The 57,451-nt window shown below is 60.6% G+C and carries 52 protein-coding genes (1 of these 52 cut by a window edge); 37 read left to right on the forward strand and 15 right to left on the reverse strand.

Annotated elements, in window-relative coordinates; genetic code table 11:
- Window positions 1-109 precede the first annotated feature (109 nt).
- Window positions 110-505 (forward strand): helix-turn-helix domain-containing protein, encoded by a 396-nt coding sequence (locus tag AO065_RS16665; protein WP_004881897.1) that lies wholly within the window; start codon window positions 110-112, stop codon window positions 503-505.
- 25 nt (window positions 506-530) lie between these two features.
- Here AO065_RS16665 and AO065_RS16670 read toward each other — a convergent pair whose 3' ends face one another.
- The 4 genes from AO065_RS16670 to modA form a co-directional block, all read right to left on the reverse strand.
- Window positions 531-1,586 carry a DNA topoisomerase IB gene (locus AO065_RS16670; RefSeq protein WP_004881898.1) on the reverse strand — a complete coding sequence of 352 codons (1,056 nt, stop codon included), beginning with the start codon at window positions 1,584-1,586 and terminating at the stop codon, window positions 531-533.
- Window positions 1,587-1,674: 88 nt separating this feature from the next.
- Window positions 1,675-2,763, reverse strand: a complete 1,089-nt coding sequence (gene modC, locus AO065_RS16675) for a molybdenum ABC transporter ATP-binding protein (RefSeq protein ID WP_004881899.1) — start codon at window positions 2,761-2,763, stop codon at window positions 1,675-1,677.
- A gap of 3 nt (window positions 2,764-2,766) precedes the next feature.
- Window positions 2,767-3,447, reverse strand: coding sequence for a molybdate ABC transporter permease subunit (gene modB, locus AO065_RS16680; protein WP_004881900.1), 681 nt, complete (start codon window positions 3,445-3,447; stop codon window positions 2,767-2,769).
- Window positions 3,448-4,215, reverse strand: coding sequence for a molybdate ABC transporter substrate-binding protein (modA, locus tag AO065_RS16685; RefSeq protein WP_004881901.1), 768 nt, complete (start codon window positions 4,213-4,215; stop codon window positions 3,448-3,450).
- Between the two features lie 222 nt (window positions 4,216-4,437).
- Here modA and acuR point away from each other — a divergent pair, with 222 nt between their 5' ends.
- The 13 genes from acuR (at window position 4,438) to AO065_RS16755 (ending at window position 20,210) form a co-directional block, all read left to right on the forward strand.
- On the forward strand, window positions 4,438-5,082 hold the full coding sequence (gene acuR / locus AO065_RS16690; protein WP_004881902.1) for an acrylate utilization transcriptional regulator AcuR: 645 nt from the start codon (window positions 4,438-4,440) through the stop codon (window positions 5,080-5,082).
- 46 nt (window positions 5,083-5,128) lie between these two features.
- Window positions 5,129-6,124: an acrylyl-CoA reductase (NADPH) gene (acuI, locus tag AO065_RS16695; protein WP_004881903.1), complete on the forward strand. Its 996-nt coding sequence runs from the start codon at window positions 5,129-5,131 to the stop codon at window positions 6,122-6,124.
- Window positions 6,125-6,545: 421 nt separating this feature from the next.
- Window positions 6,546-7,511: a site-specific integrase gene (locus AO065_RS16700; RefSeq protein WP_004881904.1), complete on the forward strand. Its 966-nt coding sequence runs from the start codon at window positions 6,546-6,548 to the stop codon at window positions 7,509-7,511.
- Window positions 7,512-8,021: 510 nt separating this feature from the next.
- Window positions 8,022-8,414, forward strand: coding sequence for a cupin domain-containing protein (locus tag AO065_RS16705; protein ID WP_004881905.1), 393 nt, complete (start codon window positions 8,022-8,024; stop codon window positions 8,412-8,414).
- Window positions 8,407-9,906, forward strand: a complete 1,500-nt coding sequence (locus AO065_RS16710; RefSeq protein WP_004881906.1) for a methionine--tRNA ligase — start codon at window positions 8,407-8,409, stop codon at window positions 9,904-9,906. The genes AO065_RS16705 and AO065_RS16710 overlap by 8 nt, the downstream gene beginning before the upstream one ends.
- A 14-nt stretch (window positions 9,907-9,920) precedes the next feature.
- On the forward strand, window positions 9,921-11,063 hold the full coding sequence (locus tag AO065_RS16715; protein WP_004881907.1) for an NAD(P)/FAD-dependent oxidoreductase: 1,143 nt from the start codon (window positions 9,921-9,923) through the stop codon (window positions 11,061-11,063).
- A complete protein-coding gene (locus tag AO065_RS16720; RefSeq protein WP_004881908.1) occupies window positions 11,060-12,037 on the forward strand; it encodes an ABC transporter substrate-binding protein in 978 nt (325 codons plus the stop codon). Before AO065_RS16715 ends, AO065_RS16720 begins: the two co-directional genes overlap by 4 nt.
- A 53-nt stretch (window positions 12,038-12,090) precedes the next feature.
- The gene (locus tag AO065_RS16725; protein ID WP_004881909.1) at window positions 12,091-13,413 is read left to right on the forward strand and encodes a lysine N(6)-hydroxylase/L-ornithine N(5)-oxygenase family protein; all 1,323 of its coding nucleotides are present in this window, start codon (window positions 12,091-12,093) and stop codon (window positions 13,411-13,413) included.
- Window positions 13,414-13,418: 5 nt separating this feature from the next.
- Entirely contained in the window at window positions 13,419-15,428 is a 2,010-nt protein-coding gene (gene sbnB / locus AO065_RS26720; protein WP_081008016.1) for a 2,3-diaminopropionate biosynthesis protein SbnB, read from the forward strand.
- Between the two features lie 86 nt (window positions 15,429-15,514).
- Complete coding sequence (locus AO065_RS16740; protein ID WP_050562162.1) at window positions 15,515-17,236, forward strand: FAD/NAD(P)-binding protein; 1,722 nt, start codon at window positions 15,515-15,517, stop codon at window positions 17,234-17,236.
- A gap of 14 nt (window positions 17,237-17,250) precedes the next feature.
- A complete protein-coding gene (locus tag AO065_RS16745; RefSeq protein ID WP_004881912.1) occupies window positions 17,251-17,895 on the forward strand; it encodes a LysE family transporter in 645 nt (214 codons plus the stop codon).
- Window positions 17,896-17,912: 17 nt separating this feature from the next.
- Complete coding sequence (locus AO065_RS16750) at window positions 17,913-19,067, forward strand: iron-containing alcohol dehydrogenase (RefSeq protein ID WP_004881913.1); 1,155 nt, start codon at window positions 17,913-17,915, stop codon at window positions 19,065-19,067.
- Between the two features lie 3 nt (window positions 19,068-19,070).
- A complete protein-coding gene (locus tag AO065_RS16755; RefSeq protein ID WP_004881914.1) occupies window positions 19,071-20,210 on the forward strand; it encodes a serine hydrolase domain-containing protein in 1,140 nt (379 codons plus the stop codon).
- 63 nt (window positions 20,211-20,273) lie between these two features.
- On the opposite strand, the gene ftrA is transcribed toward AO065_RS16755, so the two are convergent.
- Window positions 20,274-21,227 (reverse strand): transcriptional regulator FtrA, encoded by a 954-nt coding sequence (ftrA, locus tag AO065_RS16760; RefSeq protein WP_004881915.1) that lies wholly within the window; start codon window positions 21,225-21,227, stop codon window positions 20,274-20,276.
- Between the two features lie 132 nt (window positions 21,228-21,359).
- Here ftrA and AO065_RS16765 point away from each other — a divergent pair, with 132 nt between their 5' ends.
- The 4 genes from AO065_RS16765 to treS all read left to right on the forward strand — a co-directional run bounded on the left by AO065_RS16765 (window position 21,360) and on the right by treS (window position 25,391).
- Complete coding sequence (locus AO065_RS16765; RefSeq protein WP_004881916.1) at window positions 21,360-21,965, forward strand: DJ-1/PfpI family protein; 606 nt, start codon at window positions 21,360-21,362, stop codon at window positions 21,963-21,965.
- Between the two features lie 299 nt (window positions 21,966-22,264).
- Window positions 22,265-22,513: a helix-turn-helix domain-containing protein gene (locus AO065_RS16770; RefSeq protein ID WP_004881917.1), complete on the forward strand. Its 249-nt coding sequence runs from the start codon at window positions 22,265-22,267 to the stop codon at window positions 22,511-22,513.
- Window positions 22,510-23,130 carry a LysR family transcriptional regulator substrate-binding protein gene (locus AO065_RS16775; RefSeq protein ID WP_004881918.1) on the forward strand — a complete coding sequence of 207 codons (621 nt, stop codon included), beginning with the start codon at window positions 22,510-22,512 and terminating at the stop codon, window positions 23,128-23,130. Before AO065_RS16770 ends, AO065_RS16775 begins: the two co-directional genes overlap by 4 nt.
- Before the next feature lie 194 nt (window positions 23,131-23,324).
- Entirely contained in the window at window positions 23,325-25,391 is a 2,067-nt protein-coding gene (treS, locus tag AO065_RS16780) for a maltose alpha-D-glucosyltransferase (RefSeq protein ID WP_004881919.1), read from the forward strand.
- Window positions 25,392-25,922: 531 nt separating this feature from the next.
- Here the strand turns inward: treS and AO065_RS16785 are convergent.
- Window positions 25,923-27,680: a sigma-54-dependent Fis family transcriptional regulator gene (locus AO065_RS16785; RefSeq protein ID WP_004882377.1), complete on the reverse strand. Its 1,758-nt coding sequence runs from the start codon at window positions 27,678-27,680 to the stop codon at window positions 25,923-25,925.
- 278 nt (window positions 27,681-27,958) lie between these two features.
- On the opposite strand from AO065_RS16785, the gene AO065_RS16790 reads away from it, so the two are divergent.
- The 3 genes from AO065_RS16790 to AO065_RS16800 all read left to right on the forward strand — a co-directional run bounded on the left by AO065_RS16790 (window position 27,959) and on the right by AO065_RS16800 (window position 31,299).
- A complete protein-coding gene (locus tag AO065_RS16790) occupies window positions 27,959-29,440 on the forward strand; it encodes a benzaldehyde dehydrogenase (protein WP_004882376.1) in 1,482 nt (493 codons plus the stop codon).
- Window positions 29,441-29,498: 58 nt separating this feature from the next.
- The gene (locus AO065_RS16795) at window positions 29,499-30,266 is read left to right on the forward strand and encodes a coniferyl-alcohol dehydrogenase (RefSeq protein WP_004882375.1); all 768 of its coding nucleotides are present in this window, start codon (window positions 29,499-29,501) and stop codon (window positions 30,264-30,266) included.
- 85 nt (window positions 30,267-30,351) lie between these two features.
- On the forward strand, window positions 30,352-31,299 hold the full coding sequence (locus AO065_RS16800) for a SphA family protein (protein WP_004882374.1): 948 nt from the start codon (window positions 30,352-30,354) through the stop codon (window positions 31,297-31,299).
- Between the two features lie 65 nt (window positions 31,300-31,364).
- On the opposite strand, the gene AO065_RS16805 is transcribed toward AO065_RS16800, so the two are convergent.
- Entirely contained in the window at window positions 31,365-31,853 is a 489-nt protein-coding gene (locus tag AO065_RS16805; RefSeq protein WP_004882373.1) for a MarR family winged helix-turn-helix transcriptional regulator, read from the reverse strand.
- A gap of 208 nt (window positions 31,854-32,061) precedes the next feature.
- Between AO065_RS16805 and AO065_RS16810 the strand changes: the two genes are divergently transcribed.
- The 5 genes from AO065_RS16810 (at window position 32,062) to AO065_RS16830 (ending at window position 38,216) form a co-directional block, all read left to right on the forward strand.
- Window positions 32,062-32,892 carry a p-hydroxycinnamoyl CoA hydratase/lyase gene (locus AO065_RS16810; protein WP_004882372.1) on the forward strand — a complete coding sequence of 277 codons (831 nt, stop codon included), beginning with the start codon at window positions 32,062-32,064 and terminating at the stop codon, window positions 32,890-32,892.
- A gap of 100 nt (window positions 32,893-32,992) precedes the next feature.
- The gene (locus AO065_RS16815) at window positions 32,993-34,441 is read left to right on the forward strand and encodes an aldehyde dehydrogenase (protein WP_004882371.1); all 1,449 of its coding nucleotides are present in this window, start codon (window positions 32,993-32,995) and stop codon (window positions 34,439-34,441) included.
- Between the two features lie 151 nt (window positions 34,442-34,592).
- The gene (locus AO065_RS16820; protein WP_004882370.1) at window positions 34,593-36,479 is read left to right on the forward strand and encodes a feruloyl-CoA synthase; all 1,887 of its coding nucleotides are present in this window, start codon (window positions 34,593-34,595) and stop codon (window positions 36,477-36,479) included.
- A complete protein-coding gene (locus tag AO065_RS16825) occupies window positions 36,476-37,711 on the forward strand; it encodes a thiolase family protein (protein ID WP_004882369.1) in 1,236 nt (411 codons plus the stop codon). Before AO065_RS16820 ends, AO065_RS16825 begins: the two co-directional genes overlap by 4 nt.
- 148 nt (window positions 37,712-37,859) lie before the next feature.
- Complete coding sequence (locus AO065_RS16830) at window positions 37,860-38,216, forward strand: hypothetical protein (protein ID WP_004882368.1); 357 nt, start codon at window positions 37,860-37,862, stop codon at window positions 38,214-38,216.
- A gap of 20 nt (window positions 38,217-38,236) precedes the next feature.
- Here the strand turns inward: AO065_RS16830 and AO065_RS16835 are convergent, their stop codons facing one another.
- The gene (locus AO065_RS16835) at window positions 38,237-38,644 is read right to left on the reverse strand and encodes a RidA family protein (protein ID WP_004882367.1); all 408 of its coding nucleotides are present in this window, start codon (window positions 38,642-38,644) and stop codon (window positions 38,237-38,239) included.
- Window positions 38,645-38,786: 142 nt separating this feature from the next.
- Between AO065_RS16835 and AO065_RS16840 the strand changes: the two genes are divergently transcribed.
- Window positions 38,787-39,704: a LysR family transcriptional regulator gene (locus AO065_RS16840; RefSeq protein ID WP_004882366.1), complete on the forward strand. Its 918-nt coding sequence runs from the start codon at window positions 38,787-38,789 to the stop codon at window positions 39,702-39,704.
- On the opposite strand, the gene AO065_RS16845 is transcribed toward AO065_RS16840, so the two are convergent.
- Entirely contained in the window at window positions 39,701-40,618 is a 918-nt protein-coding gene (locus AO065_RS16845; protein WP_004882365.1) for a LysR family transcriptional regulator, read from the reverse strand. The two genes, AO065_RS16840 and AO065_RS16845, sit on opposite strands and share 4 nt — an antisense overlap.
- Window positions 40,619-40,747: 129 nt before the next feature.
- Between AO065_RS16845 and AO065_RS16850 the strand changes: the two genes are divergently transcribed.
- The 3 genes from AO065_RS16850 to AO065_RS16860 all read left to right on the forward strand — a co-directional run bounded on the left by AO065_RS16850 (window position 40,748) and on the right by AO065_RS16860 (window position 43,464).
- Window positions 40,748-41,506: a 5-oxoprolinase subunit PxpA gene (locus AO065_RS16850; RefSeq protein WP_004882364.1), complete on the forward strand. Its 759-nt coding sequence runs from the start codon at window positions 40,748-40,750 to the stop codon at window positions 41,504-41,506.
- A 114-nt stretch (window positions 41,507-41,620) separates the two neighbouring features.
- A complete protein-coding gene (locus AO065_RS16855; RefSeq protein WP_004882363.1) occupies window positions 41,621-42,493 on the forward strand; it encodes a 5-oxoprolinase subunit B family protein in 873 nt (290 codons plus the stop codon).
- Window positions 42,490-43,464, forward strand: coding sequence for a 5-oxoprolinase subunit C family protein (locus tag AO065_RS16860; RefSeq protein ID WP_004882362.1), 975 nt, complete (start codon window positions 42,490-42,492; stop codon window positions 43,462-43,464). Before AO065_RS16855 ends, AO065_RS16860 begins: the two co-directional genes overlap by 4 nt.
- A 65-nt stretch (window positions 43,465-43,529) precedes the next feature.
- On the opposite strand, the gene AO065_RS16865 is transcribed toward AO065_RS16860, so the two are convergent.
- A complete protein-coding gene (locus AO065_RS16865; RefSeq protein ID WP_004882361.1) occupies window positions 43,530-44,102 on the reverse strand; it encodes a TetR/AcrR family transcriptional regulator in 573 nt (190 codons plus the stop codon).
- 165 nt (window positions 44,103-44,267) lie between these two features.
- On the opposite strand from AO065_RS16865, the gene AO065_RS16870 reads away from it, so the two are divergent.
- The 3 genes from AO065_RS16870 to AO065_RS16880 all read left to right on the forward strand — a co-directional run bounded on the left by AO065_RS16870 (window position 44,268) and on the right by AO065_RS16880 (window position 46,543).
- Entirely contained in the window at window positions 44,268-45,056 is a 789-nt protein-coding gene (locus AO065_RS16870; protein WP_004882360.1) for an SDR family NAD(P)-dependent oxidoreductase, read from the forward strand.
- 62 nt (window positions 45,057-45,118) lie between these two features.
- Window positions 45,119-45,502 carry a hypothetical protein gene (locus AO065_RS16875; RefSeq protein ID WP_004882359.1) on the forward strand — a complete coding sequence of 128 codons (384 nt, stop codon included), beginning with the start codon at window positions 45,119-45,121 and terminating at the stop codon, window positions 45,500-45,502.
- 39 nt (window positions 45,503-45,541) lie between these two features.
- Window positions 45,542-46,543 carry an NADP-dependent oxidoreductase gene (locus tag AO065_RS16880; protein ID WP_004882357.1) on the forward strand — a complete coding sequence of 334 codons (1,002 nt, stop codon included), beginning with the start codon at window positions 45,542-45,544 and terminating at the stop codon, window positions 46,541-46,543.
- Between the two features lie 40 nt (window positions 46,544-46,583).
- On the opposite strand, the gene AO065_RS16885 is transcribed toward AO065_RS16880, so the two are convergent.
- Together AO065_RS16885 and AO065_RS16890 are read right to left on the reverse strand one after the other, a co-directional pair.
- Window positions 46,584-47,858 (reverse strand): glucarate dehydratase family protein, encoded by a 1,275-nt coding sequence (locus tag AO065_RS16885; RefSeq protein WP_004882356.1) that lies wholly within the window; start codon window positions 47,856-47,858, stop codon window positions 46,584-46,586.
- Between the two features lie 19 nt (window positions 47,859-47,877).
- Window positions 47,878-49,221 (reverse strand): MFS transporter, encoded by a 1,344-nt coding sequence (locus AO065_RS16890; protein WP_235811622.1) that lies wholly within the window; start codon window positions 49,219-49,221, stop codon window positions 47,878-47,880.
- 139 nt (window positions 49,222-49,360) lie between these two features.
- Here AO065_RS16890 and AO065_RS16895 point away from each other — a divergent pair, with 139 nt between their 5' ends.
- The gene (locus tag AO065_RS16895; protein WP_004882354.1) at window positions 49,361-50,263 is read left to right on the forward strand and encodes a LysR family transcriptional regulator; all 903 of its coding nucleotides are present in this window, start codon (window positions 49,361-49,363) and stop codon (window positions 50,261-50,263) included.
- Between the two features lie 150 nt (window positions 50,264-50,413).
- Entirely contained in the window at window positions 50,414-51,097 is a 684-nt protein-coding gene (locus AO065_RS16900) for a hypothetical protein (protein WP_004882353.1), read from the forward strand.
- 15 nt (window positions 51,098-51,112) lie between these two features.
- Here AO065_RS16900 and AO065_RS16905 read toward each other — a convergent pair whose 3' ends face one another.
- Together AO065_RS16905 and AO065_RS16910 are read right to left on the reverse strand one after the other, a co-directional pair.
- Window positions 51,113-52,876, reverse strand: a complete 1,764-nt coding sequence (locus tag AO065_RS16905; protein ID WP_004882352.1) for a S8/S53 family peptidase — start codon at window positions 52,874-52,876, stop codon at window positions 51,113-51,115.
- Between the two features lie 123 nt (window positions 52,877-52,999).
- Window positions 53,000-54,004, reverse strand: coding sequence for a nucleoside hydrolase (locus AO065_RS16910; RefSeq protein WP_032651019.1), 1,005 nt, complete (start codon window positions 54,002-54,004; stop codon window positions 53,000-53,002).
- A 346-nt stretch (window positions 54,005-54,350) separates the two neighbouring features.
- On the opposite strand from AO065_RS16910, the gene AO065_RS16915 reads away from it, so the two are divergent.
- Both AO065_RS16915 and AO065_RS16920 read left to right on the forward strand, forming a co-directional pair.
- Window positions 54,351-56,294, forward strand: coding sequence for a putative bifunctional diguanylate cyclase/phosphodiesterase (locus AO065_RS16915; protein WP_004882350.1), 1,944 nt, complete (start codon window positions 54,351-54,353; stop codon window positions 56,292-56,294).
- 87 nt (window positions 56,295-56,381) lie between these two features.
- Window positions 56,382-57,092: a GntR family transcriptional regulator gene (locus tag AO065_RS16920; protein ID WP_004882349.1), complete on the forward strand. Its 711-nt coding sequence runs from the start codon at window positions 56,382-56,384 to the stop codon at window positions 57,090-57,092.
- Here the strand turns inward: AO065_RS16920 and AO065_RS16925 are convergent, their stop codons facing one another.
- On the reverse strand, window positions 57,093-57,451 hold the 3' end of the coding sequence (locus AO065_RS16925) for a PDR/VanB family oxidoreductase (protein ID WP_004882348.1). The gene runs 592 nt beyond the window's last position; the window shows 359 of its 951 coding nt (coding positions 593-951); its start codon lies off the right edge, out of view — the gene reads right to left on this strand; it ends in the stop codon at window positions 57,093-57,095.

The raw sequence follows: 57,451 nt of genomic DNA on the forward strand, positions 1-57,451 counted from the left end.
GAAGGCGCTGACGAGCGGTGGTGAGTGAGTCCGCTCGGGCAGGCTCGGGCGATCCATGGACGATTCGATTTGAGAATTGATTTTCACAGTGGGGATGGACGGCAGGGACATGAGCGATATAGGCACAAGATTGAAGCAGGAGCGCAAGCGTCTGGGGCTTTCACAGCGTGAACTGGGACACTTCGGAGGCGTCGCTGCCAATGCACAGGGAAGGTATGAAAGCGGCGAACGGGTTCCGAAAGCCGATTATCTGGCTGCGGTAGCCAATGTAGGCGTGGATGTACTGTATTTATTGACCGGCAGGCGCATGGGCGGTGCGGAACTGGAGAGCATCGTTCAGCGTATGAACTGCGCAGGCATCGCGTCGGATGACATCTTTGTGGAGGTTCAGCATGCGGTGCGTCACCTTGTGACGACCATCGAAGAGCTCTCTCACGTTTACGACACAGTAGACCGGCAGCCCCAGAGTGAGCCTTTGGGGCTGCCGGTTACAGCGGAGCAATGACCGACGGGGCTGAGTGGCTGCAGGATCAGGCTTTGACCTTCTCAACCTCAGCCTCGATGCGGTCTGCCAGCGTGCGCAAGTAACTGGCCAGCGCGACCTCTTCGAGGCGTAATCCCTTGCGCTGCCTGAGGCGCGGGAGTTTGGCCAGGTTACCGAGCAGGAAGCCCTCGAGCACCGCCGGATGGATGTAGCATTTGCGGCAAATGGCGGGGGTGTTGCCCAGCTGTTTCGAGACGGCCTTGACCATGTCGACGATGTGCTTTTTCGCGTCGGCTTCGGGCTCCCAATGCAGCTTCTGGAGAGTCGCCAGAGCCAGCGCGCTCGCGGCCCAGGTTCGATAATCCTTGGCGGTGAAGTCTGAGCCGGTGAGGCTTTGCAGGTAAGCATTGATGTCCGATGATGTAACGGTATGACGCACGCCGTCATCGTCCAGGTATTGAAACAGGTTCTGGCCGGGCAGCTCCATGCAGCGTTTGATCACGTTGGCCAGGCGCCGGTCCTTCACTGTGACGCTGTGTTCGACGCCGCTCTTGCCGCGAAACTCGAACATGATCTGTCCGCCTTTCACTTCGACGTGCTTGTTGCGCAATGTCGTCAGGCCGTAGGAGCGGTTTTCCTTGGCGTATTGACTGTTGCCGATGCGGATCAGAGTGGCGTCGAGCAATGAAACCACTGTCGCCATGACCTTCTCCCGACCCATGCCAGGCTGGGCGAGCTGTGCCTCGATCTGCTTGCGTACCTTGGGCAGGGCATGGCCGAACTCGATCATGCGAGAGTATTTGTCCTGATCGCGTATCTCTCGCCAGCGCGGATGATAGCGGTACTGTTTGCGACCGCGCGCATCACGCCCCGTCGCCTGCAGATGGCCGTTGGGGTCGGCGCAGATCCAGACGTCTGTGTAGGCGGGCGGCACAGCCAGCGCGTTGATACGCTTGATCTCCGACTCGTCCTTGATGCGCTCGCCCTTGGTATTGAAGTACGCGAACTTGCCGCGCAGGACCTTGCGCGTGAACCCCGGCTGGCTGTCGTCTACGTAATGCAGGTCGCTGGCGAGTGGGCTGATGATGGTCGAGTCAGGCATGGCGGAATTCCAGAGGCAGTTAAAAACACTGACCGCGACGTTTTGCGGTGGTGCCGTTTATTTGCGTCTGGTTTGCAGCCGATCGCCATTACGCGAGTACCGCCACTGCCTTGATCTGCGCCCACAGCGATTGGCCGCGATGCAGTTTGAGGTGATCGCTGGAATAACGGGTGATGCGGGCCAGCAAGGGCGTTCCGCCCGCGTCCAGCCTGACCAGTACGTGGGCCGAGTTGTCGGCGACCATTTCCTCCATCACCACCACCGGCAAGCGGTTCAGAATGCTGCTCTGGTCGTCAGGTTGCAGACTGAGGCTGACATCCCTCGCCTGCACCTTGATGCGCAGCAGCGTGCCCGGTTGCATGTTGGCGTGTGCGACGCGCATCGAGAGTTTGCTGTCGGGCAGGGTGATGGTCAGTAGTTGATAATGAGGATCGTAGGCGCTCACCGTGCCTTCGATCACCACGCCTGCGTTACCGCCCATGGCCAGCGGTAGATCAAGACGCGCCAGGGTTTCCCGGATCGGCCCGCTGGCCAGCACGCTGCCCGCTTCAAGCACCACCAGATGATCAGCCAGACGCGCCACTTCGTCCTGGGCATGGCTGACATACAGCATCGGGATATCCAGCTCTCGATGCAGGCGTTCCAGGTAGGGCAGGATTTCGCTTTTGCGGCGGCTGTCCAGCGCTGACAGCGGTTCATCAAGCAGCATCAGGCGCGGACTGGTCAGCAGGGCGCGGGCAATGCCGACACGTTGACGCTCGCCGCCGGAGAGATTATCGGGGCGCCGTTCGAGCAAGTGATCGATGCCCAGCAACTCGGCAGCCTGCTGTAGCTGAATGCTGCGCTGATTGCGGGCGATCCGCTTGAAGCCGAATTCCAGGTTTTCCCTGACGGACAGGTGCGTGAAGAGGCTGGCTTCCTGAAACACATAGCCGATGGGACGCTTGTGGGGCGCAACAAAGACGCCCTTGTCGCTGTCCTGCCACACCTCATCATTGACCCGGATAACGCCCTGCGGGGCTTTTTCCAGGCCGGCGATACAGCGCAGGCAAGTGGTCTTGCCGGAGCCGGAAGGGCCATAAAGCGCGGTCACGCCGGAGCCGGGCAGCACCAGGTCCAGGTCCATGCGAAAGTCCGGGTAACTCATCTGCAAGCGCACTTCGACAGGCGCGGCCATCGATCAACTCCATCCCGTTTTGGATTTGCCGCTGGAATAAAGCGCCAGCAGAACCAGAAATGAGAACACCAGCATCGACCCGGCCAACCAGTGTGCCTGAAGGTACTCCATGGATTCGACGTGGTCGAAGATCTGCACCGACACCACGCGGGTCTTCTCGGGGATGTTACCACCGATCATCAATACCACCCCGAATTCACCCACTGTGTGCGCGAACCCCAAAATCGCCCCGGTAATAAAGCCGGGTTTTGCCAGCGGCAGAATGACGTGGAAGAACGTGTCCCAAGGGCCGGCCCGCAACGTTGCGGCGACTTCCAGTGGGCGCGTGCCTATGGCTGAAAAAGCATTCTGCAGTGGTTGCACCACGAAGGGCATCGAGTAGAGCACCGAGCCGATGACCAGCCCGGTAAAACTGAACGTCAGCGTTCCCAGCCCCAGGCTCTGGGTCAACTGACCGACCGCACCGTTGGGGCCGAGCAACAGCAACAGATAGAAGCCAATGACGGTCGGCGGCAGAACGAGGGGCAGGGCGACGACGGCACCGACCGGACCCTTGAGCCACGAGTCGGTGCGCGACAACCACAGCGCGATGGGCGTGCCGATCACCAGCAGGATCACGGTGGTCAGCGAGGCGAGCTTCAGCGTCAGCCAGATCGCCGCGATGTCGGCGCTTCCCAGTGGCATTTACAGCTGATATCCGTACGACTTGATGATGGCAGTCGCTTGCGGACCTTTCAGGTAGTCGACCAACGCCTTGGCAGCGGCGCTGTCCTTGCCCTTGTTGAGGATCACCGCGTCCTGCTTGATCGGGTCATGCAGGGCTGCCGGGACAATCCATGCCGAGCCGCTGGTCAGTTTGCCGTCCTTGTAGATCTGCGACAGGGCCACGAAGCCCAGTTCCGCGTTACCCGTAGAAACGAACTGGTACGCCTGAGTGATGCTCTGGCCTTCAACGATTTTCGCTTTGGTGGTATCGCTCAGGCCCAGCTTGCTCAGTACCTGGGTAGCGGCCAGCCCGTAAGGAGCAGTCTTGGGGTTGGCGATGGACAGGTGCTCATATTGATTGCCCTTGAGCACGTCGCCTTGATCGTCGACATAGCCGTCTTTCGGCGACCACAGCGCCAGTGTCCCGACCGCGTAGGTAAAGCGCGAACCCTTGACGGTGTCGCCTTCCTGTTCGAGCTTCGCAGGCGTGGTGTCATCGGCGGACAGGAATACTTCGAATGGCGCGCCATTCTTGATCTGAGTGTAGATCTGGCCTGTGGCACCAAACGCAGCGACGAGCTTGTGGCCGGTGTCGCGCTCGAAATCCTTGGCGATAGCCTGGATCGGTGCGGTGAAGTTGGCGGCTACAGCGACCTGGACTTCGTCAGCCAGGGCGGAAGTAGCACTTGAGATGGCAGCGACAAACGCGGTGAATTTCAAAAGTTTTTTAAGCGGGGACGCTAACATGCAGCCACTCCGGAAGATTGAAGGCACGCCACCGGACTGGAGGCGTTTCGCTATATATTTAAATATATAGCGATGTTCCACCTTTCTGAAAGCGATGTTTCAAGCGCGGTTCAAAATGCCCAGTGTGCTGTCCTCCGGTTTTCGGGTCGGCTCACCCGATGTGAGCGAGCACCTGCCCAATGTTCGATTGACATAAAAGACGATCGGTCTAATATCTCCTCCATGACCACATTACTCAATCAGGCTGTCCAGCCGCGCCGTCCCGGGCGTCCACCCAAAGTGGACCGGGACAACCTTGAAACCCGTGAGACGCTGCTGCGCCGTGGCCTTGAAGTGCTGACGGAGCAGGGCTTCTCGGCTACCGGCATTGACTACATCCTGAAAGAAATAGGCGTTCCCAAGGGATCGTTCTATCACTACTTCCCCAGCAAGGAAGCGTTCGGTCGTGCGGTTCTGGACGAATACTGCCGATATTTCGCGCAACGGCTGGACCGCTGGTTTCTGGACGAAAGCCTGTCGCCCCTGGAACGGCTGGTCGGTTTCGTGCAGAGCGCCAAGGCCGGTATGGCTCGTCACGATTATCGTCGTGGCTGCATGGTCGGCAATCTGGGGCAGGAAATCTGCCTGTTGCCCGAAGCCTTCCGCGAGGTGCTGGAGCAGACACTGCTCGATTGGCAGTCCAGGCTTGCCGTTTGCCTGCGAGCTGCGCAGAAGCATGGCGAACTGGCCAGGGATGCAGACTGCGACGAACTGGCTGCGTTTTTCTGGATTGGCTGGGAGGGCGCCGTGCTGCGTGCCCGGCTGGTCAAAAGCGATACCCCGTTGAACACATTCATTGCCGGTTTTCTTCGCGGATTGCCGCAATGAGCTTTCTGATCTATTTAAAGACGATCGGTCTAAATTGGAGGCGCTCATGCCTGTAAGCACATTCAACGCCATTGTGATTGATAAGGACGAGTCGGGTTACCGCGTGAAACTGACTGCGGTGAACGAGGCAGACCTGCCCGAAGGCGACGTCACCGTGCGCGTTTCCCACAGCACGCTCAACTACAAGGATGCCCTTGCTCTGACCGGCAAGAGCCCCATTGTTCGCAGCTTTCCCATGGTGCCGGGGATCGATCTGGCGGGTATCGTCGAGGAGAGTCAGGCCTCGGCGTTCAAGGCTGGCGATAAAGTGCTGCTCAATGGATGGGGCGTGGGTGAAGGGCACTGGGGCGGTCTCGCGCAAATGGCCCGGCTGAAGAGCGAGTGGCTGATTCCGCTGCCGGATGCGTTCACGCCCAGCCAGGCGATGGCCATCGGCACGGCAGGTTACACGGCGATGCTGAGTGTGATCGCGCTGGAAAAGCATGGCGTGAAGCCCGAACACGGCGAGGTGCTTGTCACCGGGGCCAATGGTGGCGTGGGCAGCTTCACCATCGCCATTCTGGCGAAGCTCGGTTATCAGGTTGTTGCCTCCACAGGACGCGTTGCGGAGAGTGACTACCTGAAACAGCTGGGCGCTGCGCGAATCATCGACAGGGCGACGCTCTCCGAGCCAGGTCGTCCTTTGGTGAAAGAGCAGTGGGCCGCTGCGGTGGATTCGGTGGGCAGCCATACGCTGGTCAATGTCTGCGCCGGGATCAAATATCGTGGCATCGTTGCTGCCTGCGGTCTGGCGCAGGGCATGGATTTCCCCGGCTCGGTCGCGCCGTTCATCCTGCGCGGCGTCACGCTGGCCGGGATCGACAGCGTCACCCGGCCTCAGGCCGATCGTCTTGAAGCCTGGTCCAGACTGGCCACCGATCTGGACACTTCGTTGCTGCCACTGATCAGCCGCGAAATTGGCCTGAGTGAGGTGATCGATATCGCGCCGCAACTGATTGCCGGTCAGGTGCGCGGCCGCGTGGTGGTGGATACGGGTCGATAGGGGAATGGATTGATAGCGCTGGCTTGTGGCAGAGGGTGTTGCTCACTTTGGCCCTCAAGTAAGTTCTCTAAGGGCGAAAAGGTGACTTGAGCCATGCGGTCGGCTCGCTGAGAGCCGCAGCCTGTGCCATTTGTGACGCAGAGCGTCACGGGATGCATACCCATGCGGAGCATGGGCACGATCAGTGGCTTGAGAACCCTGATCGTTCCCACGCTCCAGCGTGGTAACGCCTCTCAGGACGCTCTGCGTCCGGCCGTGATGTGGCGCAGAGCGTCACGGGTGGCATGTCCACGCAGCGTGGGCAGGATCAGTGCGCTTGAGATCCCTGATCGTTTACAGCGTGCTAAAGTCAGTGCTTCGAATTGATTGAAAAGTGCAGGGCCGTTTCGCCTGCGCTTGCACCACAAAGGCCTTGCCCGACATGTCGCACGATCCATCCTCCGACCAGGCTGCAAGCCCCCGGCAATCGCCTTCGCTGCCGGATGTCAGCAATCCGCTGCAGCTTTATCTGGCGCGTCTCGCTCCTTCCAGCCGGCTGACCATGAAGTACGTTCTGCAGGACGCCGCCGACCGATTGGGAATGGCCGACGTCGATATCTTCGACATCCCTTGGCACACCTTGCAACCCGGTCATGTCACCGCGCTGGTTTCGGCGCTGCGTGAAGACGACTACGCGCCGAACACCACATCGCTGTACGTCAACGCCATTCGCGGTGTGATGAACGAGGCGTGGCGTCATGACCTGATCAGTCACGATCAGTTGTTGAAAATCCGCTCGATCAAACCGGTCAACGGTACGCGTCTGGCCAAAGGGCGGAACATCAGACGCACGCTGATCCGTGAGTTGATGGACGTCTGCGCCGCCGATCCCAGGCCGCAAGGTCGGCGGGACGCGGCGATCATCGCGATTCTCTATGGTTCTGGGATGCGCAAGTCGGAATCGGTGAATCTGGACCTGGCTCAGGTGGACTTTTCCGAGCGCAGCCTGCGGGTGATGGGCAAGGGCAACAAACAATTGATCAAATACGCGCCAGAGTGGGCATTTGGTGCCTTGAATGACTGGCTGGAACTGCGTCGTTCCTGCCTGCCACCGGGACAGGACGATGATCTGTTTCTGTTCAATCGTATTCGCCGGGGGAGCAACATCACCCGCGAGCGCATTACCAAGCACGCGATCTATTTCATCGCCAAACAGCGCGGTCAACAGGTGGGCGTCAACATCATGCCCCACGACTTCCGACGCTCGTTCATCACGCGGGTCATCGAAGAATACGATTTGTCGATCGCCCAGAAACTGGCGCATCACACGCACATTGCAACCACTGCCAGCTATGACATGCGCAGTGAGAACGAGCGACGCAACGTGGTGGACCGCTTCGATCTGTAGCCTCGAACCACAGGCAAAAAAAAGCCACCTCACTGGGGTGTGGGGTGGCTTAAAGATCTAACCAAAGGAGTGATGAAGAAGAGCAGGTATTCATCGGTATCGCGATGCGGATTCGCGCCGCCGGGAAACATGTTCATTCATCGACGGCAACAGTAACACTGGCCGCCAGAAATCGATTATCAGCATTGTCGATAGTGACTATCACCGTCCATAACGTGCTGAAACTTGGGCAATGTCTAAGTCTGTTGAGCTGCTTTAAAGCGCTGACATGTCCACTAACTTTAAGATGCACTAAGGCTGCGAGAAAGCTTTTGCTGCATCGTTCTCCTCCAAGTTTCTCAGTTTCCCAAAGCGAATTCCTAGCGTGGCTTTCAGTGCGTGCCTGCGGCTGCTTGCGCGCCCAGCCATCCGGAAATTCGATTCGACCGCTGCGACTTATCAAGGGATCGGATAGCCAATTGTTGCAGCGAATTTCATGCTTTGCCCCACTCACAACACACGGGTCTGAGCATGGAAAAGTTCGATATACACCGTAAAACCGACTTCGACGCCCTGGTACATGAGTATGGGCTCGACGGCAGTCGTCTGTTGCCCTGGGAAGGCTACCCGATGCCGTTTGCAGGCGGCTGGTGTGTGGTGCGTCCGGGCACCTGCAGCGAGGCGCATACCCAGATCGACCAGGAGATCTTCATTGCCATCAAGGGCAGTGCCCGGCTGGTGGTGGGCGACAAGGTCATGCCGTTCGATGTGGGCGACATAGCGGCCATTCCGAAACATACCAACCATTACGTCATCAATGATTCCGATGAGGACTTTCATTTCTACGTGGTGTGGTGGGACATGAACTACGTGAATGCGTTTGTCGAGCAGCACTGCGAAACCACGGGGTGCCTCGATGACTAAGTTCATTGTCACCATCACGCCACCTACGCCCAATGGCGATCTGCACATCGGCCATATAGCAGGTCCGTTTCTGGCAGCCGATGTCTTCACTCGGGTGCAACGTCAGCGCGGCCACGACTGTGTGCTGCTGTCCTATTCGGACGACTATCAGTCCTACATGTTGCGCAAGGGGCTGGAGACCGGAATCGATCCGGTAGAACTTGCCAATCGCAACTCCGACCGCATCGAAGCCTCGCTGGCTGCGATCAACATCCAGCCGGACAACTGGATGCGCCCTTACGATAACCACTGGTTCGCCGAGGCGGTTGCCGAGGTGTTCGGCAAGGTCCGCGACGCAGGGCTGATCGAGTTTCGCGATTCGAGCGAACCTTACTGCCCTGACTGCGACGTCTGGGGTTACGAGGCGTTTGCACGGGGCAATTGCAACTATTGCGGTGTCGAGTCTGACGCCAGCCAGTGCGAGAACTGCGCGCAGGCGCCTGACGCGCAATTGATGACGGGACTGCACTGCAAGTTGTGCAAACAGTCTTCGCAATGGAAAACCGCACACCGCGCGTTCCTGAAACTGGCAGCCTGCAAGCCCGCGCTCCGTGACCGGCTGCTGGATCGCCAGTGGCGAAGTCCGCTGAATGCCTGGCTGCGCGACACGCTGGAGCACATCCACGACTGGGGCGTCACGCGTCCGCACGATGGCGGGCTCGATCTGCAGGCCGACGGCTCGTGCCGCGTGCACACCTGGTTCATGGGGCTGCCCGGCTACATGGCTGCCTTTCGCGAATACGCCGACCGCATCGGTCGTCCGGAGCTGTTCCGTCAGTACTGGCAGTCGGGGCAGGGCACGCTGGTGCACTTTCTTGGCTTCGATTGCGTATTCAGCCACGCGGTCGTCTACCCGGCGCAGCTGTCGGTGATGGATGACATTCGGGTTCAGCAACGTTTCGTGCCCAATCAGTTTCTCAAGCTGGACGGGCTCAATCTGTCGACCAGCCGTAACCACGCCATCTGGGTCGGGGACCTGGCGCGCGAAGCCTGCGCCGACAGTGCTCGTCTGTACCTGGCGAGCATTGCGCCGGAGGAGAGCGAGGGCGACTTCCGTCTGCAGCATTTCCTGCAATGGCGTGCGGACGTGTTCGGAGCATTTTTCCCGGCCTTGCTTGCAACCGGTGCGCAGAACGACACCAGTTGGTGGAGTGGCGTGTGCGGCACCGATGCCGGTTTGCTGGAAGCGCTGCGTGTGCAGTGGAGCAAGGCCTGCGAGCCGAATCACTTCTCCATGAAAGGCATGGCGCAGGTGCTGCTGGATGTGATCGCCATCACCCGCACGCGGCTGGCGGAAGGTCGACCGGCCAGCCATCTCGCAGCGTTCATTGCGATCATCGGCAAGGCGCTGATTCCCGAGATGTCGGCGCGGATTGTCGCCGCCTTTAATCTGCCCGAAGCGCGGGTCAACGCCACGGTCATGTCGGGCTCGGCTGCCGAATACTCCATCTGAACGGACTCTTCACGATGTTCATCGAACATGAAATAGCGGTCATTGGCGCAGGGATAACCGGTGCCAGTATCGCGGCGAAGCTGTGCAGCGCAGGAAGGTCGGTCGCGCTGATCGACAAGGGCGCAGCAGGCAGCCTGGGGGCCAGCGGTTACTCCGGCGGGCTGGTGCGTCTGTATGACAACGATCCGCTGTTGATGGACCTGGCGGCTTATTCCATCGGCCGGATGGAAGAGGGCGTGTTTGCCACCACCTACCATCAGGCGCTCAGGCGCACCGGTGTGATCTACCGGGCCGCACCCGATCAACTCGACAACCTGTGCCGCGCCATCGAGCGCTACGGCAGCGAGCAATACCCCATGCGCCTGCTGAGCAGTCGCGAGCTGGATGGCAGCCTTTATCCGCGTTGCGTGGACGAAGAGCGGGTCAATCTGTTCGAGCCGCAGGCCTGTGTGGGCAATGTGCGTCAGGCGGTGGCCGCGCTGTGTGGCGTGGTGCGCCAGCACGGCTTGCTGCTGGAACATCGCGAGATCAAGGCCATCGACTGCCAGTCCAGCGACCTGGTGCACATCGAACTGGGTGATGCGACCTTGCGCTGTCGCGCTGTGGTGGTGGCGGCCGGAGCCTGGAGTCAGCGTCTGGTGCCGCACCTGGCGCTGGAATCACGCTCGATTCCGCTGGCGCGGGTCATGACCGACAGCGAGTGGTCCATGCCGGTGATCGATGCCGTTACCCAGAGCTACGGCATCCCGCTCACCCGCAACATCGTGCAGACCGGTTGCGGCCTGCGCGACAGCGGTGTGTGGCCGGAGCATTTGGCACTGCCGGACGCACGCCATGTCGAGGACGCTCGCAAGCGCGTTGCGCAGTTGTCCGATGCCTGGGCGGCGCAGGTTCGTGTGCTGGACGTTCTGCCGGGCTTCGACAGCTACAGCGCGGACGGTCGCCCGGTGCTGGGCTTTTGTGACGAACAGAGCCCGATCTATGTAGCGGCCGGCATGTCCGGGCTGGGCTTCAAGTTCGCGCCGGGCATTGCGCAGATCGCGTTCGAGCAATTGCGTGAGCGCGTTTCCGGACAACGTGCGTCGTGTCATGGCTGGTCCGCACTTGCGCCGGATTCGTTGCAGCGCAGCGCGGGTCGGCAGGGAGTGCAGCCATGAGCGTCATGTTGCAGGCGCCTGAAACCTTGCGGGTCGGCGTCAGTGCACTGTTCGACCCGGATGACACGCCCCATGCGCGCACTTTTCTCAGGGCGCTCGCCGTGGCGCGCAACGTTATTCCGGGACTGGGCCGCGTGCAGTGGCACTTTCTCGACGACGGTGCCAACGCCCGTCGGGGTGCCGAGGTGGCGCAACAGATGATCGACTGGCGGGCGGATCTGGTCATTGGTCATTTTTCGTCCGATGCCGCCATCGGCGCAGCTCCGCTGTATCAACGGGCGGGTATGGCACTGCTGACACCTGCGGCGACGATTGATCGACTCACGGTCGAGCACCCCAATGTATTTCGGTTTTGTCCGTCCGACCGACAGTTGGCGTCGGACCTGACGGCCTGGCTGTCGGCACGCCGTTGGCGCTCGGTGCACCTTCAAGCGGATGACAGCGCCCATGGCCAGGCATTGGTCGTGGCGATTAGCGATGCGCTTGAAACCGCTGGCCTGCAAATCGTGAGCGAGCGCGAGCACGCCGATGTGGAAGTGTTCGCCGGGCGTCTGCGCGCCAGCCGCGAGCACTGGCAGGCACGACGCCAGGCTGGAAGTACGCGGCCGCTGGTCCTGACCGACGACGCAGCCTCGCCGCATCTGGGCTGCGCGCCTGCCCATGACAGCAGCACGTGGGTCGTCGGTTTCGGCGTGCCGCCCGGCCCGCAGCAGAACGACACATCGCACGCACTGCACCGGTCGCTGTTCGGCGTCCTGCCGCAGACCTATTACCGGGAAAGCCTGCTGATGCTCTACGTGCTGGCCATCCTGGCCAACAGCGCGTGGCGCAGGGAACAGCTGCTGGATGTGCTCAACCACACCACCTTCAACACGCCCCTGGGCGCGGTCAGCTTCGATCAGGGCGAGTACCGAAGTGCATTCAACAGCGTCTGGAGAGTCGGTCCCGAGGGGCTGATTGCAGAACCTCTCTGATCTTCACGACCGCTTTTTCAAGGCTTTATGCCAACTCTAAGGATGGGAATCTCATGGGTCATTCAACACCACACCCTTATCAATCGGACGCCGTGTGCATCGGTTTTGGCCCGGCGGGTATCGCTCTGGCCTGCGCCTTTGAAGATGCGCGGGAAGATAACAGCCCGCTGGCGGCGCTTTCGGTGCGATTTCTGGAAGCCGCAGCGGACACCCAGTGGCATCGGGAATTGCTGCTCGCCGGGACTGACATCAATCACCACGTATTTCGCGACCTGGTCACGCCGCGCAATCCGCGCAGCCGCTTCTCGTTCGCCATGTACCTCAAGAGCAAAGGCCGGATGTTCGACTTCGGCCTGCTGGGCCGGCCTGCCAGCCGACATGAATGGTCGGATTACGTGGCCTGGGTGTCGCAGCAGGTCGATAGCGATACTCACTTCAATTCGCAGGTCACCGAAATCGCTCCGGTACTCCGTGACGGCCGGCTTTGCGAGCTGAAAGTCCGCACGCAGGATGCCTGTTTCACCACCCGCAACGTCGTGTTGTCGAGCGGCAGTGCGCCGCGCATTCCAGTGATGTTCCAGTCGCTGATCGGGCCGACGCTGTTCCATACCTCGCAGTTCCTGACCCGTCTGCAAGCTTTCAATGAAAACCTGCCCAAGCGCTGGCTGGTGCTGGGTTCGGGGCAGAGCGCCAGCGAATCGGTGCTGGAACTGGTGGGGCGTGACATGGGCATCGAGGTGCACTCGGTGCACCGTTCTGCCGGTTTCAAACTGACCCAATTGGGACAGTTCCCCAACCGCGTTTTTGCGCCGGATCACGTCGACTACTTTCACAGCCTCAACCACGCAGCGCGGCATCGCTTTCTCGACTGGAGCCGTTCGACCAACTATGCGGGCATCGACCCGGACGAAAGCCAGAAGCTGTTTTCACTGATCTACGAGGACGCCATTGCCGGACGCAAACGTCTGCACACCTACGGCTACAGCGTCGTCTCGTCCATCGAGCAGGCCGAAAACGGTTATCGCGTCGAGGTCACCGACACCTTCAGTCAGCGCACCCAGGTGCTGGAAGTCGACGCTGTGGTGCTGGGCACCGGCTACGAGCAATACCTGATTCCGCCGTTGCTGAGCGGGCTGCAACCCTGGCTCAAGGCGGACCTGGACGGCGGTCTGCTGATCGACCGGGATTACCGCGTCGCGATGGACGAAGACTGCGACGTGAACATCTGGGTCAACGGCCTTTCCGAACGCAGCCACGGTATCAGCGACAGCCAGTCGTTTTCCCTCATGGCCCTGCGCGCCGAACGCATCGCCAATGCCCTTGAACAGGCCGTCGAGTGCGCGGCCGATGCACCGTTACTGGCACAGTGGAAGTGACCCCCATGTACGACACCATTTGCGACATTATTCACGACCGGACCTTTCTCAAGGTCTCGGGGCTTGGGCATGACTTCTTCCTGAAAATGGAATCCCTCAACCCGGCGGGTTCGATCAAGCTCAAGACCGCCGTAGGCCTGGTGGATGACCTGCAATCACGCGGCCTGATCGGCCCAGACACGATTCTGATCGAATCGTCGTCGGGCAACCTGGGTGTGGCGCTGGCCATGCTCTGCGCTGAACGCGGGATTCGTTTCACCTGCGTGGTCGATCCCAACAGTTCCAACCACAACATTCGCATGATGCGCACTTACGGCGCCGAGGTCATCCGGGTCGAGACGCCGGACGAAAATGGAGGTTTCCTCGGCACGCGCATCGCGCTGATTCGCGAAAAAATCGGCAGTGACTCGCGTTACGTATGGCTCAACCAGTACGAAAACGCGGCCAACCCGCGCGCCCATGCACGCACCACGGCGCGCTCGATCAGCCAGCATTTCGGGCATGTCGATTACCTGTTCGTCGGCGCAGGCACCACCGGCACCCTGATGGGCTGCCTTCAGCATTTTCAGCGCCATCATCCGACCACCAAAATCATTGCCGTGGACAGCGTCGGCTCGGTGACTTTCAACACTCCCGCCAGCCGTCGCTATATTCCGGGTCTGGGCACCAGTCAGCGTCCACCGATTTTCAATGCCGACGGTGTTCATGCGCTGGAGATGGTGCCTGAGTCGCGCACCGTTGCCATGTGCCGGATTCTGGCGCGCACCAAAGGTCTGCTGGTCGGCGGCTCGACCGCCACGGTTGCGGCGGCTGTTCACGCCTGGCGCGACCGCATCGAACCCGGTTCGGTGGTGGTGGCTCTGTCGCCGGACTGGGGTGAGCGCTATCTGGACACGCTGTATGACGACCTTTGGGTCGAACGGCATTTCGGCAGCGACGTGCTGAACATGACCCTGGCGGACATGCCGATCATGCCGAACTGGACCACCTATCTGGCAACCGAGTGCTCGCGTCAGGCGCCGTTCCATGTGATCGACGGTGAAGTGGTCGCGCGGCTGCTGGCGGCGGATCCTCAGGCCTGCATCAATGACGTCGAAGACGCTTATCTGGCCCATGAAGCAGGCCGGACGATCAATCCAGACAGCTACTTTCTGCGTTTCCCCGAGGCACCGGCCAACCGCATCATCGCGCTGCCCGCCAGCCTGTGCGGGGAACAGCCGGTCAGTGGCATCAAGTGGATTTCCAGTTTCCCGGGCAATACGGACTCGGGTCTGCAACGCGCCTCGGCGGTGTTGATCCTCAACGATCCGCAGACCGGCTATGCCTTTGCCTGTCTGGAAGCGTCGCGAATCAGCGCCATGCGCACTGCCGCCTCTGCAGTGCTGGGTGCGCGCTGGATGAATCGTCATCACAAACACGTCCCGCGCATGGCGTTCATTGGTGCCGGATTCATTGCGCGCAGCATTCTGGACATGTTCGTCAGCGATGGCTGGACGCTGGGCAAGGTGAGTGTGTTCGATCAGCACCCCGATTCGGCACGGGCGCTGGTCGATCACGCCGCGAACCGGCATCGGCTGGTCAGTGAGCTGGCAGATCTGGACAACAGCCTGCAGGCCGATGTGGTGGTGTTCGCCACCACGGCGCCGAGTCCTTATGTGTTGGAGCCAGTGTTCCGGCCGGGCCAGTTGGTATTGAACATCTCGCTGCGTGATCTTGGCCCCGAGGTGATTGCCTGCGCCAACAACATTCTGGATGACGTCGAGCATTGCCTGAAGGCTCGGACCTCGCCTGACCTGGCGGTGCAGCAGTATCAGGACCGCTCGTTCATCACCGGCACGCTGGCGCAACTGATGACAGGGCAAGTGGAACTGAGCCCGGATCGGGCCTCAATCTTCTCGCCGTTCGGCCTGGGCGTACTCGACCTGGCCGTAGGGCAGCGGATCTACGGACAGGCCGTGGCCGAAGGCAGCGCCTTGCCGGTGCCGCAGTTCTTTTTCGAATCGAACCGCTGGTGATCGACATGCAGACACTTTCTCTTGATCGGTTCGAACTGCCTGTCCGGCAGTTCGAACCTGAGCCGTGTTCGATCGCGATCATCGGCATGGGCTCGCGTGGCCTCAGCGTTCTGGAACAGTTGATCGGTTTGAGTCGCAAAACGGATGCGCAACGGCTGCGCATCGAGGTATTCGATCCTCGGACGCCCGGCAGCGGCCTGCACCTTGCCGAACAGCCCGATTACCTGATGCTCAACACCATGGCGGGTCAGCTCTCGGCGTTTTCGTCGGCCTTTCCAGTCTCAGAACCTGCGGGCTGGACCTTTTTACAGTGGTGCCACGCCAAGGTAGTCACGCTCGATGAACGAGGCCATGTCAGTACGGACGGGAAAAGCAGGCCGGTTGCGTTCGGCGACTTCGTGCCGCGCAAACTGCTGGGGCGTTATTTGCAGGACAGCTATCGATTTCTGCTGAAGCAATGCCCCGCGCATGTCGAAGTGCGCCACCACGCCGAGGTGGTCACTGGTTGTCGTGAGCTGGCTGTCGATGCAGGTTTTCGCCTGCAAACGACGGTTCGCGAACTGGATGTCGACGCAGTGCTGCTGACCTGTGGCCACTCGTCAGCGGCAGACGAGCGATCTGCCATCGGCGAGTCGGTATTGATCGAAGGGCTGGGCCTGACTGCGATGGACACACTGGCGCAGCTCACTGAGGGGCGCGGCGGGCGTTATGTGCCTGATCCAGGCCATGCGGGCTGGCGCTACCTGCCGTCCGGGCTGGAGCCGAGGATCGCGCTGTATTCGCGCTCAGGGCTGCCGTTTCACGCCCGGCCCCAATGGCATCCTTCTGTCCATGCTGCGCTGCCGAGAACGTTCTTTACCGCTGAAGCCATTGTCGAACTGCGCCAGCAGAGCGCGACCGGACGGCTCGATTTCGAGCGTGACGTGCTGCCGTTGATCAAGGACGAAATGTGCGCGGTGTTCTGGCAGGCCAGAGTCCGACTCGACGCTCCCCGGGAGTTGCAGTTGCTGCAGCAGAAGCTCGGTAACGCGACTGATCGGGTTTCACGCCACAGGTTGTTCAAGGCGCTGGCCGAGCAGTGGGGCGAGTTCGAGCCCGAACAGTGGCTGGTCACCGAGCGCTGGTGCGGCGATGAAGAATCGTATGCGCAGTGGTTCGAACGCTGGATCGTGCGTGAGCTGGCGTTGAGTCGCCTGGGCACCGCGAGCAGCCCGGTTCGTCAGGCGCTGGAGGTGTGGCGTGATTATCGCGACCTGCTGCGGCGTGTGGCGGATCGCGGCGGCCTGAGTGACGCATCGACACTGGCGTTTTATGGCACGTGGGCCGGGCTGTCGAATCGACTGGTCGGCGGCCCGCAGAAAGAGCGTTACGAAGACCTGCTGGCGCTGATCCAGGCCGGTGTCGTGACCGTCCTGCCGCCCATGGAGGATGCGTCCGGTTCGCCTGTGCCGTTCGACACGCTGATCCGGGCGCGTGTGGCGCACCACGGTCTTTCTTCCCGTCGCGATCCGCTATTGAACGACCTGCTGCGTCAGGGCCTTGTTCGTCCCGCTCATGCGTATCCGGCTGACGGAGTGGCGACGGACCCGTCCGGGCACGTCCTGCGTGCCGACGGCAGCGTTCACCCACGCCTCTGGGCACTGGGGCCGATCGTCGAAGGCTGCACCTTCTACAACCACTACGTGCCCACGCCAGAACCGACCTGCCGTGCGCTGATCGAGGCGCGACAGGTTGCCGAGACCTGCCTGGCTGCGCTCTCGGTCAATCGCTGCGACTCCCTTTCAATCACCGCTTTTTCAACCCTCTAAAAGGAATAGGTTACATGTACGAGATCACTCTGCTGACGGCGCTCGCCGGTGCTTTCATTGTCCTGATCATCAGTCCCGGCCCGAACTTTCTGGTCATCACCCAGTTGTCGTTCAGCCAGTCCCGGCAACAAGGTATCTGCGCCGGACTGGGTGTTGCTTCGGGCAGCATCCTCTGGGCATTGCTCGCAGCCACGGGGCTGGGCCTGATATTTCAACAACTGCCCTGGCTGCAACCGGCCCTGCAACTGCTGGGCGGGGCGTACCTGACCTGGCTGGGCACCAAGAGCCTGCGCAGCGCGGGCAGCCAGCCCAAACCTCGCGACATTGGCGCGCTGGGCATCGGCAGTCTCAGCCGTGCCTACCGTTTCGGCCTGTTCACCAACCTGACCAACCCCAAGGCGCTGGCGTTCTACACCAGCGTATTCACCACAGTGACCACGCCGGGCATGCCGATGTGGGTGCGCACGGCCGGGGTGTCGATCATTGCCGTTCTGGCGATCTCCTGGTTCGTGCTGCTGGCCACGCTGTTTTCGATTCCGGCGGTGCAGGCCCGTTATCAGCGCATGAAAAAGGCCATCGACATCGTGACCGGACTTTTCATGATCGCGTTCGGTATTCGCCTGCTGATCGGCCTTTTGCCGGCCGGTCTGATCAACTGATTTCAAGGAACGACACCATGTACAACAATGACTGGCATTACCCGACCTCCATTCGCGCAGGCGCCGGACGCGCCGCAGAGCTGGCTGACGCTTGCCGTGTGACAGGCATCAAACGTCCACTGCTGATCACTGATCGGTTTCTGGGCAGTACGGACATGATCCGTAGCGCTGTAGAGGACTGCCGACAACAGTTGGGCCATTGCGGGCTGTTTGACCGGGTAAAGGGCAATCCGACCGGCACCAATGTCGCGGACGGGCTGGAAGCCTATAAAGCGGGCGACCACGACGGCGTGATTGCCTTCGGCGGCGGCTCGGCGCTGGATGCTGCCAAGGCCGTGGCGCTGATGTCAGGGCAAACCCGGCCGCTGTGGGACTTCGAGGACATCGGCCAGAATCATTTGCGCGCCAACCCGCTGGGCATCGCCCCGGTCATCGCGCTGCCAACCACTGCGGGCACAGGCTCCGAAGTGGGCAGGGCGTCGGTGATTACGGACGAACAGGCGCAGGTCAAACGCACCATCCTGCACATCCGCATGATGCCGCGCATCGCCATTCTGGACGCCAACCTGACGCTGGATCTGCCCACGCACCTGACCGCTGCAACCGGTGCCGACGCGCTGACGCATTGCATGGAATCCTGGTGCTCACCGGTCTGGCACCCGATGGCTGAAGCGGTGTCTGTGAAGGGAATGCAGATGATCAAAGCGTATCTGCCTCGCGTCGTCGCGAACGGGCAGGATCTGGAGGCGCGCCAGCAGATGCTGGTGGCGTCCAGCCTGGGCGCGGCGGCGTTTCAGCGAGGATTGGGTGGTGTGCACGCCATTGCGCAGAGCCTGGGCGCGCTGTACGACCAGCATCACGGCTTGCTCAACGCCATCCTGCTGCCGTATGTACTGGAGGCCAATCGGTCCGCCCTGTTGCCGCAAATGGACGATCTGGCGGTTTACCTGCGTCTGCCCAAACCCGGTTTCAGCGGCGTGATGGACTGGGTGCTGAGCTTGCGCGAGCAGATCGGCATTCCCCACACGCTGGCTGACATCGGCATCCATGATCAGGACGCCGAGTTGGTGGGTCAGATGGCATTTGCGGACGGTTGCTCGCACACCAATCCGATCCGCCATTCGGCTGAGGCCTACGCCGCGATATTCACACGAGCGGTGAGGGGGCAGTGATTCATGGTGCAGGTGGATGAGCCGGCGGTTCAGCGTCTGGCCGAGGTCTGGCAAGGCTGGGTCGATTCCGGGCAGATCGTAGGCGGTGTATTGCTGGTGGCGCAGGGCGGCGTGCTGCGCTACGTCAGCGCTCGGGGCTGGGCGGATCGGGAACGGCGGGTGACTGTGACTCGCGATACACGTTTTCGCCTGGCGTCGTTGACCAAACTGCTGACGTCGGTGACTGCGCTGCGGCTTTGCGAGCAAGGCGTCTTAGGTCTGGATGCGCCGGTGACGGACTGGTTGCCAGCGTTTCGGCCCCGTCTGAGCGATGGTCGGGAGCCGGTCATCACCCTGCGGCATCTGCTGTCGCACAGCTCCGGGCTTGGCTATGGCTTCGAACAGCTGCCAGGTAACACTTATGAGTTGGCGGGCGTGTCGGACGGGCTGGACCGTGTGGCGTTTGATCTGCAGGAAAACCTGAGTCGTCTGGCGAAGCTGCCGTTGCTGTTCGAACCCGGCACTGCCTGGGGGTATTCGCTGGCGACCGACGTGCTGGGTGCGGTAATCGAGCAAGGCACTGGTCGTGGGTTATCGCAGGTTATCGACGAGCAGGTCGCCCGGCCCCTGGGCATGGCGTCGACCTCGTTCAGGCAGGATCACGGTCGGCTGGCGCGTGCTTATAAAGACGGTGCTGGCGCTCCCGAGCGTATCGGTGATGGCGACGTGCTGGTTCTTGAAAGTGGAACGGCCAGGGTGTCGTCGGGCCGGGTCTACGATGCGCAGGCCTATGAATCAGGTGGAGCGGGCATGCTGGGGACCGCCGATGATTACCTGAAGCTGCTGGAATGCCTGCGTCTGGACGGCGCGCCTTTGTTGAATTCCGTAAGTACGGCGGCGTTGCTGAGTAACGCCATTGGCAAAGTGACACTCAAGGGCAGGGGCGCAGGCTGGACGTTCGGCCTGGGGCCGGTGATCCTCGCCGACCCGCTGGCCGCCGGGCAGCGACAGGGCGCTGGCACCTGGTCATGGTGCGGCGTGTATGGCAGTCATTACTGGGTCGATCCGGTGTCGGAGATCAGTCTGGTTGTGCTGACCAATACCGCCGTGGCGGGCGCCTGGGGCAGGTTTGCGGATGCGTTGGTTGAGGCGGTTTATTCATGAATGGAAGCTGATCCTGTCCCCGCGGAGCACTCAGCGTTATACACAAGTCCGCCTCGACCCTGATCAAACCCGCGCAAACTGTTTGCGGTAGCTGCTCGGGCTGACACCCACCAGATTACGGAAGTGCCGCCGGAACGACTCTTCGGAGCCGAAGCCGGTTCGGTCCACCACCTCGTTCAGCCGCAACTTCGATGATTCCAGCAGCTCCTTTGCATACGCCACGCGCTCGCCCAGCAACCAGTCATAGGGTGTAAGCCCCGTACTTTCCATGAAGCTGCGGTGCAAGGTGCGGGTACTGACTGCGGCGCGTGAGGCCATTTCCTTGATGGTGTGCGGCCGGTTCAGGTCGCTGCGGATCCAGTCCATCAGATTGGAAATCGGCCCGTCGCTGGCCGACACCAGCTGCCGCGAGGCGTATTGCGACTGTCCGCCTTCGCGATGGGGCGGGATCACCATGCGTTGCGCCACCATATTGGCCACACGCGAGCCATGATCGTTGCGCACCAGATGCAGCATCATGTCCAGTCCGGCCGCGGATCCTGCCGCCGTAACGATGCTGCCCTGATCGACATACAGCTCGTTGGGCTGAATGGTCAGCCCCGGATACATGGTGGCCAGCAGGTCGGTGTAACGCCAGTGAGTGGTGACCTTGTGACCGTCGAGCAACCCTGCAGCCGCCAGCACGAACGCCCCGGTGCAGATCGAGCAGATACGCGCACCACGGGCGTGGGCGGCCTGAAGCTGTTCGATGAGGCGCTGTGGCACCTTTGACTCAACACCGCGCCAGCCGGGCACGATGATGGTATCGGCGTTTTCCAACAGCACATCGCCAGGCGTTGGCACGATAGTAATGCCTCCGGCGGCCGTGATCGGCCCGTCATCGACCGGGAACGTCGCAAATTCATACCAGGTGACGCCCAGCTCGGGTCGTTTGAGGGCGAATACCTCGACCGTGCAGCCAAATTCGAAGGTGCAGAGCTGGTTATAGATCAAGGCGACAACGAGATGATTTTTCATGGCGCGATGTTACCGGATATTGGCATTTCGGACAGTGGTTCGTGCCGATGCTACTGGGTAATCTGAAGCCTGTCACTCAGGTGAATCCTTAACCCTGCATGTGGTCCGGCAACCGGACCCAGGAGCCATTTCGTGTCCCTCAATATCGGTATCTACGTGTACGACGACGTCGAAGTTCTCGACTTCGCGGGCCCCTACGAAGTGTTCACCACCGCCACTCGAATGCATGCGCGCAACAGTCGTGATGACAAGCCGCTGTTCAATGTCTTCACCATCGGCCGCAGCACTGCCTCTGTGCGTGCGCGGGCCGGTCTGAAGGTCGATCCGGACTTCTCGATCAATGATCACCCGGCCATGGACTGCCTGATCGTTCCGGGTGGCGTCGTCAACGCCGAGCTGGAAAAACCGGACGTCATTCGCTGGATCAGCGATCAGTCGGAACCGGGGCGCGTCGTTGCGGCGGTCTGCACCGGCGCATTCATGCTTGCCAAGACCGGCAAGCTGGCGGGCAAGCAGGTCACCACCCATTGGGAAGACATTGCCGATCTCAAGGAAATGTTCCCGTCGGTGGATGTTCTCAGCACCTTGCGCTGGGTGGACGAAGGTTCGTTCGTGACGTCGGCGGGCATTTCCGCCGGCATTGACATGAGTCTGCATCTGGTTGAACGTCTGCACAGCCGCGAATTGGCTGAGCGCACTGCACTGCAACTGGACTTCGACTGGACCGAGAACGACTGAATCGCGTCCATTGCCCATCGCGATCTGTACCGCTTTGCGGACCCATCGGACCCGATATTCCGGGTGAATGACAGACTTTCTGCCTTGTCTGGGATCCTGCTGCCAAGTCGTGCGCGCTGACGCATCCGAGCAGGATCCTTTCCAGAAAATCCAGCGGTTGCATGCACCCCCGACTGACCGACCCCTTTGTGCTGCCGATAAGCGCACAAAGGGGCATGTCATCGGGGGTTGGTGTATTTCCGACTTATCCGTCAGCGCCAGGTCGCGCCTACCATCGCTTTATCCAGAGTGCAGGACAGATGAAAACCCATTTCTTCAAAATCGTTCAAACCGTTGCCCAGCACGGTTCGTTCTCCGAAGCTGCGGCCATTCTGGGGTGCAGCCAGTCGAACATCAGCTACGCCATCAAGGAAGTCGAAGATTTCTTCGAGAAACGCCTGTTCATCCGCAGTCGCTCTGGTTGCACACTGACGCCCGATGGCAGGGTGATCTCGCAGACCCTGAGCAGCATCATGGCAACGCTTGAACAACTAAAAAAAATGGGGTGAGCGGCAGTGTAACGATCCACTATTACACGCACATTCAAGAGACCAGCCTTGGCAATTCGCTGGATTTTCTCGCCCGGCATTACCCTGACATCCACCTCAATGTGCTGCATGGCAGCGATCAGAATCCATCACTGGAGCCATTGCTAAAGGAAACGGCCGATATTCTGATTCTCCCCAGTACCGTCCTGGGGGAACACTACGTCGAGCATCATCACTGGTCCGACCACTACGTTTTGGTGACCGCCAAGGGCAAGCCCTCGCAGACCCGTACCTTCACCGAACTGTCGCAGACTTCACGCTATGTTGCCTGGCGGCATCCTGGTGTGGACCGATTGCATCAGCAACTGGCGTCCGCGCAGGTCAGGCTCAGCCATCGTGGTGAACTCAGTTGTCTGGAAACCCTGCTGGACCTGATCGCCCGGCAGCACTGCATCTCCATTTTGCCCAGCGCCTTGCTCAACGGACACTTGCGGGAAGTGGAGCAGGTACCGTTGCCGGGAACGATCATGCGCCACATCAGTGTGGTGGCCCGTCCGACTTCTTTGTTGTCGAACGCTGCTCATGCGGTGATCCAGGCTTTAAAGAAGCCGCGGGTGCTGGCGGTTCAGCGGTATTGAGCAGACCCCGGGTGTGGGAAATACAGTTCTTCGGCAACTGACGGCGTGTGTCACGGGGTGCAGGCATTGTCTTGTGAAAGCTACAGCCTGATGCAACGAATTGTCCCCACAGGGCTCATACCCATAGGTAATACATTCGGGACGCTTGTTCGCAAGCGTCCAACGCCGCCGATTCGAGAGGAAGACTGGACGCTATGACGATACCGGACAAGCAGTATGTGGACTGGCTGGTCGAGCAATCGATGCTGAACGCTGCCAGACAGCGCGCCAAGACCTACTCGGGCCAGGGAAGACTCTGGCAACGGCCGTTCGCACAGGCCCGTCCAAGGGACGCATCCGCCATTTCTTCGGTCTGGTTCACCGCGTATCCCGCATCGATCGTCACCCGTGAGGGCTGCTCGGTGCTTGAGGCGCTGGGTGATGAAACGCTGTGGCACGCCTTGTCGGAAATCGGCATCCAGGGCATTCACAACGGCCCGCTCAAGCTGTCCGGCGGTTTGCAGGGGCGTACCCGCACGCCCAGCATTGACGGCAATTTCGACCGCATCAGCTTCACTATCGATCCTGAACTGGGCACTGATGCTCAACTGCTCAGCCTGACGCGCATTGCTGCGGCGCATAACGCTGTGATCATCGATGACGTCATTCCGTCGCACACCGGCAAGGGCGCCGACTTCAGGCTGGCCGAGCTTGCGTATGAGGACTATCCCGGCCTTTATCACATGGTCGAGATCCGCGAAGAAGACTGGCAGCTCTTGCCTGATGTCCCGGCGGGCCGCGATGCGGTCAATCTGACGCCCGAGGTGGTCGACCAACTGCGCGACAAGCATTACATCGTGGGTCAGCTGCAACGGGTGATTTTCTTCGAGCCCGGCGTCAAGGAAACCGACTGGAGCGCCACTGATGTGGTGCAAGGCGTCGATGGCAAGGCACGGCGCTGGGTGTATCTGCACTACTTCAAGGAAGGTCAGCCTTCCCTGAACTGGCTGGACCCCAGCTTCGCCGCGCAGCAGATGATCATTGGTGATGCACTGCATGCCATCGACGTCTCTGGCGCACGCGTACTGCGGCTGGATGCCAACGGATTCCTGGGTGTCGAGCGTCGCGCTGAAGGCGCGGCGTGGTCGGAAGGGCACCCGTTGTCGATCACCGGCAACCAGTTGCTGGCCGGCGCGATCCGCAAGGCCGGTGGTTTCAGCTTTCAGGAGCTGAACCTTACGCTGGACGACATTGCCTCCATGGGCAATGGCGGTGCTGACCTGTCCTATGACTTCATCACCCGTCCGGCTTATCAGCACGCGTTGTTGACCGGCACGACCGAGTTCCTGCGGCTGATGCTGCGCCAGGTTCATGCGTTCGGCATCGATCCGGCGTCATTGATCCACGCGCTGCAGAACCACGATGAACTGACACTGGAACTGGTGCACTTCTGGACGCTGCATGCCCACGACACCTATCACTATCAGGGCCAGACCTTTCCCGGCAACATCCTGCGCGAGCACATCCGCGAAGAGATGTACGAGCGGCTGACCGGCGAGCATGCGCCCTATAATCTGAAGTTCGTCACCAACGGCGTGTCCTGCACCACGGCGAGCATCATTACCGCCGCACTGGGCATTCGTGACCTGAGCACGATCACTGACGCGGATATCCAGCAGATTCAGCACATTCACTTGCTGCTGGTGATGTATAACGCGATGCAGCCTGGCGTGTTCGCGCTGTCCGGCTGGGATCTGGTCGGTGCGCTGACCTTGCCGGCCGAGCAGGTCCAGCACTTGATGCAGGACGGTGACACCCGCTGGATCCACCGTGGCGCGTACGATCTGGCCGATCTGGATCCGGAAGCGGAGCTGTCGGAAGGCGGCATGCCGCGTGCGCAGTCGCTGTACGGCAGTCTGGTCAGCCAGCTCAAGCGTCCTGACTCGTTCGCTTCGCAGCTCAAGAAGATTCTGGCGGTGCGCCGTGCCTACGACATCGCTGCCAGCCGCCAGATTCTGATTCCTGATGTGCAGCATCCGGGTCTGCTGGTCATGGTGCATGAACTGCCAGCAGGCAAGGGCACTCAGATCACCGCGCTCAACTTCAGCGCCGAGACCATCGTCGAAACGCTGCACCTGCCCGACATTGCACCAGGGCCTGTGGTGGACATCATCAACGAGCGTGTGGAAGGCGACCTGACCGAGCAGGGTGAGTTCACCATCACGCTGGATGCTTACGAAGGTCTGGCACTGCGGGTCGTAAGCACCTTGCCGATGATCTGAGCATCGGGGTCATGATGCAGTCTGTGCCATCTGTGACGCGGAGCGTCACGGGCGGCATGCATACCCCGTGGGAGGCGGCTTGCCGGCGATGGCGTCCGTTCAATCACTGATAGATCGCTTCAGAAAAAGCATCGCCGGCAAGCCGCCTCTTATCAAACAACCTGTAAACCACTGAATGAAATCGATTTTGTGGGAGGCGGCTTGCCGGCGATGCAGACGACGCGGTATGTCAGGAAAATCGCGTCATCGTTCATCGCCGGCAAGCCGCCTCCCACGGTCCGTGGTCGCAGCAAGACGCGGGTATAACGCTGAGCACAAGCATGGGCATGATCGGGGTGCTTGAGATCACGCTGATCGTTCCTACGCTCCGCGTGGGAATGCCGCTCAGGACGCTCCGCGTTCGCTCTCGAATGTGGCGCAGATGTGTGCCCAAGCTCCAGCGTTATCCACGTCATGCGTTCGGCTCACTGAATCCGCAGTCTGTGCCATTTGTGACGCGGAGCGTCACGGGCGGCATGCCCACGCGCGCGCTCAGCCGTTCTGATGCTTCTTCATTCTGTAGGCAAACTGCGCACGGCTGAGCCCCAACAGCCGTGACGCGGCTGCCAGATTCCCCTGACTCTTGGCCATCGCTTCACTGATGAGGCGATGCTCGAGGTCGTCGATGGAAAACCCCTCAGGCTGGCCCAGCGTGTCCAGGAGTGTGGATGCAGGTTCCGCATCGGGCTTTGAGCCCAGCGAAAGTCCTCCCTCGTGGTTCAGCGAATACGATTCGACAGGCATCGGTTCATTGCGAAAGATATGGATCAGGTCGATGGGCTGGCCATCTTCGCTGGCGATCAGGCCGCGTTCGATCAGGTTCTGCAGTTCGCGAACATTGCCCGGAAAGTCGTAGCGCAACAGGGTTTTCAAGGCCCGCATGGTCAATCCGGCCTGTGTGCGACCGTATTCATGGCAGAACCGTCCGAGAAACGCATTGATGAGCAAAGGCACATCATCCCGGCGTTCACGCAGCGGGGGCAGGGCGATGGGGTAGACGTTCAGACGATAGAACAGGTCTTCGCGGAAATCGCCATGCGCCACGGCCTGGCGTAAATCGATGTTGGTTGCCGCGACGACCCGCACATTGACCTTGATGCCGCTGGAGCCACCGACCCGCTCGATTTCCCGTTCCTGAAGGGCGCGTAACAGCTTGCTCTGGCCCGCGAGGCTCAGGCAGGTGATCTCATCGAGAAACAGAGTCCCGCCATTGGCGCGCTCGAAGCGACCGGGGCGCGAATGGGTGGCGCCGGTGTAGGCGCCGCGCTCGACACCGAACAGCTCGGATTCAATCAGGTTGTCCGGGATCGCCGCGCAATTGAGCGCCACGAAAGGCCCGTCCCGATGGCGACTGAGCTGATGCAACTGGCGAGCGAACATTTCTTTGCCCACACCTGACTCGCCACTAAACAATACGGTAGCGGGGGTCATGGCAACACGTTGCAGTGCCTGGCTGGCGGCATTGAACGCGGCACTTGCGCCAATCAACGGATGTTCGGTACCTGTAGAGGGCGCTTCGCTCCAGGGCGCTGCAGAAGGTGCCGCTGGGTTGTGTGGCGCGCTGGAGGAGACAACGCTCAGGTAGCCAAGGTCGCGCTCGACATCGCCCCATTGCTCGGCGGTCTTGCCGATCACCCGGCAGCAGTTGTGGCCCATGCCGCGGCATTCCACCTCACGGAATATCACAATCTGCCCGAATAGCCCGCTGACGAAACCGGTGGCATAACCGATTTCGGTCCAGCACACCGGATCCTGGCTGATGCCGTGGGACGCAAGATGTTCGTCGGCTTCACAGGAGTGGTGCCAGAGGAATTCGCCTTCGTAGAACCCCGACTTCGCATCGAACTTGAAATGCAGCGGCTCGACCTTGGCCATGCCCTCAAGGGTGTGTAAATGTGTGCCGGCACGGAAAACCGCAGTGGCATCGGCATGCGGCCAGCGCTCTCTGATCAGTCTGGCATCCCGTGCGCCGGAGAGATAACCGGCGCGGGTAAACATGCCACGCGCCTGCTCCAGACCCAGGCGTTCGATGATTTCCCGACGCAAGGTGCCGAATGACGAGCTGTGCAGCAGAAGCATGCGCTGGTCGTTGAGCCAGATGCGGCCGTCGTCAGGGGAAAAGAACAGGCATCCGGTCAATTCCTCCGACGTGGGGGACTGACCGGGGTTCGACCCGGCGCTGTCGCCTTGCGGCGCAAAACGCTCGGCGGCGAAATCCTGATCGGAAAGATGGCGAAGAGGGTTAGTCATTGTTATGCCCCAGGCCTTGAGTGATCGAAATGATGAAGCGCTCATATAGTTATAAAGCATAACTTAATCAAATGAACAAGCCCGATCGAACGTCCACTCGTTCGGATGTGATGCTCGACATATCAAAACAGGGCGCAAGCGTTGGATCCAGAGCGGTCGCGCACAAATATGACCACATGATGGCAAAACCGGCACAGCGTTTGCTGAGGACTCAGCACGGCGCAAGCGACCGTTCTTCGGGGCGCGGCGATTACAAACATAAAAGCCGGAGTTTCACCATGTCAGTGTCTGAGCCTGTGTCTTTGCTGCAACCCGCAATCGCATCCAACTGTATCTTCAACGGTGGCTGGGTACCGTCATCGGCGCCGTTGCGTCCGGTGATCGAGCCCGCCACCGGTGAATTGCTGATGAACACCGCCATGGCGGATGCCGCCGATATCGCGGTCGCCTGTCGTGAGGCGGCACTGGCCCAGCCCGCCTGGGCCGCGATGGGACCTCGCGAGAAAGCGGAAATATTTTTGCTGGCCGCCGACCAGGCTGTCCGCTCCTTCGATGAGTTGTCGTTGTATGTGGCGCGCGAAACCGGCGGCAGCCTGCACAAGGGTGAGCACGAGGTGCGTGAGGCCATCGTATTGCTGCGCCAGGCGGCAGGGATGTTGTCTCAGGCTCATGGGCACGGCTTGATGCTGCCCGGCGCGGCGGGACGATTGTCGTACGCGCGACGTGTACCGCATGGCGTGATCGGGATGATTTCACCGTTCAACTTTCCACTGGTCCTGTCGTTGCGCACGGTTGCGCCTGCACTGGCCGCGGGGAACGCGGTGGTGCTCAAGCCGGATCCGCAGACACCGGTCAGCGGCGGTTTCCTGATTGCCCGCCTGTTCGAACAGGCCGGTCTGCCCAAGGGCCTGCTGCATGTGTTGCCAGGCGCTGCGGATGCGGGCGAGGCCCTGTGCCGCGACCCCAACGTGCAAATGATCACCTTCACGGGCTCCACTGCTGCGGGCCGCAAGGTCGGTGAGACGGCGGGGCGCAACCTCAAGAAGGTCTCGCTGGAACTGGGCGGCAAGAACCCGCTGATCATTCTGGAAGATGCCGATCTGGACCTGGCGGCTGGCAACGCGGCGTTTGGCGCATGGCTGCATCAGGGCCAGATCTGCATGGCGACCGGGTTGATTCTGGTCCACGAATCCATTGCAGCCGCGTTTACGCGCAAGCTCGCGGATAAGGCGCGAGCCTTGACCGTGGGCAACGCCGCGCGCGGGGAGGCCGCACTGGGGCCGCTGATCAATGCGCGCCAGGTGCAGCATGTGCATGGGCTGGTCAGCGAGAGCATAGAGGGGGGCGCGCAGTTGGAAACCGGCGGCGAATACGATGGCCTGTTTTATCGTCCGACCGTGCTCAGCCATGTAAAACCGGGTATGCGGGTCTTCGAAGAAGAAGTTTTCGGGCCTGTGGCGGTTGTCGTGTCATTCTCCACGGATGAAGAGGCGATCGAGCTGGCCAACCGCAGCGAGTACGGCCTGGCGGCGGCGGTGATCTCGCCGTCAGTGGGCCGGGCGATGGCTATCGGTGATCGCCTCAAGTGCGGCTTGTTGCATATCAATGATCAGACCGTGGCGGACGAATGCATCAACTCCTTTGGCGGGCGCGGTTCATCAGGCAACGGTAGCAGCGTCGGCAGCCCATCCGACGGGGACGAGTACAGCCAATGGCAATGGGTCACGGTCAAGAATCAGCCGCCGGCTTACCCGTTCTGAAGGCTGTCGACAGTTTGAGAAGCACAGGCTCCACCCACAATAACAAGAGCGCACGACTATGAACCTGAACAACAAAACCCTGATTGTGACTGGCGTGTCTTCCGGTATCGGTGCCGAAGTGGCGAGGCTGGCACGCTTCCAGGGGGCCAGAGTGATCGGCGTTGACCGCCACGAACCGCAACTGACCCTGGACAGCTTTTTTCAGGCCGATCTCGGCGACCCCGCCAGTATCGATGCGCTGATCGAAAAACTACCCGCCCAGGTCGACGCGCTGTGCAACATCGCAGGTGTGCCGGGCACCGCGCCTGCCGAGGTCGTGGCCAAGGTCAATTATCTGGGGCTGCGCCATCTGACTCAGGGCTTGCTGCCGCGCATTGCGCCAGGCGGCAGCATCGTGAATGTCGCCTCGGTTCTCGGCGCGCAATGGCCGGACCGTCTGGAACTGCACAAGGCAATGGCCAGGACCGAAACCTACGCAGAGGGCCAGGCGTGGCTGGCAGCCAACCCGGTGGCCCAGGAGACCTGCTATCAGTACTTCAAGGAAGCGCTGATCGTCTGGACGTTCCAGCAGTCACAGGCCTGGTTCAGAGATCAGTCGGTCCGCATCAACTGCGTGGCGCCGGGGCCGGTGTTTACGCCGATTCTGGGAGACTTCGTCACCATGCTGGGTGAAGAGCGCATCGCCAGAGATGGCGCGCGCATGAAGCGTCCGGCCCAGGCCGATGAGGTCGCCGAAGTAATCGCATTCCTGTGCTCCGACGCGTCGCGCTGGATCAACGGGGTCAACCTGCCGGTGGATGGAGGGTTGGCGGCGACTTACGTGTGAAGGGATTCGGTTGATGTAAACCCCGGTCCTGCGTTCGCGGGATCGGGGCCTTGAAAACAACAATAAGAACCAAAGGAATTACAAGATGCAGAAGTCTATCTTGCGTACCGTCGTGGCCGCCTCATTGGTCGCCTTGTCTTCAACCGCTCACGCTTATGACTTGCCCGGTCTCAATCTGGGCAACACCAGCTTTTATGATGGTTCTCCCGCGCCGGACGGGCCGGGCTGGTATCTGGAGGAGTACGCCAACTTCGCCAAGGCCGACCGTTTCAATGACGTCAATGGCAACAAGTTGCAGTTACCCAAGCAGGAAGTTGAAGTACTGGCGCTGACCACCCAACTCATCTACGTCGCACCCCCTCTGGCCAATGGCGCGATGCCCGGCATTACGGCGATCAACACGTCGTTGGCGCACGTTGACGTCGATGACGGTCTGGGCAACTCGGCCCTCAGCTCCAGAGCCGGGTTTGGTGATTTGATCATCGGCCCGTTTCTGCAATTGCCGACGATTTCAAATGCCGATGGCAGTCCGCTGCTGACCCAGCGGGTCGAGGCTGACATTGCGATTCCGGTTGGCGCTTACGACCGCAATCGATCAATCAACCCCGGTAGCAACTTCTGGTCGTTCAACCCTTACTACGCCGCGACTTACTGGTTCTCGCCAAAATGGTCGGCCAGCGGCCGCTTCATGTACCTGTGGAACGGCAAGAACGACGACCCCCAGGCTGGCTTCGGCAACGCCTCCGACACCCAGGCCGGACAGGCCCTGCACGCCAATCTGACCCTGCAGTACGCCGTCAGCGAGCAACTTTCCGTGGGCCTCAATGGCTACTGGCTCAAGCAGTTCACCGACACTCAGGTAGACGGGCACGACGTGAGTGGCCGCAAGGAAAAGGTCTGGGCCATCGGGCCTGGGTTTCTTTACGCGTTCAGCAAGCAGAACGTGCTGACGGTCAACAGCTACTTCGAGCAGGGTGCCGAGAACCGTACGGAAGGGAACAAGGTCGTGCTCAATTTTCTGCACGAATTGTAAACGCCGTCGCGAGCAGGTTTTCCAATCAAACATGCCGCCAGCGACAGGCGCTGGCGTGCCTGGCCTCAGGCTTGGTAGACCTTTTTCAACAGTCGCAGCAATTCTTCGCGCTCCTGACTGTTCAAGGCCGACGTGGAATCCAGATCGCTTTGCGCAGCGATCTGTTTCAGTTCCTTGAGCAGCGTTTCGCCGGTCTTGCTGAGGAAGATCCCGTACGACCGCTTGTCCGGTTTGCAGCGCAGACGGACCGCCAATGCGCGGCTTTCCAGCTTGTTCAGCAGCGGCACGACCTGCGGTGGCTCGATGGCCAGCGCCTTGGCCAGGTCGGCCTGCATCAGGCCCGGATTCTTGTCGATGATCGCCAGCGCAGAAAATTGCGCGGGTCGCAGGTCGTGACTCGACAAACGTGCGATGAGGTTCTGGAAAAGTTTGAGCTGTGCCCGGCGCATGGCGTAACCGATCAGGTCGTCCAGTGCGGAGTCCATAGGCAACGACGCCTCGGTAACCTGTGCCGCGGTTGGGCAGAGGGTGGCGATGTCGGATGGCTTGGCCATTGAAAATCCAGTCCTTTTGGGTGATGAGCAATGTTTTCGGCAGTGTGCCGGTGTTCGCGGGCGAAGGCCATGGGCATTCGCAGTTGTGACCAGCATATCCGAATGGAGTGCGGTAAATGTTAATTAAGGTTAATAACAGTTAATTGACATAACTAATTTTCCGGTTTAGGTTTGATTCATCTTCCAATCAAAACAAGAGAGCACCACGATGAGCACGTACGAAGGCCGCTGGACCACCGTCAAGGTCGAAATCGAGCAGGGCATTGCCTGGGTCATCCTCAACCGCCCGGAAAAACGCAACGCCATGAGCCCTACGCTGAACCGGGAGATGATCGATGTGCTGGAAACGCTCGAACAGGATCCTGAGGCCGGCGTACTGGTCTTGACCGGTGCCGGTGATGCCTGGACCGCCGGGATGGACCTCAAGGAGTATTTCCGTGAAGTGGACGCCGGTCCGGAAATCCTTCAGGAGAAGATTCGTCGCGAAGCGTCCCAGTGGCAGTGGAAACTGCTGCGCATGTACGCCAAGCCGACCATCGCCATGGTCAACGGCTGGTGCTTCGGGGGTGGTTTCAGTCCGCTGGTGGCATGCGACCTGGCGATCTGTGCCGATGAGGCCACCTTCGGTCTTTCGGAAATCAACTGGGGCATTCCGCCGGGCAATCTGGTCAGCAAAGCCATGGCCGATACCGTGGGCCATCGTCAGTCGCTTTACTACATCATGACCGGCAAGACCTTCGATGGCCGCAAGGCTGCCGAGATGGGCCTGGTCAACGAAAGCGTGCCGCTCGCGCAACTGCGTCAGGTGACCATCGATCTGGCGCTCAATCTGCTGGAGAAGAATCCGGTCGTGCTGCGCGCCGCCAAACATGGCTTCAAGCGTTGCCGCGAACTCACCTGGGAGCAGAACGAGGATTACCTGTACGCCAAACTCGATCAATCGCGTCTGCTGGACAAGGAAGGCGGTCGCGAGCAGGGCATGAAACAGTTCCTCGACGACAAGAGCATCAAGCCGGGCCTGCAGGCCTACAAGCGCTGACACGAATCCGGCATGGCCCGCTATGCCGGATGACCTGTTGAAGCTAACGTGATCAAACGCTGCACTGTATTCCCGATAAATAGAATAAAGAGGAATCACCATGCTGGACGTGCCCCTGCTGATCGGCGGCCAGTCGTGCCCCGCCCGCGACGGACGTACTTTCGATCGTCGCAATCCCGTGACGGGCGAAGTGGTTTCGCGCGTCGCCGCAGCCACCCTTGAAGACGCAGATGCCGCGGTCGCCGCTGCTCAGGCTGCGTTTCCGGCCTGGTCAGCAATGGCGCCAGGTGAGCGTCGTGCCCGCCTGATGCAGGCGGCCGAGCAATTGCAGGCGCGCAGCGCCGAATTCATTGCTGCAGCGGGCGAGACCGGTGCGATGGCCAACTGGTATGGCTTCAATGTCCATCTGGCGGCCAACATGCTGCGTGAAGCCGCGTCGATGACGACCCAGATCAATGGCGAGATCATTCCTTCCAATGTGCCCGGCAACTTTGCCATGGCGTTGCGGCAGCCGTGTGGCGTGGTGCTGGGCATTGCACCGTGGAACGCGCCGGTGATTCTGGCCACACGCGCCATCGCCATGCCGCTGGCCTGCGGCAATACCGTGGTGCTCAAGGCCTCCGAACTGAGCCCGGCCGTGCATCGCCTGATCGGTCAGGTGCTGCAGGACGCGGGACTGGGCGACGGGGTGATCAATGTAATCAGTAACGCACCGGCCGATGCGCCCGCCATCGTTGAGCGGCTGATCGCCAACCCAGCGGTGCGTCGGGTCAATTTCACCGGTTCCACTCATGTGGGACGCATCGTCGGCGAGCTTTCGGCCCGCCACCTGAAACCGGCCTTGCTGGAACTGGGCGGCAAGGCACCCTTTCTGGTGCTGGACGATGCCGATCTGGACGCTGCCGTAGAGGCCGCTGCATTTGGTGCCTACTTCAATCAGGGCCAGATCTGCATGTCCACCGAACGCCTGATCGTAGACCGCAAAGTAGCCGATGCCTTTGTCTCGAAACTGGCGGCCAAGATCGAAACGCTGCGGGCAGGTCCTCCGGACGACAGTACGTCTGTGCTGGGTTCACTGGTCGATGTCGGCGCGGGAACGCGTATCAAGGCGTTGATCGACGACGCCGTAAGCCAGGGCGCAAAACTGATTGCTGGCGGACAGCTCAAGGGCAGCATCCTGCAGCCCACCTTGCTGGACGATGTCACCGACAGCATGCGTTTGTATCGCGAAGAGTCCTTCGGGCCGGTTGCGGTGCTGATTCGTGGGGAAGGGGACGAGGAGCTGCTGCGCCTGGCCAACGACTCGGAATTTGGCCTGTCGGCGGCGATTTTCAGTCGCGACACCACTCGCGCTCTGGCACTGGCGCAGCGGGTCGAGTCGGGCATTTGCCATATCAACGGTCCCACTGTTCAGGACGAGGCGCAGATGCCGTTTGGTGGGGTCAAGTCCAGTGGTTATGGCAGTTTCGGCGGCAAGGCATCGATCGAGCACTTCACTCAGTTGCGTTGGGTGACGTTGCAAAACGGGCCGCGGCACTACCCGATCTGAACCGTTTATGTCGGTGCGTGCACCTTGATAAGGGGTGTCAGTGCTGACCAGTCAGGCACAACAATAACAAGGCCGCAGCCAGCCGCTGCCACGCTCGCCACGAACCGCCATGTGCCGTTCGGTGTGCGCGTGCCTTGACGGAGAGACGCTCGTGAGTTCCGAACCAAGATCCTCAACGCTGCACACCGAAGTCAACCCGCCACGCTACCGTCAGGTGAGCATTGGCCATCCTGCCGTTGAAGTGCGCGAAGAGCGGGGCGTCCTGCATATGCGCTCGCTTGAACCGCTGGCCGAGTTGCCCAGGCGCTTGCTTGACCGGTTGGTGCATTGGGCCGATGTGCGTCCACAACAGACCTTCGTCGCCGCCCGCGATAGCCTGGGTGGCTGGCGCACGGTCAGCTATGCCGAGATGCTGGACAGCGTGCGCGCCATTGCCCAGAGCCTGCTTAAATATGGGCTGTCGGCCGAAAAGCCGCTGGCGCTGCTGTCGGGTAACGACATCGAACACCTGCAAATCGCCCTGGGAGCGATGTACGCAGGCATTCCCTACTGCCCGGTGTCGCCTGCCTACTCGGTGCTGTCCCAGGATTACGCCAAGTTGCGCCACGTTTGCGGCGTGTTGCGGCCGGGTCTGGTATTCGTCAGCGATGCAGCGCCTTTCCAGCGTGCCATCGACGCGGTGATTCCCGCCGATACGCCAGTCATCACCGTGCGTGGTCAGCTCGCCGGGCGATCCCATATCCGATTCGACAGCCTGCTGGTACAACCCGGCGGCGCCGAAGCCGAGGCTGCATTCGACGCCACCGGGCCGGACAGCATCGCCAAGTTTCTGTTCACCTCAGGCTCCACCAAGCTGCCCAAGGCCGTGGTCACGACCCAGCGCATGCTCTGCGCCAACCAGCAAATGCTGCTGCAGACCTTTCCGGTGTTTGGCAAAGAACCTCCGGTGCTGGTGGACTGGCTGCCGTGGAATCATACCTTTGGTGGCAGCCATAACGTCGGCATCGTGCTCTACAACGGCGGCACCTTCTATCTGGACAACGGCAAACCCACGGTTCAGGGCTTCGCTGAAACCCTGCGCAACCTCAAGGAAATTTCGCCGACTGCCTACCTGACCGTACCCAAGGGCTGGGAGGAACTGGTCAACGCGCTGGAGCAGGACGCCGAGCTGCGCGACCGATTTTTCTCGCGTATGAAACTGTTCTTCTTCGCCGCCGCCGGATTGTCGCAAAGCATCTGGGACCGGCTCGACCGGGTTGCGGAGCTGCATTGCGGCGAGCGCATCCGCATGATGGCCGGGCTGGGCATGACCGAGGCCGCGCCGTCCTGCACTTTCACTACGGGGCCGCTGTCCATGGCCGGTTACATCGGCCTGCCAGCGCCGGGTTGCGAAGTGCGGCTGGTGCCGGTGGACGGCAAGCTGGAGGGTCGCTTTCGTGGGCCGCACATCATGCCGGGCTACTGGCGCTCGCCGCAGCAGACCGCCGAGGTGTTCGACGAAGACGGCTTTTACTGCTCCGGTGACGCGATAAAACTCGCCGACCCGACAGCGCCAGAGTTGGGCCTGATGTTCGATGGCCGTCTGGCGGAGGATTTCAAATTGTCGTCCGGGGTGTTTGTCAGCGTCGGCCCGATGCGCAACCGCGCGGTACTCGATGGCTCGCCCTATGTGCAGGATGTGGTCATCGCCGCGCCAGATCGGGAATGCCTGGGCGCGCTGGTGTTCCCGAGGCTGCACGACTGTCGCCAACTGTCGGGGCTGAGTGCCGATGCCAGTGATGCCGAGGTCCTGACCAGCGCACCGGTTCGCCAGTGGTTCTCTGACTGGCTGGCTCGCTTGAACCGTGATGCCACCGGCAACGCCAGTCGTCTTGAATGGATCAGCCTGCTGGTCGAGCCCGCATCGATTGACCGTGGAGAAATCACCGACAAGGGCTCGATCAACCAGCGTGCCGTGCTGCAGTGGCGTGCAGCGATCGTCGATGCGCTGTATCGCGGCGAAGAACCCGACGTGCTGCGTGCCGGCCCTTTGAAATGAACGGGCAGTATTCGGCCTTCAGCGACGTGGCGATCATCGAGTCGGTGCGCACGCCGTGGATCGATCTAGGCGGCGCGCTGGCGCAGGTGTCGCCGATCGATCTGGGCATAAAGGTCGGCCGTGAGGTCCCGGCTCGGGCCGCTATCAAGGCGGAGCGGGTCGATACCGTGCTGGCCGGATCAATGGCGCAGGCCAGTTTTGACGCCTACCTGCTGCCCAGACACATCGGTCTGTACAGCGGCGTGGCGCAGAGCGTTCCGGCACTGGGCGTGCAGCGCATCTGTGCGACCGGTTTCGAACTGTTGCGTCAGGCTGCTGTGCACGTCGGTGCAGGCGGACAGCTCGCGCTGTGTGTCGCAGCTGAATCCATGTCGCGCAATCCGATTGCCGCCTACACCCATCGCGACGGATTTCACCTGGGCGCTGGTGTTCAGTTCAAGGATTTTCTCTGGGAAGCGCTGTACGACCCGGCGCCGGGCATGGACATGATCGCCACCGCCGACCACCTTGCACGGCGCCACGGTCTCACTCGTGAGCAAGTGGATGGCTACGCGCTCTTGAGCCATGAGCGAGCGCTTCAGGCTCAGGTCAGCGGCAGGTTTGGCACAGAGATCGTGGCCGTCACGTCCGAGCAGTTCGTGCTGGACGGTTATCAGCCCAGAGCCATCGAGTTGCCGCGCGGCGTGGACAGCGTGTCGCAAGACAGCCACCCGCGCGCTACTGATATGGCGGCGCTGTCGAGGCTGCGCTCCATCCATGCCGACGGTGTACAGACCGCAGGCAACAGTTGCGCCGTGGTCGACGGCGCAGCGGCAGCGCTGGTGGGCAGGGCGTCGGAAACGGACGGTCCGGTTCTGGCGCATCTGCTGGCCAGTGCCGTGGTGGGCGTGCCTCCCGAATTCATGGGCATCGGCCCGGCCCCGGCCATTCAGTTGCTGTTGCAGCGCAGCGGCTTGAGGCTCGCCGATATCGGGCGCCTGGAAATCAACGAAGCGCAAGCCGCTCAGGTGCTCGCCGTTGCCCAGACGCTGGAGCTCGATAGGGATCGCTTGAATGTTCACGGCGGATCGCTTGGCCTTGGGCATCCATTGGCGGCAACCGGGCTGCGGCTGGTCATGACGTTGGCTCGCCAGTTGCGCGACGCCAATCTGCGATACGGCATTGCCGTTGCCTGCGTCGGCGGCGGGCAGGGGATGGCGTTGTTGATCGAGAATCCTGCGTTTGAGGGCTAGTGTTTCCACGACCCATAGAACCTGCTCAAACAACCCGGCCATGGCCTGCAGGCCCCGGTTTCTATGGCGCTTATCATACCTTTATATAGCTTGACCAAACGCTGGCGAAGCGCGAATCTCGCAGGCTCAGACAACACGGATTGCATCCATGCGTACCCTCGCCGAACTCTCTTTCGATTTTATCTGGCATTTGATGTTCACGGATGAGGATCAGCTCGAGCAGGATCTGGCGGTCCGCATGCTTGAAAATACGTGTGATCATCTGATGAAGATGTCGGATGAAGAGAGAAGGGCGTTTATCACTGTAGCGATCGAACGTCGCGCCATCTGGCTGGCAAACGCAAACGCTCGTTCGTCCAGGCAGCGCGTTGCTGACGAACAGAAGCAGTTTCTCGATGATGTGATATCCGGTCAGTTCTTCAGTCAGTTCGAAGAGCCGACGGTCCCCGACGACCATGACCGTGTCGTGCCTATCCGCAGTTATCGAAAAGGCGGCCAGCGCTAGTCTGGCCGCTGCTCACTCGATCAGTTCACTCTGCCATCAGGCAGCTTTGCAACCACCTTGATCTCGAATTCAAAGCCATAAAGCCAGGTCACGCCAACGGCGGTGACGGTCGGATAGGGTGCCTGCCCCCAGTACTGCGGCACGACTGTGTTCCAGATGTGCTCGAATTTCTTCTCCGGATCGACGATGAACAAGGTGACGTCCTGTACATCGCTGAATGTGCATCCGGCCGCCTCCAGCACGGCATTCAGGTTGCGAAACGCGAGTTGCACCTGCTTGTCCGGATCGGGTTCCGGCGAGCCGTCCTCGCGACTGCCGACCTGACCGGAAACAAACAGAAGACCATTGGCGCGCACTGCTGGCGAATAGCGGTTGCGTTCATAAAGGGCCTGGCGGCCTGTCGGGAATACCACGTCACGCTGTGTCATGAGCTTTCTCCATCCAAAGGTCGCAGTGACCTGTCATTCAAGATGGATCGACTTTAGGCGCTTGCGCTGGACGGATAAACGCGCAACTGTAGTCATCACTGTTTGGTAATCCCAAACAATCAGGCATAAACACGGGGCGAGAATGGATCGGTTCGATGCGATGCAGGCGTTTGCGCGAGTGGTGGAGACTGGCAGCTTCACCAAGGCCGCCGGCACGTTGCACATGAGCAAGACCAGCGTGACGCAACTGGTGCAACAGCTTGAGGCCCGTCTGCGGGTCAAGCTGCTCAATCGCACCACGCGCAAGGTCAACGTCACGGCGGATGGCGCTGCGTATTACGAGCGTGTGATACAGCTGCTGGCAGACATGGACGATGCCGAGACCAGCCTGTCCAGTGCTGCGGCATTGCCTCGGGGCCGACTCCGCGTGGACGTCCCCAGCCCCTTCGCCAGCCTGCTGCTGATGCCGGCATTGCCTGCCTTTCACGCGCGCTATCCCGACATCCAGATCGACCTGGGTGCCAGTGACCGGGTCGTCGATCTGGTTCGAGAGAACGTGGACTGTGTGCTGCGTGGCGGAGAGATCACTGATCAGTCGCTGATTGCACGACGGGTCGGGGATCTGCGGCTGGGCATTTACGCGACGCCCGGCTATCTGCAGCGCATGGGAACGCCGGACCATCCGAAGGACCTCGAGAACTCGCATCACCGGATTGTCGGTTATCTGTGGGCACGCACCGGCAAGGCGCTGCCTTACGCCATGCATCGTGGTGAGGAAAGCGTGCATGTCCACGGTCGTTACGTATTGGCGGTGGACGACGGCAATGCCTATCTGGCTGCCGGGCTGGCAGGAATGGGTGTCATCTGGCTTCCCGACTACATGGTCCGGCCTCATCTTGGCAGTGGTGATCTGGTGCCGCTGTTCGAAGACTGGCGTATGGACTCGATGCCGATGTACGTAGCGTTTCCGCCGAACCGGCATGTCAGCGCCAAAGTCCGGGCCTTCATCGATTGGGTTGCGGAACTGATGGCCGAGCATGCGCCTGTCAATGCGCGTTAACGGCGCGCCGACAGCTGTTGCGGGGCCAGAAAGGCGTCGTGAAAGTACTGACGAAACGCCTGCATCGCCGGACTGAACGCGCGCTCGCGATGCCAGGCGAGGCCCACGCTCATGGGCGTAACCTTGTCTGTCACCGTGATGGTTTCGATGCGCTTGCCTTCCAGCGACCAGGGCCGATGCACCAGATCCGACAGGATGGCCACGCCGCTGCCGTTGGCGACCATGCTGCGTACCGCCTCGACCGAACTGGTGCGCACCCGCACGCTGGGTTTCTGGCGGGCCATCTCCCAGTAGCGCATGGCACTCTGCTCCGCTTCGTCGACGGTGAGCAGGATATATGGCTCTTTGGCCACATCCGCGAGGCTCACCACATCACGCTGGCACAACGGATGATGGCTGGGCAGCCACAGGCGACGCTCGGAATTGAACAGTGTTTCGGAAACGATATCCGGGTGAGTGATGTTCTCGGTGAGCACCACCGCCATGTCGAAACAGCCCTCCAGCAAACCCTGTTCGATGGCCTGACGTTCCTGCTCATGGACCTGAATGGATACGTCCGGATGCCAGTGTTCCAGCCGTTGCAGGTGGTGGGGCAGGAAATAGCCGATCACGGTGTAACTCGCGGCCAGGCGCAGCAGCCCGCTGGCGCGCACGTCAGGCAACGGGCTGTTCAAGGCATCGTCGACGCTGCGCAGGATCACATAGGCGCGGTTGAGAAAATGCCGCCCGGCGTCGGTCAGCGTCATGCCTTGTGCCGAACGCTGGAACAGCAGACTTCCGAGAATGTGCTCCAGCTCCTTGATTGCTGTGGTCACCGCTGACTGGGAGATGTTCAGGTGAATGGCCGCCTGGGATATCTGGCCGATCTCTGCAGTGGCGACAAAATAGCGAATCTGGCGAAGGGTGAGGGACATCGTCTTTCCTTCAGGCAGGCCATCTGATTTATAGATAAAGGGTTATCTGTTAATAGATCTACCCAAGGGGTCGGGAGAAATCTAACGTTGTCTGCGTCAGATCGCAATTTCATGTCAGGAGGGTGCGACATGCGGACAGTCGATTTCAATTCGGACATGGGTGAAAGCTTCGGTGCCTGGACCATCGGTGATGGCGTGGACACCGAACTCATGAAATTCATCAGCTCAGCCAATGTGGCCACCGGCTTTCATGCGGGCGACCCCGGCACCATGCGTCGTACGGTCGAGCAGGCCAAGCGTCTTGGAGTTGCCGTCGGGGCGCATCCGGGGTTTCACGATCTGGTCGGGTTCGGCCGTCGTCATATTCAGGCTCCGGCGCAGGAACTGGTGGACGACATGCTCTACCAATTGGGCGCCTTGAGAGAGATCGCGCGCGCCCAGGGCGTAACGCTGCAACATTTCAAACCCCACGGTGCGCTTTACATGCACCTGGCCCGTGACGAGGAAGCGGCCCGTTTGCTGGTCGAAAACCTGCAGCGCGTAGAGCCTGCGTTGTTGCTTTACTGCATGCCAGGCTCGGTCATCTGCAGAGTCGCGCAGGAACTGGGGCAGCCGGTCATCCGTGAGTTCTACGCCGACCGCGCTTACGATCTCAGCGGCTCGATTGTCTTTACCCGTAACGTGCAGGCTTACGATCCGGCGAAAGTGGCGGCGCGGGTGCTGCGTGCCTGTCAGGAAGGCGTGGTGCAGACCGTCGAGGAAGAGGATCTGGCCATCGAGTTCGACTCCATCTGCCTGCACAGCGACACGCCAGGTGCGCTGGATCTGGCCGAAGCGACACGCAGGGCGCTGGACAATGCCGGTATTCTGGTGAAAGCGCCCCGATAACCCTGCAAGGACACCGGCACACAGATGCCGGGTCCCGTTACCGTTTGCCTGCCGTTCTCCAACCCATCCAAGAGGAACAGACATGGCCGACTATCAATCCAGCGGAGGGCGGGCATGAACGATCCGATTCGCTACAGTTTCGGTGCCGACGAACACCTGTTTGCCGAGGTCAGCGAAAGCATGTCGCTGGAAGCCTTCTTCAAGGGCATGGCGGTGACCCGTGCTGTGGAGCGCCTGCAACTCGATGGCGTGCTGGACGTGTGTCTGGCCAATGCTTCATTCCAGATCCGCTTTGATCCGGACCGGATTACGCCCCATGCTTTGCTCGATGCCGTCAGAACCGCAGAGGCAGGTGCGGTCGCAGAGCGCACGCTGCAGACCCGCATCATCGAGATTCCGGTGCTTTATAACGATCCCTGGACCCACGAGACCCTGATGCGCTTTCGCGACCGTCATCAGGACCCGAGCGGCACGGACCTGGAGTATGCCGCACGGATCAACAATCTGGCCGACGTCGACGCCTTCATTGCGGCTCACAGCGGCGCGCCGTGGTTCGTGTCGATGGTGGGCTTCGTGGCCGGGCTGCCGTTCATGTTTCAGATGGTCGAGCGCGAGCGTCAGTTGCAGGTTCCCAAATACCTGCGTCCGCGCACCGACACGCCGAAACTGACCCTCGGTCATGGCGGCTGCTTTGGCTGTATCTACTCGGTGCGCGGAGCAGGCGGCTACCAGATGTTCGGCGTCACGCCAGCCCCGATCTACGACCCGCAGCAACAATTGGCGTATCTGAAAGAGCACATGGTGTTTTTCAGGCCCGGCGATATCGTTCAGTTCAAACCCATCGATCGTGAGGCTTACGACCTTGCTGTTGCCGAAGTGGGCGCAGGTCGATTCGATCTGCGCATCCGTCCGGTCGAGTTCTCTCTCGATAGCTTTCTCGCCGACCCGGCCGGTTATCCGGCTTCGCTGCAGGAGGTGCTGGCATGATCAAGGTACTTAAACCGGGATTGGCGACTTCAGTTCAGGATCTGGGCCGCGAAGGGTATTACCACCTGGGCATTCCGCCTTCCGGCGCACTGGACCAATATGCGCTCAGCGCAGCCAACCAATTGGTCGGCAATCCGCCGGGCGCTGCGGGTCTGGAATGCACGCTGGTAGGGCCTGAACTGGAATTTCAGTCCGACGCATTGGTCGCGGTGTGCGGCGCGCACATGACGCCTCGCCTGGATGGGGTCGATATGCACCATGACACGGCATTCGCAGTGAAAGCGGGGCAGGTACTGCGTTTCGATTTTCCCAAGGATGGCGCTCGCGCTTATGTGGCGGTGGCAGGCGGTATCGATGTGCCGGTGGTGCTGGGCAGTCGTTCGACCTACACGCTGGGCGCGTTGGGCGGTTTTGAAGGGCGACGTCTGGCTGCTGACGATCAGTTGGCAATCGGTGTACCCAGTGGCAAAGGCCGGGCGGGAGCCAGTCTGCCGATGGCCTTGCGTCAGTCGCTGGGCGGTGAGGTGTATCTGCGCGTGGTGCCGGGGCTGTACTACGAGCGGCTGACGGAGTATGCGGCGACCAGCTTTTTTTCCGAATCCTGGACGGTGGGTTCCGAGGCAGACCGCATCGGCTATCGCTTCAAAGGCGGCAAGGCGCTGACCTTCCAGCCACGCGAGCAACCGTTTGGCGCTGGCTCCGATCCCTCCAACATTGTCGACAGTTGTTATCCGATCGGTTCGATTCAGGTGCCGGCCGGGCTGGAACCCATCGTGCTGCATCGCGACGCGGTGTCCGGCGGCGGCTACGCAATGATCGGCACGGTGATCAGCGCCGACCTCGACCTGATCGGGCAGATGCAGCCCAATCAGAAGGCGCGTTTCGTGGCCGTCACCCTTGAAGACGCCTTGCAGGCTCGCAAGTCGTACAAAAAGAAGCTGGCGTGCCTGAGCCGGTTATTTGAATCCTGACGCGTCGGGTGTTCCGGGCGGCCGGTTTAGTATCGCCGGCCTTGCCCAGCTGAAGCAGGAACGTCTCAAGACAATTTTTCGGCCTGAACGAGCATCGTTGCCCGGCAGGCTTCGAGTATTTCGTCTGCCAGTTTCGAATCGTTCGGCACGGCGCGTGACAACATGATCGCGCCCACCGCATGGGCCAGCATGTCCAGCAGCGCTGCCCGTGATGCCTTGGGGTCCGCTTCCTGCGCCGCCGCATCAGGCGCCATGTTTTTCAGCAACTGTTCAATGCCGTTGGCGAAGGCGTTTTTGACGTCGTCGGACTGGCGCGATGCATCGCCGCCGAGAGCGGCCATTGTGCAGCCGGTCGCAACGTCATCGCGATGTTCCCGGCTCAGGTAGTACTCAAGGAAGCGGGCAGGGCTGACGTCCGCCGACTGCTCCACGATTTTCGACATGCTGCAGGCAGCCGCTTCAGCCATCAGGTCGGACTTTGACCCGAAGTGCTTGTAGAACCCGCCATGGGTGAAGCCTGCAGCGGCCATCAGGTCTGCCACTCCCACTCCGTCATACCCGTGCTCGCGAAACTGCACCGATGCCGTTTCGACAATGTGCGCGCGGTTCGCTTGCGCCTGCGCTTTGGTGACCCTCATGAGATGCCTCTGTGTGTATGCGATCCAATATGCACGCACTATAGCATTGATGTTAACCGTCATTAAAGTTGTTGACGAATAAGATGCCGATCATCATCATTGTGGCAAGTCCAGGCGACCATCGCTTGGGCACCTCAATGATTCTTTCTGCAAGAGAGCACGCCCATGACCGCACTTCCTTCTGTTCTCATCACTGGCGCATCCACCGGCATCGGCGCTGTGTACGCCGATCGTTTCGCAGGCCGCGGTCACGATCTGGTGCTGGTCGCCCGTGACAAGGCGCGCATGGACATTCTCGCGGCCCGTCTGCGTGAAGAACACGGCGTCGCCGTCGATGTGCTGCAGGCTGACCTGACCCGCAACGACGACGTGGCCGCCGTCGAGACACGTCTGCGCGATGACGCCCGCATCGGCGTGCTCATCAATAACGCTGGTGTTGCCCAAAGCGGTGGCTTTCTGGATCAGACGTCCGCCAGCATCGATCAACTGGTCACCCTCAACATCACGGCACTGACCCGGCTGGCCAACGCCATCGCGCCACGGCTGGTGCAGGCGGGAGAGGGCGCTATCGTCAACATCGCCTCCGTCGTCGGTCTTGCACCGGAGTTCGGCATGTCGATCTATGGCGCGACCAAGGCGTTCGTTGTGTTCCTGTCCCAGGGCATGAGCCTGGAACTGGCGGAGAAGGGTGTCTACGTGCAGGCCGTGCTGCCCGCCGCCACCCGTACCGAGATCTGGGAGCGCGCCGGTATCGACATCAACACGCTGCCGGACATCATGGAAGTGCACGACCTAGTGGATGCGGCGCTGGTCGGCTTTGACCGCCGTGAACCGATCACCATCCCGCCGCTGCGTGACGATGCCCGCTGGGATGCACTGCAGACTGCGCGTCAGGCTCTGCTCGGCGAAATTCGCCAGGCCGAGGTCGCGCAGCGTTATCAGACCGCTTCCTGATGCCTTGCGCCGGGAAGACCGCGCATTCCATTTGCCAGTCATCACCACATGAGTAAACAGCCATGAAGTTTCGTCATCTCGCTGCCATGAGCGCCATTGTGTTCTGGGCGCTTGCCGTTGCCTGGATGTTGATGCCTGCGCAGATGCTGGCGAATTGGGGAGTCGGTTTTTCCAGCGAGGCCGGGCTGGTGAGCCGTCGTGCAGCCGCTTTGTACCTGGGCCTGGGCGTGATGCTCTTTCTGGCCAGAAACGCTGCGCCTTCTGTGGCCCGTTCGGCGTTGGTCACAGGTTTTGTCACGGCCTGCCTGACCCTCGCCGCACTTGGTGTATTCGAACTGCTATCGGGGTATGCGAATCCGGGAATTCTGGCGGCGGTGGCGATCGAAGTGCTGTTTTCGATGGGCTTCCTGTTCGTCCAGCGCCGTGAAAGACACCTCGCGCAATAAGCAGCCGAGCCATTTGTATTCAAAGAGAATTGAACACCCATGAAAGCATTCATCATCGACCGGTATGGAAAGAAGGAAGTCGGTCGGATTGGCGAGAGGCCTGATCCTGTCATCGGACCAAAAGACGTGTTGATCCAGGTTCATGCGGCCGGTGTGAACATGCTGGACGTCAAGATCCGCAACGGCGAATTCAAACCGATCCTGCCTTACAAACTGCCCTTGGTGCTGGGCAACGATGTGGCGGGCATCGTGGTGGCCGTCGGGCCGGACGTCAAAGGTTTCAAGCCTGGCGATGAGGTGTATGCGCGGCCCGAGGAGGAACGCATGGGCAGTTTTGCGGAGTTGATCTGCCTGCGCGAAGATTCCATCGCGCTCAAACCTGCGCACCTCACCATGGTGCAGGCGGCATCCGTTCCATTGGTGGCGCTGACCGCCTGGCAAGTGCTGGTGAAAACCGCAAGGGTGCAGGCAGGCCAGCGGGTATTGATACACGCAGGTTCCGGCGGCGTCGGCACCATTGCCATCCAGCTCGCGAAACACCTGGGCGCCTTCGTTGCGACCACGACCAGCACTGCCAATGTCGAGTGGGTCAAGGCGTTGGGCGCTGACGTGGTGATCGACTACAAGACTCAGAACTTCGAAAGCTTGCTGCAGGGCTATGACGTGGTGCTGAACAGTTTGGGAACCGACGAACTGGAAAAATCGCTCAGAGTGCTCAAGCCGGGCGGTCATCTGATTTCTATTTCCGGTCCGCCCACACCGCAATTTGCTGAAGAGCAGAAACTGAACGGGGTGTTGAAGCAGGTGATGCGCCTGTTGAGTTATGGCATCCGCAGAAAGGCCCGCAAACACGGTGTTGCCTACAGCTTCGTGTTCATGCGCGCGAGCGGCGCCCAGCTCAAGGAAATTACCCGATTGATCGAGGCGGGGATCATCAAGCCGATTCTGGACCGTACCTTTGCGTTCCAGCAGACCGCCGAGGCGCTGGCGTATGTCGAGCAGGGAAGGGCCAAGGGCAAGGTCGTGGTGCAGCTAAGGTGATCAGGCCCCGGAGGACGGGGCCTTCAGATTTGCCTGTCTCTCAATAGCGCGGCTTCACAGCCTTCCATTCCGGTTTGTATTTCCGCATCTGCTTCACGTCGTCGCGCTGGCGGATGCCGCAGCTCAGGTACTGGTCGTTGAGCTTGCCGAGCTGGTCATAATCCAGTTCCAGCCCTAAGCCTGGTTCGCGAGTGAGTTTTACGCAACCGTCGACGATGGGCAGCTTGCCGCCCTTGATGACTTCCTCGTCCGACTCCTGCCATGGGTAATGCGTATCGCAGGCGTAGTCGAGGTTAGGCACGGACGCAGCGACATGGGTCATGGCCATGAGGCTGATGCCCAGATGCGAGTTGGAGTGCATCGATACACCCAGCCCGAACGTGTCGCACATTTTCGCCAGTGCCTGTGTGTCGCGCAGTCCGCCCCAGTAGTGATGGTCGGCCAGCACGATCTGCACGCTGTTCAACGCAACGCTGCGGCGGAATTCGTCGAAGTCGGTGACCACCATGTTGGTCGCCAGCGGCAGGCCGGTGCGTTTGTGCAACTCGGACATGCCGTCCAGGCCCGGCGTCGGATCTTCGTAGTACTGCAGGTCGTCGCCCAGCAGTTCGGCCATGCGGATCGAGGTTTCCAGCGACCAGTTGCCGTTGGGGTCGATGCGCAACGGATAGCCGGGGAAGGCTTTCTTCAGGGCCTTGATGCAGGACACTTCGTGCGCCGGGTCCAGCGCGCCCGCCTTGAGCTTGATGCTCTTGAAACCGTAAGCCTCGATCATGCGCCGCGCCTGAGCGACGATCTGTTCTTCGCTCAGCGCTTCGCCCCAGCTGTCCGGTGCGTAAGGCGAATCGGCGTGCTGCGCGTACTTGAAGAACAGGTACGCACTGAACGGCACCTGGTCACGAACCGCGCCACCGAGCAGATCCACCAGCGGTACATTGATCGAACGCGCCTGCAGGTCAAGAAACGCCACTTCGAACGCTGAATAGGCGTTGCTCACGGCTTTGCTGGCGTGGGAGCCGGGCGCCAGTTCAGCACCCGCCAGACTGGCCGGTTTGTGGGCCGCCACAGTTGCCTGAACGATGCTGCGCAACTGGCTGAGGTTGAACGGGTCGAGGCCGATCAACTGATTCTGCACCTGCTGCTGAATCGCCAGTGCCGGGGCATCGCCATAGCTTTCACCCAGACCGATGTAACCATTGTCGCTTTCGATTTCGATGATCGAGCGCAGGGCAAAGGGTTCGTGTATGCCGCTGGCATTGAGCAGAGGTGGATCGCGAAAGGCGATGGGAGTGACGGTGACACGAATGATTTTCAAAGGACTGTCTCCCGGTTGATCAGGGTTTGATGCTGGAGTGGGTGCCGAGCGGGGCGGTCGCCTGCGAGGTCGCCGCCTCAGCCCTGGACGGGCGGCGCGCATCACCTCGCGGGGTGGTGCGGGCGAAGAAGATCACGATGGCCGCCAGCAGCGAGGTGGCCGCAAGCCCGTACAGACCGCCTTGAATGGAACCGGTGGTCTGCTCCAGAAAACCGAACGCGGTAGGGGCAACGAAGCCGCCCAGGTTGCCGATGGAGTTGATCAGTGCAATGACTGCGGCGGCGATGCGGGCATCCAGATAACCCTGTGGAATCGGCCAGAACAGCGCCGACGCAGCCTTGAAGCCAATCGCGGCAAAGCAGATGGCGACGAAGGCAAAGACCGGCCCGCCGGTGGTGGACATGAACATGCCGAATGCAGCGATCACCAGCGTCACGGCGACCCACGCCTGCTGATGCTTGAAGCGCGCAGCCAGAGCAGCGAAACCGTACATGGCGACAATCGAGATGAGCCACGGCACCGAGTTGAACAGCCCGACCTCGAAGTCGCTCAGGCTGCCCATTTTGCGAATCATGCTCGGCAGCCAGAACGTGGCGCCGTAGATAGTCAGGGCAACCGAGAAGTAGATGAAGCAGAACAGGATGATCTGCCGATCCGCCAGCAGCTTGAACACTGAAGGGCGGACGGTTTGCGTGGCTTCCCGAGCGCGCTGCTCCTCGGCGATGGCGTTGACCAGCGTGGTCTTTTCTTCCTCGGTCAGCCATTTGGCTTCATGAGGGTGCGACTGCAGCCAGAACCAGACGAACCCGCACAGCACAATCGAGGCGAAACCTTCGATCAGAAACATCCACTGCCAGCCATGCAGACTCAGGCCGCTGATGCCCAGCAACGCGCCGGACAGCGGCCCGGAAATTACCGAGGCGATGGCCGAACCGCTCAGAAACAACGCCATGGCCTTGCCACGGTCACTGGCAGGCAGCCATTGGGTGAAGTAATAGATGATCCCGGGAAAGAAACCAGCCTCGGCGGCACCAAGCACGAAACGCAGCACGTAGAAGCTGGTTTCGCCCTGAACGAAGGCCATGGCCATGGCGGCCGCACCCCAGGTGAACATGATGCGGGTCAGCCAGGCGCGAGCGCCGTAGCGTTGCAGCAGCATGTTGGAAGGCACTTCAAACAGCGCATAGCCGACAAAGAACAGACCGGCGCCCAGCCCGTAGGCCGCTGCGCCGATGCCCAGATCGGTTTCCAGATGGCTGCGCACAAAGCCGATGTTGACGCGGTCGATGTAATTGACGATGAACATCACCACGAACAGCGGCAGCACGTGGCGCTTCACCTTGCTGGCCGCACGAGCAAGCACCGTGGGGTCCGAAGCATGAGGGACGGTATTCAAGAGGCAACTCCCATTCATTGTTTTTTTGGGGATGAGCCGATCATGGACGCTGGGATTATTCCCGTCTAATCTAGATATTGATTTGATTGATACCTGGAATGAATCAATGTTCGAGCTGGCCCAACTGCGCTGTTTCACCACCGTCGCCACGGAATTGAATTTTCGAAGAGCGGCCGAGCGACTGAACATGACTCAGCCGCCGCTGAGCCGACAGATCCAGTTGCTGGAGCACAATCTGGGCGTGGAGTTGTTCACGCGCAGCACCCGCAGCGTGGCCCTGACTGCCGCAGGGCGGGCATTTTTCATTGAGGCGCAGACACTGCTGGAGCGCGCCCAGCAGGCGGCCATTTCGGCACGACGCTTTGCTGAAGGTGATATCGGCTCGGTGACGATCAGCTTCGTGGGCAGCGCGGTGTACGAATTCCTGCCCAAGGTGATCGCCGAGGCGCGTCTCAACCAGCCTCAGGTCAAGATATCCCTCACCGAGATGAACACCTACCAGCAGCACGAAGCGCTCAGGGCGCGGCGCATTGATCTGGGCATTGTGCGGGCTCCGTTGTTTCAGCCGGGCTACGAGACCGAGTGTCTGGTGCGCGAGCCATTCGTACTCGCGGTGCCGGGCAACCACCCTCTGGCTCGGGCTTCGACGGTCGCGGTTGAAGATTTGGACGGTGCCCCATTCCTCATGTACTCACACTCGGCCTATCCGCCCTTCAACGAGCTGCTGACCGGCATGTTCCGTTCGGCCCGTGTTGCTCCGGATTATGTGCAGTGGCTCGGCTCGTCGCTGACGATTCTGGCGCTGGTGAACGCCGGTATGGGCCTGGCGCTGGTGCCGCGCTGCGCGACCAATGTGGTGTTCAAAGACGTGGTGTTTCGCGAGATCGACCTGGGCGAGGGCGTGCAGAGCGAACTGCATCTGGTCTGGCGGACCGACAATGACAATCCGGCGTGCATGATGCTGCTTGAGGCCATTCGGGCAGCGGTGAAAGTCGATATGAATATTTGAAGTATTTATGCAGAAGACGCCCGCAGTTCATGGCCGTCTACTATCATTCGTTCAATCGATAGTCACCATCAAGAAAGGCAAGTTCTGTTTTTTCGGCAAAGGAGGAGGATGGCGTCATAGCCACTTGCTCCGTACAGAAGGAAACGAACGATGAACATTTTCAACCTGCTGACTTTTGTCGCTGTCTTGATCAGTGCGCCTCTGGCCACGTCGTCCGTTTCCGCTGCCACTGCTCTCGATAACGCCCAGGCTTGCCACTTCCAGCCGGTAGCGGACAGCCCTGCCAGCCTTCAGCATTCGCAGTCGGTCGGCGTGCTGTACAGCGAAAACACCGTCAGTAATCTCGAGTACCTGAACAACTATCATGCCGTTGCCCAGCGCTCTGCGCGAAACCCTGCGCTGGATTCGCGCATTCGTGACGCGTTCATCAACAGTTCCGATCCTAAGCTGGCCATCGACTGGCTCACCGGTTCGCTGAAGAAAGAGTTCGCCTCGGTGACCGTCTACGACAACCTGGACGCAGTGATGCAGGCGCGGCCTGACGTGGTGGTGATGCTCGACACTTACAACCAGTTGGTGAGCAAGCGCAACAATCAGGTGGAAGCGCGTTATCTGGCGCGCTTCTACGACGCCAACCTGCAGTACATCGGCAAGGCAGAAGGCGCAACCGGCCAGGCAATGCCTTCAGTCTGGGTCAAGGGCAAGGCCGCTCCTGAAATCGCCGCGCAGATCGACCAGCAGCGCGAACTGCAGGTCACTGCCCTGAAACAGTTCGATGCCTCGCTCAAGGCGCTGGTCCTGCAGGCTGAGCGGGATCAGGTGGCTGCAAACTGATCACCGCCCGGTCACTCATCTCACGCGATCAAGGCTCTGCACCGAAAGGTCCAGAGCCTTTTGCATATCGAGCCGCGCCGAGCGACCCACGTCCTTGTCATGCAGCTTGAATTCCCGCTCCGACGGCAGGATGGGTGCAGTCAGGTCGTCGGCGCCCACCGGTTCGAAGTCATAGTTGCTGCCGATGGTCATGGCACTGCGACGCAGCAGCATGCGGATCTGTTCGGGCGTGAGCCTGGGGTTGATCGACAGCATGGCAGCCACCATGCCCGTGACCATGGGCGTGGCGTAGGACGTGCCGCAGTGCACCGCACCCTGTTCGCCAGCCTTGGCCGTTGACGCACGGGTGCAGGCGGACGCCATGATGTCGACGCGCATATCGACGTTGGAGGATTCGCGCTTCTCGACATAGGCCGGGTCATCCACGGCCACGTCATCGCGCTCGGAGCGCTGATGGCCGCCGACCACCAGCAACTGATCGGTAATAAATGAGGAGGGCAGGCGGTATTCGTCGGTGCTCGAGAACGACGAGCCGTTGCCTGCCGAGTTCACCACCAGCACATCCGGGTGTTTCTCGCGCAACCAGAGAAAGAACTCCTCCAGCAGTTCTTCATAGCCGGACATGGCGAGTCCTGAGCGAATCAGCGAATCGACATCATCGCCCTGGATATTCTTCGCTCCGATCCGATGGATGCCCCAGCTCCAGTTCAACACCCTGACGCCGTCTTCGACCAGATTGACCGAGGCCGCCACGTTGGCGGTGATGCCTGCGTCGGAGTTGCGCTCCACTATGACGTCGAAGCCCTGACTCGCGCCGTCCAGCGATTTAAGAAAGCCGGTGTTGCCACCCTCGGCGGTATTGGCCGCCAGAATGCCGGTCACCGTAGTCCCATGCCCCTCAGGCTTGCGGGCGTCACGGGCAAACACGCAAGTGCGTGGTGCGCCGCTGTGGCAGTCGCCTCGGTAATCGGCAAAGTCCGGCGTGTCGAAATCCACGTTGCGCTCGATGATGCCGACGCGAATCGGTACAGGCTTGATGGGCGATGCCTTGCCCGGAATCCGGCGCTGGTAGTAATTCACGGCGTCCATGAAGCGGTTGGCGGTCCATTGTTCGCGCGTCGGTTTTTCCTGCTTGCCGTCCGAAGGCGGTGCTTCACCTTCTGCGGCCTCGGCCTGGGACTCTTCTATGACGACGGCGTCGACACTGACCTCGCTGCCCATGCGCAGCACCATGGCGTCGCGCTCCACGAGATTCTTTGTCGGCAGGCGTAGTTGCCAGGTGTTGAGCGGTGCAATCGAGCCGACAACAGTTGCGCCAAATTTCTGCGCAATTCTCTGCGCTTCTTCATGACCGTCGAACCGTTCTTCGATGATCAGGCTGATCAGGTTTACATAGGTGGTCAGCCCATCCATGTTTTTTGCGACTTCATCCGGCGTAGCGGCCAGGACGTGACTGCCTGCCATGCTCAGCCAGACCGCATTGCTGTTGTTGCCGGCCTGTTGCAGCCACAGCGGGCCGCTCTGCCAGTCGGCGTATTTCAACTGCACCCGCAGACGGTCGCCGTCGCGCTGGATGGCTGCGTCTGGAAGGGTTTTGCCGCTCAGCTTGATTTCTATCGGGGCTGAGCCCATGCCTTCGGCGCTGAGGCAGAACGTCTGCTGTTGGCGGTCGAGCAGGTCGTCACAGCGTTGCAGGCGCTCGATGCGCAGTGTGTCGTTGGCAGACGCGAGTGATGAGCAGGTCAGGGTGGCAGCGACAAGCAGGGTACGGCTGAACATGCGGATGTCCTGGGCAGGGCGTGAAGTAGCCTTCTGACTGCCGGGCGTCGCACATGGTTCAGGGCTGCCAGGAGCCATCTGTGTTGCCGTGCCCGCGCGAAATGCCTGGGCACGGCAACGCTGTCAGTTCAGCGGGCAGTTGATCACTTGCGCAAAATTGTTGGCGAAAGCGGTTTGCGACACGCCCGTCACGAACGAGACGGGCCTTGAGCCGTCTTTCTTGACGACAACCTGTCCGCAGTGGTTGTCGTGTTCGGAACTGATGGTGTTGACCGCCAAGTACTCGGCATTGGTTTTGGTGGCGCTAATACCACCCGCCATCAGTAGCGTCGCCAACGGGTCGAAAATAGGCACTGGCAGATTGCCTTCGGCGTGAGTGCCGGACTTGACCTCAAGCACCTTGCGCACCAGGGTCGCCACAGGATCGGTCGCGGTGATCCGCGTCGAGTAGGTCGGGTCGAGTATTACCTGATTGCACGCGTCCAGCGGCACCAGCGTCAGGGGCAGCGTCGAGCCGAATACGCTGTTGGCCGCCACGGCATCCACAAATACATTCCACTCTGCATAATAGTTGCTGCTATAAGCAGGACCCTGATCCCAGGCAGGCTGTGCGTTGTTCAAACCGGCGACGTTACCGTCGACATAAACGGCACCCGCCATTGCATAAATGCTGTCGAGATTGGCAAAGTCGCTCGGGTGTGTGCTCAAAGACAACATCTTTGCAATGTTGGTAAAACCGCCCAGCGAAAGAAGGGTGATGGGGACAGTGCTGTTCTTGATTGTTTCAAACAGAAACGTCCAGGCGGGCGTATCCGAGAGCGCAGGAAGTTGTGCAGGGTTCAATGTCCCCAAAAGCCCCATGACATCGTTCATGTCATTCTTGAAGTCCTGGGGAAAGCGGTAGTCATGCTCCAGTGGTGTGTCCGTGCCACGGGCAACGACGGTATCAAGCCGGTTGCCGATCCCCAGCAAATGCCGCGCGATGATAACGCCCCAGCCCAGATCCGTTTCGCCACAGCCGGTGACCGTAATGCCGACGATGTCGATATCCGGGCGCTTCATCAGATACGCAATGGACAGCACATCGTCCCAGCCCATATCCGTGTCGATAATAACTTTCCTGTTCATTTTACTTCTCCGTGTATTCGTAAAAGGGCCGGGCGTGGCACCCAGTGACTGAAAACAAGCGCGCTCGCTAAAAAGGGGTGTGGTGAGTTCTTTTCTACGTTTTGGTTCAATTCGCGGGAATTTTAAATCGCCCTGATATATACAACAGCTTCCGGTCTGCGTCGAGTCGGCGCAGACCGGTAAAGTTGGAAACTATTCAACTGGAAATCCGCTTGAAAGTCGTATTTTGTGTTAAAGAAAGAGTTCGCTTGGCCGAGAGCATGACAAGCGAGCCGCACGTTGCCCGGCCCGCATGAAATACAGCAAGCCACGTGCGCTTTGACTGTGGTAACAGAGAAGCCTTGCGATGCTGAAAAACCTGTTGGGTACCCTGCGTACCCTGATGTCAGTGCCCACCGATCACCCCCGGCTGCTCCAGGCCCAATACATAGCGTTGTCCCGTCAACTGCCGTTGATGTACTTCGTGTTGCTGGTCAACACCTGGGCGCTCGCGTTCACGCATCGTTCCGCGCCGATGTGGCTGACCCTGCTGGTACCGGGATTGCTGACAGTGGTGTGTGGCATTCGCGCCCGTATGTGGTTGCGTACGGTCAATCGGGTGCCATCCGAGGCGATGATCCTCGCCACCCTGCGCAGCACCAATGGCCTGGCCGGTATCATTGCCGCTGCGTTTGCAGGCTGGTCGCTGGCGCTTTATCCATACGGCGGCGCCTATGCACAGGCCCATGTGGCCTTTTTCATGGGCATCACGGTGATTGTATGCATCTTCTGCATGATGCACCTGCAGCCTGCCGCGCTGACGACGGCGGTGATCGTGAACGCGGCCTTCGTGGTGTTCTTCGCCTCGACCCATAACACGATCTTCATCGCCACGGCGGTGAACATCGTGCTGGTATCGATCGGCATGCTGATCATTCTTCGTTATCAATACCGTGACTTCACCCGCCTGGTAAATGTGCAGGTGCAGACCGAGCAACTGAGCAATGAAAACCTGCTGTTGGCCAATCAGGACAGCCTGACCGGACTGCCCAACCGGCGTCAGTTTTTCCAGACCCTGGATCTGGCCATGACCGAAGCGCTGGAGAAGGGCGCGGGGCTTGCGGTCGGCATACTGGATCTGGATGGTTTCAAGCCGGTCAATGACCTGTACGGTCATCGTACAGGCGACCAGTTGCTGGTCATGGTCGCCGATCGCCTGAGGCAGGTGGCGAGTGAGACAGTGCATGTGTCGCGGCTGGGTGGCGACGAGTTCGCCCTGGTCATCAAAGGCGACATCAGCCGAGAAGCTTTGCTGGCCTTGGGCAAACGCCTGTGCGATCAGATGCATGAGCAGTTCGAACTGTTGGAAATGCCGATCCAGATCGGCGCCACGTTTGGCATTGCGACCTATCCTGCGACGGCCGACAACGCCACCCAGTTGTTCGAATACGCGGACTACGCGCTCTATCAGGGAAAGCATCACAATCCTGGTTCGACCTGCCTGTTTTCTGCCAGTCATCGTCAACAGCTGCACGCCGATGGTGTCACTGAGCAGGCGCTGCGCCGGGCCAGCCTGGAGACCGAGTTCTACGTGCTGTTCCAGCCCATCATGAACAGCCGGAGCCGGGAAACAGTCGCGTTCGAAGCGCTTGCCCGCTGGAACAGTCCAGAACTGGGCGCGGTGTCGCCTGCGCGCTTCATTCCCATCGCCGAACGCATCGGCATGATCAACAAACTGACTGCGCCATTGCTGACACATGCCCTGCAGAAGGCACTGTCATGGCCTGCGCCCATCAGGTTGTCGTTCAACCTGTCGGCGCATGATTTTGCCACGTGCGAGAGCGTCAATCTGATCGTGGAGATCATCGAAAACAGCGGTTTTGACCCATCGCGACTGGATCTTGAAATCACCGAGACGGCCGTGATGAAAGACATCGCTCAAGTGCAACAGGCGGTCAACCAGTTCCGGCAACTGGGATGCGGGATTTCGCTGGACGACTTCGGTACGGGGTATTCGAGCCTGAGCCAGTTGCACGCACTGGCGCTGACCAAACTCAAGATCGACCGAAGCTTCGTGACCGGCGTTCACGACAATCCGGCAAGCTACAAGATCGTCAAGTCGCTGGTGGCCTTGAGCATGGACATGTCGCTCGGTTGCGTGATCGAGGGCGTAGAGACGCAGGAAGAACTCAGCGCTCTGGAAACCCTGGGCTGTACGCTGGTTCAGGGCTACTTCTACAGCCCGCCGATCAGCTTTGAAGAAACGCTGAAATGGCTCGACACGCCGAATGATGAACGCGGTTTCGGGTGACTGTGCCTTAAGCGGCGCGAGGAGCCTGATGAGCGCTCAGCGTGGGGCCTGTTATGATGCACGCCTCCATTCCCCGGAACCCCGCCCATGAGCAAACCCGGCCAGACCGTTCTTGTATCGCTGCGCAAGATGATCGCATCAGGCGAGCTGGCAGCTGGAGAACGCTTGATGGAAGTGCCCACCGCCGAGCGATTCGGCGTGTCGCGCATGCCGGTGCGCATGGCCTTTCGCACGCTGGAGCAGGAAGGGCTGCTGGTGCCTTTCGGCGGTCGCGGTTTTCAGGTGCGTTCAATCAGCCCGCATGAAATCGCCGGAGCGGTTGAAGTTCGCGGCGTGCTTGAAGGTCTGGCCGCGCGGCAGATGGCTGAAATCGGCGTCAGTCAGCAGGCCCGGGACGAACTGGAAACCTGCCTGGTGCAAGGCGATGCGCTGTTCGCCAAGGGCTTTGTCACCGAGGATGACCTTGAGGTCTATCACGACCTGAACATGCGTCTGCATCGGGTGATCGTCGAAGGCAGTGGCAATCCGGCGATTGCCGATGCGCTGGCGCGTAATGATCACTTGCCGTTCGCCTCGGTCACCGCGCTTGCCGTGGATCGCAATGACCTGGTGCGTGAGTTCCGGCGCTTCAACTTCGCGCACATGCAGCACCACGCTGTGGTGGATGCGTTGATCAATGGCCAGAGCGCGCGTGCCGAAGCGATCATGCGTGAGCACGCCAACGCGACCTTGCGTTATGCCGAGATATTCGGTGCTGGCGTTCATGAGCGCATGAAGGTGATCCAGCGCTCCGAATAGTCAGATGTCGAGTACCAGCAAGGGTGTTTTCGAGCGAGAGCAGCACGGGGTGAACTGGTCGTTGAGCGCCTGTTCGGCCTCGGTCAGAAACAGGTCCCGATGATCGGGAATGCCTTTGAGCACTCGAGTCAGACAGGTGCCGCACACACCCTGTTCGCAGGACAATGGAATGTCGATGCCATTGCTTTCCAGCACCTGAGCGACGGTCTTGTTGGCCGGCACGCTGAGCACTTGGCCGGTGCTGACGATTTCCACCGAGAAGCTGCCGTCGTTGCTGGTGTCCACGGGCGCTGCGCTGAAGTATTCGCGATGCAGCTGATGCTCCGGCCAGCCCTGGGCGTGAGCCGTGTCGAGAATAT

Origin of the sequence: Pseudomonas viridiflava (assembly GCF_001642795.1) — a bacterium.
GTDB classification, from domain to species: domain Bacteria; phylum Pseudomonadota; class Gammaproteobacteria; order Pseudomonadales; family Pseudomonadaceae; genus Aquipseudomonas; species Aquipseudomonas viridiflava.

Bases quoted from the DNA above. Each gene is read 5' to 3' on its own strand.
- AO065_RS16830 (WP_004882368.1), top strand. From the start codon at position 37,860: ATGCGTACCCTCGCCGAACTCTCTTTCGATTTTATCTGGCATTTGATG.
- AO065_RS16865 (WP_004882361.1), bottom strand. From the start codon at position 44,102: ATGAGGGTCACCAAAGCGCAGGCGCAAGCGAACCGCGCGCACATTGTC.
- AO065_RS16700 (WP_004881904.1), top strand. From the start codon at position 6,546: ATGTCGCACGATCCATCCTCCGACCAGGCTGCAAGCCCCCGGCAATCG.
- AO065_RS16710 (WP_004881906.1), top strand. From the start codon at position 8,407: ATGACTAAGTTCATTGTCACCATCACGCCACCTACGCCCAATGGCGAT.
- AO065_RS16855 (WP_004882363.1), top strand. From the start codon at position 41,621: ATGAACGATCCGATTCGCTACAGTTTCGGTGCCGACGAACACCTGTTT.
- acuI (WP_004881903.1), top strand. From the start codon at position 5,129: ATGCCTGTAAGCACATTCAACGCCATTGTGATTGATAAGGACGAGTCG.
- AO065_RS16755 (WP_004881914.1), top strand. From the start codon at position 19,071: ATGGTGCAGGTGGATGAGCCGGCGGTTCAGCGTCTGGCCGAGGTCTGG.
- AO065_RS16740 (WP_050562162.1), top strand. From the start codon at position 15,515: ATGGGCTCGCGTGGCCTCAGCGTTCTGGAACAGTTGATCGGTTTGAGT.
- AO065_RS16790 (WP_004882376.1), top strand. From the start codon at position 27,959: ATGTCAGTGTCTGAGCCTGTGTCTTTGCTGCAACCCGCAATCGCATCC.
- AO065_RS16665 (WP_004881897.1), top strand. From the start codon at position 110: ATGAGCGATATAGGCACAAGATTGAAGCAGGAGCGCAAGCGTCTGGGG.
- modA (WP_004881901.1), bottom strand. From the start codon at position 4,215: ATGTTAGCGTCCCCGCTTAAAAAACTTTTGAAATTCACCGCGTTTGTC.
- AO065_RS16750 (WP_004881913.1), top strand. From the start codon at position 17,913: ATGTACAACAATGACTGGCATTACCCGACCTCCATTCGCGCAGGCGCC.
- AO065_RS16880 (WP_004882357.1), top strand. From the start codon at position 45,542: ATGAAAGCATTCATCATCGACCGGTATGGAAAGAAGGAAGTCGGTCGG.
- AO065_RS16805 (WP_004882373.1), bottom strand. From the start codon at position 31,853: ATGGCCAAGCCATCCGACATCGCCACCCTCTGCCCAACCGCGGCACAG.
- AO065_RS16810 (WP_004882372.1), top strand. From the start codon at position 32,062: ATGAGCACGTACGAAGGCCGCTGGACCACCGTCAAGGTCGAAATCGAG.
- AO065_RS16905 (WP_004882352.1), bottom strand. From the start codon at position 52,876: ATGTTCAGCCGTACCCTGCTTGTCGCTGCCACCCTGACCTGCTCATCA.
- AO065_RS16670 (WP_004881898.1), bottom strand. From the start codon at position 1,586: ATGCCTGACTCGACCATCATCAGCCCACTCGCCAGCGACCTGCATTAC.
- AO065_RS16715 (WP_004881907.1), top strand. From the start codon at position 9,921: ATGTTCATCGAACATGAAATAGCGGTCATTGGCGCAGGGATAACCGGT.
- AO065_RS16900 (WP_004882353.1), top strand. From the start codon at position 50,414: ATGAACATTTTCAACCTGCTGACTTTTGTCGCTGTCTTGATCAGTGCG.
- AO065_RS16920 (WP_004882349.1), top strand. From the start codon at position 56,382: ATGAGCAAACCCGGCCAGACCGTTCTTGTATCGCTGCGCAAGATGATC.
- modB (WP_004881900.1), bottom strand. From the start codon at position 3,447: ATGCCACTGGGAAGCGCCGACATCGCGGCGATCTGGCTGACGCTGAAG.
- AO065_RS16910 (WP_032651019.1), bottom strand. From the start codon at position 54,004: ATGAACAGGAAAGTTATTATCGACACGGATATGGGCTGGGACGATGTG.
- acuR (WP_004881902.1), top strand. From the start codon at position 4,438: ATGACCACATTACTCAATCAGGCTGTCCAGCCGCGCCGTCCCGGGCGT.
- AO065_RS16720 (WP_004881908.1), top strand. From the start codon at position 11,060: ATGAGCGTCATGTTGCAGGCGCCTGAAACCTTGCGGGTCGGCGTCAGT.
- AO065_RS16815 (WP_004882371.1), top strand. From the start codon at position 32,993: ATGCTGGACGTGCCCCTGCTGATCGGCGGCCAGTCGTGCCCCGCCCGC.
- AO065_RS16850 (WP_004882364.1), top strand. From the start codon at position 40,748: ATGCGGACAGTCGATTTCAATTCGGACATGGGTGAAAGCTTCGGTGCC.
- ftrA (WP_004881915.1), bottom strand. From the start codon at position 21,227: ATGAAAAATCATCTCGTTGTCGCCTTGATCTATAACCAGCTCTGCACC.
- AO065_RS16825 (WP_004882369.1), top strand. From the start codon at position 36,476: ATGAACGGGCAGTATTCGGCCTTCAGCGACGTGGCGATCATCGAGTCG.
- AO065_RS16840 (WP_004882366.1), top strand. From the start codon at position 38,787: ATGGATCGGTTCGATGCGATGCAGGCGTTTGCGCGAGTGGTGGAGACT.
- AO065_RS16875 (WP_004882359.1), top strand. From the start codon at position 45,119: ATGAAGTTTCGTCATCTCGCTGCCATGAGCGCCATTGTGTTCTGGGCG.
- sbnB (WP_081008016.1), top strand. From the start codon at position 13,419: ATGTACGACACCATTTGCGACATTATTCACGACCGGACCTTTCTCAAG.
- AO065_RS16770 (WP_004881917.1), top strand. From the start codon at position 22,265: ATGAAAACCCATTTCTTCAAAATCGTTCAAACCGTTGCCCAGCACGGT.
- AO065_RS16835 (WP_004882367.1), bottom strand. From the start codon at position 38,644: ATGACACAGCGTGACGTGGTATTCCCGACAGGCCGCCAGGCCCTTTAT.
- AO065_RS16915 (WP_004882350.1), top strand. From the start codon at position 54,351: ATGCTGAAAAACCTGTTGGGTACCCTGCGTACCCTGATGTCAGTGCCC.
- AO065_RS16745 (WP_004881912.1), top strand. From the start codon at position 17,251: ATGTACGAGATCACTCTGCTGACGGCGCTCGCCGGTGCTTTCATTGTC.
- AO065_RS16785 (WP_004882377.1), bottom strand. From the start codon at position 27,680: ATGACTAACCCTCTTCGCCATCTTTCCGATCAGGATTTCGCCGCCGAG.
- AO065_RS16705 (WP_004881905.1), top strand. From the start codon at position 8,022: ATGGAAAAGTTCGATATACACCGTAAAACCGACTTCGACGCCCTGGTA.
- AO065_RS16860 (WP_004882362.1), top strand. From the start codon at position 42,490: ATGATCAAGGTACTTAAACCGGGATTGGCGACTTCAGTTCAGGATCTG.
- AO065_RS16795 (WP_004882375.1), top strand. From the start codon at position 29,499: ATGAACCTGAACAACAAAACCCTGATTGTGACTGGCGTGTCTTCCGGT.
- AO065_RS16800 (WP_004882374.1), top strand. From the start codon at position 30,352: ATGCAGAAGTCTATCTTGCGTACCGTCGTGGCCGCCTCATTGGTCGCC.
- AO065_RS16870 (WP_004882360.1), top strand. From the start codon at position 44,268: ATGACCGCACTTCCTTCTGTTCTCATCACTGGCGCATCCACCGGCATC.
- treS (WP_004881919.1), top strand. From the start codon at position 23,325: ATGACGATACCGGACAAGCAGTATGTGGACTGGCTGGTCGAGCAATCG.
- AO065_RS16895 (WP_004882354.1), top strand. From the start codon at position 49,361: ATGTTCGAGCTGGCCCAACTGCGCTGTTTCACCACCGTCGCCACGGAA.
- AO065_RS16725 (WP_004881909.1), top strand. From the start codon at position 12,091: ATGGGTCATTCAACACCACACCCTTATCAATCGGACGCCGTGTGCATC.
- modC (WP_004881899.1), bottom strand. From the start codon at position 2,763: ATGGCCGCGCCTGTCGAAGTGCGCTTGCAGATGAGTTACCCGGACTTT.
- AO065_RS16845 (WP_004882365.1), bottom strand. From the start codon at position 40,618: ATGTCCCTCACCCTTCGCCAGATTCGCTATTTTGTCGCCACTGCAGAG.